This is a genomic window from Amycolatopsis lexingtonensis, assembly GCF_014873755.1.
In the GTDB taxonomy this organism is placed as follows: domain Bacteria; phylum Actinomycetota; class Actinomycetes; order Mycobacteriales; family Pseudonocardiaceae; genus Amycolatopsis; species Amycolatopsis lexingtonensis.
Window position 1 is genome coordinate 10,036,349 of sequence record NZ_JADBEG010000001.1, and the last position, 57,671, is coordinate 10,094,019.

7 protein-coding genes (2 of these 7 running past the window's edge) are annotated in these 57,671 nt (G+C 73.8%); 6 read left to right on the forward strand and 1 reads right to left on the reverse strand.

Going from position 1 to position 57,671, the window contains the following annotated elements; genetic code table 11:
* Positions 1–12 carry the 5' end (the start) of a hypothetical protein gene (locus H4696_RS46455; protein WP_086863360.1) on the reverse strand. The gene continues 780 nt to the left of window position 1, outside the view, so only the first 12 of its 792 coding nucleotides appear in the window; the start codon lies at positions 10–12; its stop codon lies off the left edge, out of view.
* 200 nt (positions 13–212) lie between these two features.
* Between H4696_RS46455 and H4696_RS46460 the strand changes: the two genes are divergently transcribed.
* From H4696_RS46460 to H4696_RS46580, 6 genes are all read left to right on the forward strand, one after another.
* Positions 213–1,703 carry an FAD-binding oxidoreductase gene (locus H4696_RS46460; RefSeq protein ID WP_225956002.1) on the forward strand — a complete coding sequence of 497 codons (1,491 nt, stop codon included), beginning with the start codon at positions 213–215 and terminating at the stop codon, positions 1,701–1,703.
* A 21-nt stretch (positions 1,704–1,724) separates the two neighbouring features.
* Positions 1,725–4,475, forward strand: a complete 2,751-nt coding sequence (locus H4696_RS46465) for an acyltransferase domain-containing protein (protein WP_192782914.1) — start codon at positions 1,725–1,727, stop codon at positions 4,473–4,475.
* Positions 4,476–4,536: 61 nt separating this feature from the next.
* Positions 4,537–23,907, forward strand: coding sequence for a type I polyketide synthase (locus H4696_RS50540; RefSeq protein ID WP_225956003.1), 19,371 nt, complete (start codon positions 4,537–4,539; stop codon positions 23,905–23,907).
* Between the two features lie 63 nt (positions 23,908–23,970).
* The gene (locus tag H4696_RS50545; RefSeq protein ID WP_476693093.1) at positions 23,971–38,766 is read left to right on the forward strand and encodes a type I polyketide synthase; all 14,796 of its coding nucleotides are present in this window, start codon (positions 23,971–23,973) and stop codon (positions 38,764–38,766) included.
* 17 nt (positions 38,767–38,783) lie between these two features.
* Positions 38,784–47,534: a type I polyketide synthase gene (locus H4696_RS46575; RefSeq protein ID WP_192782915.1), complete on the forward strand. Its 8,751-nt coding sequence runs from the start codon at positions 38,784–38,786 to the stop codon at positions 47,532–47,534.
* Between the two features lie 171 nt (positions 47,535–47,705).
* Positions 47,706–57,671, forward strand: partial view of a type I polyketide synthase gene (locus H4696_RS46580; RefSeq protein WP_086861851.1) — the 5' portion only. Its footprint extends 4,416 nt past the window's final position; only the first 9,966 of its 14,382 coding nucleotides appear in the window; its start codon is at positions 47,706–47,708; the stop codon falls past the right edge of the window.

Sequence of the window (57,671 nt, forward strand, 5' to 3'; positions counted from 1 at the left end):
GAGTTCGGCCACGATTGCCCGCCCTTGTATTTAGCAGAATAAAGATTTCCGCAGTCTGAAGTTAGCAGCGGCCGATCGGGCCGGTAACCCCTAGCGCGCCCCTAAGCAAGAGGCTGGTGAGCAGCGGTTCCGGGGGGTTAGGGGTTGGAGCGGTCAGCGGCGTCGCCGTAGTGTTCGGCGTCGATGAATAAACTGGGGAATGAGGGCGATCGATGGGTGCGGTAACAGTTCTGCCGGACGACGCCCGGTACGCCGATCTCGTGCGCGGGGTGAATCAGCGCTGGGTCGGCAAACCCGATTACGTCCGCGTCCCGACCTCCACTGAAGAGGTGGTGGAGGCGGTCGGCACCGCCGTCCGCGAGGGCAGGCGGATCGCGGTCCGCAGCGGCGGCCACTGCGTCGAGGAGATGGTCGGCGCCGCGGACGTCCAGGTGGTCATCGACCTCTCCGAGCTCAACCGCATCGACTTCGACCCCGAGCGCGACGCCTTCGTCGTCGAGCCGGGCGCGACCGTGGGCCAGGCCTACCGGACGCTCTACAAGCGCTGGGGCGTCACCATCCCGGCCGGCTCCTGCCCGAGCGTGGGCCTGGGCGGGCACATCGCGGGTGGCGGGTACGGCCCGCTGTCGCGGAAGTTCGGCTACGTCTCCGACCACCTGTACGCGGTCGAGGTCGTCGTGGTCGACGCCGGCGGCACCGCCCGCGCGGTGGTCGCGACCCGCGACCCCGACGACGAGAACCACGACCTGTGGTGGGCTCACACCGGCGGCGGTGGCGGCAACTTCGGCGTGGTCACGCGCTACTGGCTGCGGATCCCCGGCGTGACCGGCGCCCCGGCCCAGCTGCTGCCCACCCCGCCCGCGCGGCTGCTCGTGCAGCAGGACGTCTGGGTGTGGGACATGCTCGACGAAGCCGCGTTCACCCGCCTGCTGCGCAACCACGGCGACTGGTACGAGCGCAACAGCGCGCCCGGCTCGCCCTACGACGACCTCTACAGCGGACTCTGGTGCGGCACGCGCGCGTCGCAGTTCGTCGCCATGTCGACCCAGATCGACAGCTCGCTCCCGAACGCGGCCGGCCTGCTCGACGACTACGTGGCCGCGATCCGCGAGGACCTCGGGGTGGCCCCGGCGCTGAGCAGCCGCCAGGAGCTGCCGTGGCTGCACTCGACGTCGTGGGGCGGCATCGCCGACAGCGGCGACCACACGCTGAGCTTCAAGATCAAGGCGGCCGACCTGCGCAAGCGCTGCACCGACGAGCAGGCGGGCAAGATCTACCGGCACCTGCTGCGCGAGGACTACGGCAACCACCGCGCCGGCGTGATGTTCGTCGGCTGCGGCGGCCAGATGAACGCGCTGGCGCCCGCCGACACCGCGATCGCGCAGCGCGACTCGATCCTCAAGCTCGTCTACTCCACGCACTGGGACGCCTCCGAGCAGCCCGAGGGCCACCTCGCGTGGCTGCGCGAGTTCTACGCGGACGTCTACGCCGGGACCGGCGGCGTGCCGGTACCCGACGAGCGCACCAACGGCTCCTACGTGAACAACCCGGACTTCGACGTGCAGGACGAGCGGTGGAACCGCTCCGGGCTGGCCTGGCACGAGCTCTACCACCAGCACAACTACCCGCGGCTGCAGCGGGTCAAGGCGCGCTGGGACCCGGGCGACGTGTTCCGGAACCCGTTCTCCGTGCGTCTTCCCTGAGCCCGACCCCGGAGGTATCGAGTGGCCACCCCGACCCTGACGACCGAGCACGAGCACACCGGCAGTGGTCACGACGTCGTGCCCCTGATCGTCTCCGCCGACAGCAAGGCGGGCCTGCGGTCGAAGGCCCACCGCCTCGCGCGGTACCTCGCCGAGCACCCCGACACGCCGTTCGAGTCGTTCGCGCGCTCGGTCGCCGCCGAGGACACCGGCCGGGCGCACCGGGCCGTGCTGCTGTCGGCCGGGCGCGACGGCGGCCTGCGCGGGCTGGAGGCACTCGCGGCCGGGCAGAACCCGCCCGACGTCGTGCGCGGCAGCGCCCGGCGGGCCGAGCGGGTCGTGTTCGTCTTCCCCGGCCAGGGTTCGCAGTGGCCGGGGATGGCGCTGGACCTGCTGGAGTGGTCGCCGGTGTTCGCCGGGGAGATCGCGCGCTGCGACGCCGCGCTCGCCGCGTTCGCCGACTGGTCCATTGTGGACGTCCTGCACGGCCGTCCCGGCGCGCCCACTTTGGACGATGGTGCCGACGTCGTGCAGCCGGTGCTGTTCGCGGTGATGGTGGCGCTGGCCGCGCTGTGGCGCGCGCACGGCGTCGAGCCCGCCGCCGTCGTCGGGCACAGCCTCGGCGAGGTCGCCGCGGCCTGCGCGACCGGCGCACTGTCCCACCAGGACGGGATGCGGGTGGCCGCGCGGTGGAGCCAGGCGCAGGCCACGCTGTCCGGCCGCGGCGACATGATCTCCGTCCCCCTGCCGGTCGCCGACGTCCGGTCGCGGCTGGCGGGCCGGGACGGGCTCGACATCGGGGCGGTGAACGCGCCGTCGTGGGTCGTCGTCTCCGGTGATTCCGTTGCGGTGGAAGAACTCCTGGCCGATCTGACCGCCGAAGGCGTGCGGGCCCGGCGCATCCCGGTCGGGCTGGCCGCGCACTCGCGGCACATCGACGGCATCCGCGACCGCCTGCTGGCCGACCTCGCCCCGCTCGCGCCGTCGTCCACCGCCGTCCCGTTCCACTCGACGGTGACCGAAGGCCCGCTCGACACCTCGGTGCTCGACGCCCGCTACTGGTTCCGGAACCTGCGCAACCCGGTCCGCTTCGACGAGGCCACCCGCGGGCTCGTCGAGCAGGGGCTTGGCGTCTTCGCCGAGATCAGCCCGCACCCGGTGCTCACGGTCGCGGTGCAGGACACGATCGACACGCTCGACGGCCGCGCGGTGGTGCTCGGCTCGATCCGCCGTCGCGAGGACGGCCCGCGCTCATTCCTCGGCTCGCTCGCCGCGGCCTACGTGTCCGGGGTGAGCGTCGACTGGACCGCGGCCTTCCCCGGCGGCGCCGAGCCGGTGACGCTGCCGGAGTCCGGATCGGACGCCACGGTCGCCGCCGCCGGCCTGCTCGCCGCCGGGCACCCGCTGCTCGGCGCGGCGGTCGAACTCGCCGAGGACGGCGGCTGGCTGTTCACCGGCCGGCTGTCCGCCGCGCAGCAGCCGTGGCTGGCCGGGCACACCGTGTTCGGCCGGACCGTGCTGCCCTCGGCCGTGCTCGTCGAACTCATCCTGCACGCGGCGTCCGAACTGGGCTGCGCGCGGATCGAAGAACTCACCCAGCACCTGCCGGTCGTCTTCGCCGAAGAGGCGCTTTGCCTGCAGGTGCGGATCGGCCCGGTCGACGACGCCGGGGCGCGCCGGATCGGCGTGTTCGCCCGGCCGGACTCGGTCGGGGCCGCCCAGGGCGGGCCGTGGACGCGGCACGCGACCGGGATCATGGCCGAGACCGCGGGCGCGGCGGCGACACCCGAGCCGGTCGAGTGGCCGCCGCCGGGTGCCGTCGCCGAGGACGCCGGGATCGCCCGGGACCGCTTGCGGGCACACGGTATCGAGCTGGGTCCCGAGTTCGGCGGGCTCACCGGCGCCTGGTCGCTCGACGGCGAGCTGTTCGCCGAGGTGGCACTGCCGGTGCAGGCCGGGGGCGGGGCCGGCTACGGCGTCCACCCCGCGCTGCTGGACTCCGCGCTCCAGGCGGTCGCGTTGTTCCCCGCCGCCGCGGAGTCCGAGGGTTGGCTCGCGTCGTCGTGGAGCGGGCTGGCCCTGCACACGGCCGGGGCGCCGGCGCTGCGGGTCCGGCTGCGGGCGACCGGCCCGGACTCGGTGTCGGTGGCGGCTACCGACACCGTGGGGCGGCCGGTTTTCTCCGCCGAAAACGTCGTCCTCGGGGCGCTGCCGGCGGAGTACGTCCGGGCCCCGCACACCGAACCGGTCACGCGTACCAGTCCCGGGTTGGCCGCGAGGCTGGCCGGGCTGCCCGAGCCTGCCCGCGCCGAACTGGTGCTGGACCTGGTCCTCGACCACACCGCCGAGGTACTCGGCCGGGATACGGCGATCAACGGTGACAACGCTTTCAGCGAGCTGGGCTTCGAGTCGCTCACGGCGGTGGCGCTGCGCAACCGGCTCGCCGAGGCGACCGGGCTCAAGCTGCGCACCACCCTGGTCTTCGACTACCCGACCCCGGACGCGCTGGCCGCGCACCTGCTGACGGCGCTGCAACCGTCCACTGAGGACTCCGACGTCCTCGCCGGGCTCGACCGGCTGGAGCAGGCGCTGTTCGCCGACGCGGGCGGCCCGCCGCTGCACGGCCGGGTCAAGGTCCGGCTGCGCGACCTGCTGTTCCGGCTGGACGGCGCGGACGACGCCGGCGGCCCCGAAGCCGGGGACGCCCCGCTCGACGCCGCGTCGGACGACGAGATCTTCGCACTGCTCGATCGAGAGCTCGACCTGTCCTGAGACGGGATCGGGCCGGCGCCGCCACCCCGGCGGCGCGGACAAGGCACGGAGTTGACGGCACATGTCGAACGAGGACAAGCTTCGCGACTACCTGAAGCTGGCCACCGCGGACCTGCGCCAGGCCAAGCAGCGGTTGCGGGACTTCGAGGCGCGGGACACCGAGCCGATCGCGATCGTCGGCATGGGCTGCCGCTTCCCGGGCGGGATCGAGACCCCGGAAGCGTTGTGGCGGCTGGTGACCGACGGCGAGGACGTCATCGGTGAGCTGCCCGACGGCCGGGACTGGGACCTCGCGTCGCTCTACGACCCGGACCCGTCGCGGCCCGGCACGTTCTCCATGCGCGGTGGCGCGTTCCTGCACGACGCCGACCGGTTCGACGCGGGCTTCTTCGGCATCTCCCCGCGTGAGGCGCTGGCGATGGACCCGCAGCAGCGGCTGCTGCTGGAGACGTCGTGGGAGGCCCTCGAGCGCGGCGGCATCGACCCGCGGACGCTGAAGTCGTCCCGCACCGGCGTGTTCGTCGGGGCCATGCAGCAGAACTACGTGCCGAGCTCGCACAAGGTGCCGGAGTCGGTCGAGGGGCACCTGCTCACCGGCACGATCACCAGCGTCGCCTCCGGCCGGATCGCCTACGTCCTCGGCCTGGAGGGGCCCGCGGTCACCGTCGACACCGCGTGCTCGTCGTCGCTGGTCGCCCTGCACTGGGCGGTACAGGCGCTGCGCCGCGACGAGTGCTCGCTCGCGCTGGCCGGCGGCGTCACCGTGATGGCGACGCCGGGCATCCTCATCGAGCTCAGCCGGCAGCGAGCGCTTTCCCCGGACGGGCGGTGCAAGCCGTTCTCAGCCGACGCCGACGGGTTCGGGGCCGCCGAAGGCGCCGGGATGCTGGTGCTGGAACGGCTTTCCGACGCCCAGCGCAACGGGCACCCGGTGCTCGCGGTCGTGCGCGGCTCGGCGGTCAACTCCGACGGCGCGTCGAACGGCCTGAGCGCGCCGAACGGGCCGTCGCAGGAGCGCGTGATCCTCGACGCGCTCGCCAACGCCCGCGTGGCGGCGAGCCAGGTCGACCTGATGGAGGCGCACGGCACCGGCACACCGCTCGGCGACCCGATCGAGGCACAGGCGCTGCTGGAGACCTACGGGCGCGGCCGGTCGCCGGAACAGCCGCTGTGGCTGGGTTCGGTGAAGTCGAACATCGGGCACACCCAGGCCGCGGCGGGCGTCGCCGGCGTCATGAAGGCCGTGCTGGCGTTGCAGCACTCGACGTTGCCGAAGTCGCGGCACGCCGAGCGCCCGACATCCGAAGTGGACTGGTCGGACGGCACGCTGCGGCTGCTCGCCGAGGACGTCGAGTGGCCCGAGCGCGACCACCCGCGCCGGGCGGCGGTGTCGTCCTTCGGCATCAGCGGCACGAACGCCCACGCGATCCTCGAAGCCGCGCCGCCCGCCGAGGTTTCCGAGTCTGCTCCGGTGCCCGCGGTCGTCCCGTGGGTGCTTTCCGGCCGCACGGCGGAAGCCCTGCACGCGCAGGCTGCCCGGTTGTCCGATGTGGACGGAATCGCTGACGTCGGCTACTCGCTGGCCGTGACGCGGTCGCGGTTCGAGCACCGGGCCGTCGTCGTCGGGCACGACCGGGACGAACTTCTCCGCGGGCTCGCCGCGGTCGCCGGTGGTGCGCCGGACGACGCCGTGGTAACCGGGGTCGCCGGGAAGCCGGGCAAGGTCGCGCTGGTGTTCCCGGGGCAGGGTTCGCAGTGGGCCGGGATGGCGCTGGAGCTGGCGGAGTCCGCGCCGGTGTTCGCGGCCCGCCTCGACGAATGCGGTTCGGCACTGGCGTCCTTTGTGGACTGGTCGCTGCGTGATGTGCTCGCGGACGCCGATGCTTTGGCGCGAGTCGACGTCGTGCAGCCCGCGTTGTGGGCCGTCATGGTCTCGCTGGCGGAGCTGTGGCGATCGTACGGCGTCGTCCCGGACGCGGTCGTGGGCCACTCGCAGGGCGAGATCGCGGCCGCCGTGGTGTCGGGCGCGCTGTCCCTCGAGGACGGTGCTCGTGTGGTCGCGTTGCGCAGCAAGGCGATCCTGGCGCTGGCCGGGCGCGGCGGCATGGTTTCCGTGGCCGCCCCGCGGGCGACCGTCGAGGCGCTGCTGACTGACGGGCTCTCGATCGCGGCGGTGAACGGCCCGGCCGCGGTGGTGGTCTCGGGCGAACCCCGGGCCCTGGACGCGCTGATCGCGGCGTGCGAGGCCGACGGCGTCCGCGCCAAGCGGATCCCGGTGGACTACGCGTCGCACTCCGCGCAGGTCGAGGAGATCCGCGACGAGCTCCTGAGCGTGCTCGCCCCGATCGCCCCGCGGACCGCCGACACCGGCTTCTTTTCCACCGTGACCGGCGACTGGGCCGACGGCGCCGAGCTGGACGCGACCTACTGGTACACGAACCTCCGCGGCACCGTGCTGCTCGACGACGCCGTCCGCGCGCTGACCGAGCGCGGCTTCGGCACGTTCGTCGAGGCGTCGCCGCACCCGGTGCTGACGATGGCCATCGGCGAGACCGCGACCGCGCTGGGCACCCTGCGCCGCGGCGACGGCGGGCTCGCGCGGTTCCAGCTGGCGCTGGGCGAAGCGCACTGCGCCGGCGTCGAGGTCGACTGGACCCCGGCGTTCCCCGGCGCGAGCCGCGTCGACCTGCCCACCTACGCCTTCCAGCGCGAAAGCTTCTGGCTGCGCACCGAAGACGGCCACGGCGGCCGGGTCGCGCCCGCCGACGCGCGGTTCTGGGACGTCGTCGACCGCGACGACCCGGCCGGCCTCGCGGGCACCCTCGGCGTCTCCGTCGACACCCCGCTCGACGAGGTCCTCCCGGCCTTGGCGAAGTGGCGGCGGTGCCGGACCATGGAGTCCACTGTGGACTCCTGGCGGTACGGCATCACCTGGAAGCCCGCCGACCTGCCCGCCGCGGCGCCGTCCGGGCGCTGGCTGGTCGTGCGCGGCGAAGACGGCTCCGGCCAGGACGTCGTAGACGCGCTCGCCCGCACCGCCGACGTCGAGACCCTCCTGGTCACGGACGCCGACCGGGCCGCGCTGGCCGAGCGCCTGACCGGGCCGTTCGACGGCGTGGTCTCGCTGCTCGCCGCCGACGAACGGCCACACCCGGACTTCCCGGAGAGCCCGGCCGGGCTGATCCTGACGCTCGTGCTGGCCCAGGCCCTCGGGGACGCCGGGATCGGCGCGCCGCTGTGGGTGCTGACCCGCGGCGCGGTCCGCACCGGGCCCGCGGACGAGCTGCCCGGCATTGAGCAGTCGCTGCTCTGGGGCCTCGGCCGCGTTCTCGCACTGGAGCACGCCGACCGCTGGGGCGGTCTCGTCGACCTCACCGCCGAACCCACCGCGGCCGAACTCGGCCGGCTGGGCCGGATCCTGGCCGCGCGCGGTGACGAAGACCAGCTGGCCGTGCGGCCTGGCGGCGTCCGGGTCCGGCGGCTGCACACCGCGGGGAAGGGCGAGCAGGCCCGGCCGGCGCGGTGGCGGCCCGAGGGCACGATCCTCGTCACCGGCGGCACCGGGGCGCTCGGCACGCACGTCGCCCGCTGGCTCGCCGGCGAAGGCGCGGCGCACCTGGTGCTGACCGGCCGCCGCGGTCCCGACGCGCCGGGTGCCGCCGAACTCGCCGCCGAGCTGGAAGCGCTCGGCACCCGCGTCACGCTCGCCCGCTGCGACGTCGCCGACCGCGAGGCTCTCGCCGCGCTGCTGGCGGACCTCGGCGAGCCGGTCCGTTCGGTCTTCCACGCCGCGGGCACGGTCGAGCTCCTACCGGTGACCGAGACGACCCTGCCCGGGTTCGCCGAGGTCGTCCGCGCCAAGGTGGCGGGCGCCCGGCACCTCGACGAGCTGCTCGGCGACGACCTCGACGCGTTCGTCCTGTTCTCCTCGATCGCCGGTGTCTGGGGCAGCGGTGACCACGCTGCCTACTCGGCGGCCAACAACTTCCTCGACACGCTCGCCGAGCGGCGCCGGGCCCGGGGCGCGACGGCGACGTCGATCGCCTGGGGCGTCTGGGCCCCGACGGAGATCGAGGGCCAGGGCGGGATGTCCGAAGGCGTCGACACCGGGCAGCTCGCCCGGCGCGGCCTGCCGCTGATGGACCCGGCCACGGCCGTCGCCGCACTGCACGAAACCCTCGGCCACGACGAGACCTTCGCGGTGCTCGCCGACGTCGACTGGGCCCGGTTCCTGCCGGTGTTCACCGCCGGCCGCGCCAGGCCGCTGTTCGACGACCTGCCGCAGGTCAAGCGGCTGAAGGAAACCGCGAAGGCACCCACCGCGGACGCGACCCCGCTGGCCGCGCAGCTCGCCGGGCTGTCCGGCGACGAAGCCGACCGGCTGCTCCTCGAGCTGGTCCGCGCGCAGGCCGCTGCGGTGCTCGGGCACGCGAACGGTGCCGCCGTCGAGCCGGACCGGCCGTTCACCGACCTCGGCTTCGACTCGCTGACCGCGCTCGACGTCCGCAACCGGATCGCCGCCGCGACCGGGCTGCGGCTGCCCGCGACCCTGGTCTTCGACCACCCGACGCCGGTGCGGCTCGCCGCGCACCTGCGGGACGCGGTGCTCGGCACGCGCACCGAAACCGTTGCGGTGACCCGGGTCGCGAACGCCGACGACCCGATCGCGATCATCGGCATGGGCTGCCGCTACCCCGGTGGCGTGCGGTCCGCGGACGACCTGTGGACCCTCGTCGCCGAGGGCCGCGACGCCATCTCCGGTTTCCCCACCGACCGCGGCTGGGACCTGGCGAAGCTCTTCGGCGGCGACGCCGACGAGCAGGGCACCTCGACCGTCCGCCACGGCGGCTTCCTGCACGACGTCGCCGACTTCGACGCCGGCTTCTTCGGCATCTCACCGCGGGAAGCCCTCGCCATGGACCCGCAGCAGCGGCTGCTGCTGGAGATCTCGTGGGAGGCGATCGAGCACGCCGGGATCGACCCGGCCACGCTGCGCGGCGAGCCCGCGGGGGTCTTCGTCGGCGCCAACTACCAGGACTACCACGCGCGGATGCGCGACATCCCGGACGGCCTCGAAGGGCACCTGCTCACCGGCAGCGTGTCGAGCGTGCTGTCCGGGCGGGTCGCCTACACCCTCGGCCTGGAAGGTCCCGCGCTCACCGTCGACGCGGCGTGCTCGTCGTCGCTGGTGGCGCTGCACCTGGCCGCGCAGGCCCTGCGCCGCGGCGAGTGCTCGATGGCGCTGGCGGGCGGTGTCGCGGTGATGGTGACACCGGCGTCGCTGACCGCGTTCAGCCGCCAGCGCGGCCTGGCCGCGGACGGGCGCTGCAAGGCGTTCGGCGCCGGCGCCGACGGCATGGGCATGGCCGAGGGCGCGGGCGTGGTGCTGGTCGAGCGGCTCTCCGACGCGCGCCGCCTCGGGCACCCGGTGCTCGCCGTGCTGCGCGGCAGCGCGCTGAACCAGGACGGCGCTTCGAACGGGCTCAGCGCCCCCAGCGGACCGGCGCAGCAGCGCGTGATCCGCGCGGCGCTGGCTGACGCCGGACTGTCCACTTCGGACGTCGACCTGGTGGAAGCGCACGGCACCGGCACCACGCTGGGCGACCCGATCGAGGCGCAGGCGCTGCTGGCCACCTACGGGCAGGACCGCGAGGAGCCGCTGTGGCTCGGCTCGCTCAAGTCCAACATCGGCCACGCGCAGGCCGCCGCCGGTGTCGCCGGGGTGATCAAAACCGTGCAGGCGCTGCGGCACGGGCTGATGCCGCGGACGCTGCACGCGGACACGCCTTCGTCCCATGTGGACTGGGAGAGTGGCGCGGTCCGGTTGCTCGACGAGCCGCGTCCGTGGGAGCGGCCGCGGCCGCGGCGCGCGGCGATCTCGTCGTTCGGCATCTCCGGCACGAACGCCCACGTGATCCTCGAGCAGGGCGACGTCGCCGACGTCGAGCCGACGCCCGAGCCGCCGGTGGTGCCGTGGGTGCTGTCGGCCAAATCGCCCGAGGCGCTGCAGGCGCAAGCGTTTGCGCTGCAGGGACGAGCGGCCGAGTGCAACGTGGCCGACCTCGCCTTCTCGCTGGCCACGTCCCGGACCGCCTTCCCGCACCGCGCGGTGGTCACCGGAGACCGGGACGCGCTGCTGACGGGACTTTCCGCGCTGGCGGAGGGGATTCCGGCACCGAACGTGGTCACCGGGACCGCCGTCACCGGCCGGACCGCGCTCGTGTTCCCCGGACAGGGTTCGCAGTGGGCGGGCATGGCGCTGGAGCTGGCCGGGTCGTCGCCGGTGTTCGGCGCCCGGCTCGACGAATGCGCGGCGGCTCTGTCCTCCTTTGTGGACTGGACGCTGCGGGACGTCCTGGCCGACGCTTCGGCGCTGGCACGGGTCGATGTCGTGCAGCCCGCGTTGTGGGCCGTGATGGTGTCGCTGGCCGAGCTGTGGCGCTCCTTCGGCGTGGTGCCGGACGCCGTCGTCGGGCACTCGCAGGGTGAGATCGCCGCCGCGGTCGTCTCCGGCGCGTTGTCCCTTGAGGACGGTGCTCGGGTGGTCGCGTTGCGCAGCAGGGCGATCCTGGCGCTGGCGGGCGGCGGGGGCATGGTTTCCGTTGCGGCGTCTCTGGACGCGGTGGAAGCACGGTTGACCGACGGGCTGTCGATCGCGGCGGTGAACGGCCCGGCCGCCGTCGTCGTCTCGGGTACGCCCGGCGCGCTGGACGCGCTGATCACCGCGTGCGAGGCGGACGGCGTGCGGGCCAAGCGCATCCCCGTCGACTACGCCTCCCACTCGGCGCAGGTCGAGCAGCTGCGCGGCGAACTCCTCGACGTGCTGGCCCCGATCCGGCCGCGGACCGGCGACATCGCGTTCTTCTCGACCGTCACCGGCACCTGGATCGACGGCGCCCGGCTGGACGCCGAGTACTGGTACACGAACCTGCGCGAGACCGTCCGGCTCGACGTCGCCGTCGCCACGCTCGCCGCGGAAGGGTTCGGCACGTTCGTCGAGTCCTCGCCGCACCCGGTGCTGACGATGGCGATCGGCGAGACCGACGGCGTCGAGGCGCTCGGTTCGCTGCGCCGCGACGATGGCGGGTACGAGCGGTTCCTGCGTTCGCTCGGCGAGGCGCACGTGCGCGGGGTCGCCGTGGATTGGACGCCCGCGTTCCCCGGCGCCCACCGCGTCGACCTGCCGACTTACGCTTTCCAGCGCCGCCGCTACTGGCTCGACGCGGGGGTCGCGCCGCAGTCGGCCGCCGACCCGGTGGACGCCGCTTTCTGGGCCGCCGTCGACGGTCTCGACCTCGACGCCGTCGCCGGCACCCTCGACGTGGCGCCGGGCAGCACCCTGGCCGAAGTCCTGCCCGCGCTGACCCGCTGGCGTGAGCGCGCCCGCGCCGCGTCCGAAGTGGACTCCTGGCGCTACCGCGTCGAGTGGAAGCCTGTCGCCACGCCGGCTACTCCGGAGCTGTCCGGGCGCTGGCTGGTCGTCGTCCCGGCGGGACACGACGACTGCGGTGTCCCGGCTGCTTTGGCGGCCCACGGTGCCGAGCCCGTCGTGGTCTCCGAGTTCACCGCCGCGGACGGGTTCGCCGGGGTTGTCTCCCTGCTCGCGCTGGACGAAACGCCCGCGCCGGAAGCGGACTTCCTGCCCGCCGGTGCCACCGCGAACCTCGCGCTGGCCCAGGCCATGGCCACGGGCGAGACGCCGTTGTGGCTGCTGACCCGCGGCGGGACCGACCTGCGTCCGGCGCAGGCTATGACGTGGGGCCTGGGCCGCGTGATCGGGCTCGAACTGCCGGGGATCTGGGGCGGGCTGCTCGACCTGCCCGCCGAACCGGACGCCGCGACCGCGGGCCTGATCGCCGCCGCACTGTCCGGAGTGGACGACGAGGACCAGGTCGCGATCCGGCCGGCCAGGCTGCTGGCGCGGCGGCTGGTCCGCGCCCCCTTCACCCCGCCCGCCGAGCGCTGGAAGCCGCGCGGCACGGTCCTGATCACCGGCGGCACCGGGGCACTGGGGGCGCACGTCGCCCGCCGCCTCGCCGCCGACGGTGCCGAGCACCTGGTGCTCACCAGCCGCCGCGGTCCGGACGCGCCGGACGCGGCGGACCTCGAAGCCGAGCTGACCGCGCTGGGTACCCGGGTCACGATCGCCGCGTGCGACGTCGCCGACCGCGAGTCGCTCGGCGCGCTGCTGGCGGAGCTGGACGAACCGGTGCGCGCGGTCGTGCACGCCGCCGGGCTGCCGCAGGCGACCCCCGTGCTGGAGACGACGGCGGCCGAGTTCGCCGACGTCATCGGCGGCAAGGTCGCGGGCGCCCGCAACCTGGACGAGCTGCTCGGCGACGACGTCGACGCCTTCGTGCTCTTCTCCTCGAACGCCGGTGTCTGGGGCTCCGGCGGCCAGGGGGCGTACGGCGCGGGCAACGCCTACCTCGACGTCCTCGCCGAGCAGCGCCGCGCCCGCGGGGCCGCTGCCACCTCGGTCGCCTGGGGCTTCTGGGGCGGCGGGGGCATGGCGGGCGACGTCGAGCTGGAAGACCAGCTGCGCCGCCGCGGCCTTCGCGAGATGGCGCCGGAAGCCGCGGTGGAGGCGCTCTGCCAGGCCCTCGACGCGAACGAGGTCTTCCTGGCCGTGGCCGACGTCGACTGGGCGCGGTTCGCGCCCGGCTTCACGCTGTCGCGGCGGCGTCCGTTGATCGAAGACATCCCGGAGGTCCGGGCGCTGCTCGACACCGCGGACGAGCCCTCGGTGGAGCGTCCGGCACTCGCCCGCCGGGTGGCCGAGCTGGGTGAGGCCGAGGCCCGCCGGCTGCTGCTCGACCTCGTCCGCGGCCAGGCCGCGTCGGTCCTCGGGCACGACTCGGCGACCGCGGTCCCGGCCGGCCGGGCGTTCCGGGAGCTGGGCTTCGACTCGCTGACCGCGGTCGAGGTCCGCAACCGGATCAACGCGGCGACCGGGCTGACCCTGCCCGCGACGCTGGTGTTCGACCACCCGACCCCGGCCGCGCTCGCCGAAGAACTGCACCGGCTGCTGCTGGGCCGCACCGAAACCGCGGTCGTCACCTCGGCCGCCGCCACCGACGAACCGATCGCGATCGTCGCGATGGGCTGCCGCTTCCCCGGCGGCGTGCGTTCGCCGGAGGACCTCTGGCGCCTGGTCACCGACGGCACCGACGCGCTGACCGCGTTCCCGGCCGACCGTGGCTGGGACCTGACTTCCTTCGGCGACGCGGAATTCGCCGAGGTCGGCGGCTTCGTGACCGGCGCGGCCGACTTCGACGCGGGCTTTTTCGGCATCTCGCCGCGGGAAGCACTGGCGATGGACCCGCAGCAGCGGGTGCTGCTGGAAACGGCGTGGGAGGTGTTCGAACGCGCGGGCGTCGACCCGGCGTCGCTGCGCGGCAGCGCGACCGGCGTGTTCGTCGGGGCCAGCAGTTCCGGCTACGGCTCGAACCTCGAACAGGGACCGTCCGGTTCGGAGGGTTACCTGCTCACCGGCGAAGCCCCCAGCGTGATGTCCGGGCGCTTGTCGTACACCTTCGGCCTGGAGGGCCCGGCCGTCACCGTCGACACGGCGTGCTCATCGGCGCTGGTCGCGATGCACCTGGCGAGCCAGGCGCTGCGGCAGGGCGAATGCTCGCTGGCGCTGGCCGGCGGCGTGGCGATCATGGCCAAGCCGATGGCGTTCCTGGAGTTCGCCCGCCAGCGCGGCCTGGCCGCGGACGGCCGCTGCAAGCCCTTCGCCGACGCGGCCGACGGAACCGGCTGGGGCGAAGGCGTCGGCCTGATCCTCCTGGAGCGCCTCTCGGACGCCGAACGCAACGGCCACCAGATCCTCGCCGTCGTTCGAGGTTCGGCGGTCAACCAGGACGGCGCGTCCAACGGCCTGAGCGCCCCGAACGGCCCCTCCCAGCAGCGGGTCATCCGAGCCGCCCTCGCGAACGCGGGCTTGTCCACTTCGGACGTCGACGCAGTCGAAGCGCACGGCACCGGCACCCGCCTCGGCGACCCCATCGAGGCCCAAGCCCTCCTGGCCACGTACGGCCAAGACCGCGACGAGCCCCTCTGGCTCGGCTCGGTCAAGTCCAACCTCGGCCACACCCAGGCCGCGGCCGGGATGGCCGGCGTGATCAAGACGGTCGAAGCCCTGCGGCACGGCATCTTGCCGCGCACGCTGCACGTCGATGCGCCTTCGTCCCAAGTGGACTGGTCTGCCGGGTCCGTCGAACTGCTCACCGAGTCCCGCGATTGGCCGGAGCGTGACCGCCCGCGCCGGGCCGCCGTGTCGGCGTTCGGCGTCAGCGGCACGAACGTCCACACGATCCTGGAACAGGCCCCGGCGGCCGAGCCCCAGCCGGAGCCGTCCCCGACGGACGCACTGCTGCCGCTGGTGTTCTCCGCTCACACCCCCGCCGCGCTCGACACCCTGACCACCCAACTCCCGGACGCGAACCCCCTCGACATCGGCTTCTCCCTGGCCACCACCCGAGCCCGCCTGGACCACCGCGCGGTGCTCCTGGACGACGACATCATCACGGGCACAGCCGACCCGGACGCGTTGCTGGCGGTCCTCTTCACCGGCCAAGGCGCCCAGCGAGTCGGAATGGGCGAGACTCTCTACGCCCGCTTCCCCGTCTACGCCGCCGCCTTCGACGAGATCCTCACCCACTTCGATCCCGCACTCCGCAAGGCCTTCACCGACCCCGACCTACTGGACCGCACCGAGTTCACCCAACCGGCACTCTTCGCCGTCGAGGTAGCCCTCTTCCGCCTGGTCGAGTCCTTCGGCATCCGCCCAGATTTCGTAGCAGGCCACTCAATCGGCGAAATCTCCGCTGCCCACGTAGCCGGTGTCCTGTCCCTGGAAGACGCCTGTCGCCTGGTTTCCGCCCGCGCCTCCCTGATGCAAGCCCTCCCGCCCGGCGGCGCGATGGTCTCGATCGCCGCCCCCGAGTCGGCCATCACCCTCACCGAGGGCGTCTCCATCGCCGCAATCAACACTCCGGAGTCGGTGGTCATTTCCGGCGAGGAGTCCGCGGTCCTGGCGATCGCCGCGCAGTTCCCGAAAACCAAGCGCCTCACCGTCAGCCACGCGTTCCACTCGCCGCTGATGGACCCGATGCTGGAGGACTTCCGCGCCGTCGCCGAGTCCCTGACCTACCGCTCCGCGACGATACCGGTGATCTCGAATGTGAGCGGTGCTCTCGCCGAGCCGTTCACCGCCGACTACTGGGTCCGCCACGTCCGCGAAGCAGTCCGCTTCGCCGACGGCATCTTCACGCTGCAAGCCGCAGGCGTCGGCGTCTTCCTCGAGCTGGGCCCGGACGGCGTCCTCAGCGCGATGGTCGACGGAACCGCGATCAGTGCTCTACGACGAGACCGCTCCGAAGAGAGAGCGCTGCTCACCGCGTTGAGCACCGTTCATGTCCACGGCATCGACGTCGACTGGGCACCGTTCTTCCCCGGCGGCCGCCGCATCGACCTCCCGACCTACCCGTTCCAGCGCGACCGCTACTGGCCGCGCACCGGAGCACCCCGGGGCGACCTCGGCGCGGTCGGCGTGGGCGCGCTCGAACACCCGCTGCTCGGCGCGGCCGTCGACCTCGCCGGCGACGAAGGCACCGTCCTCAGTGGACGCCTCTCGCTGGAGACGCACGCGTGGCTGGCCGGGCACGCGCTGTCCGGCACCGTGCTCGTTCCCGGTACCGCGCTGCTCGAACTCGTGGTCCAAGCCGGTGACCAGGTCGGCTGCACCGTCGTCGACGAGCTGACCTTCGCCGCCCCGCTGGTCCTTCCTGCCCGCGGCGCGGTCACCGTCCAGGTATCCGCCGGTCCGGCCGACACCGCGGGACGCCGCCCGATCGCGGTGCACTCGCGGAGCGCCGACGCCGACTGGACGCAGCACGCCACCGGCAGCGTCAGCCAGGCGGCACTTTCACGTGAAAGTGCCGCCGAATGGCCGCCGGCGGGGGCCGAACCGGTCGACACCACCGGGCTCTACGCGCGGCTCGCCGCGATGGGGTTCGCCTACGGGGAAGCCTTCGGCGGCCTCATCAGCGTCTGGCGCGACGGCACCGACGTCTTCGCCGAAGTCTCGCTGCCGGAACCGTTCGACGCCACCGGGTACGCGGTGCACCCGGCCCTGCTCGACGCCGCCCTGCACCCGCTGGGCCTCGGCATTGTCACCCCGGACGACGGCGCCGCCCGGATGCCGTTCTCCTTCACCCGCGTCGCGGTGCACGCCGCCGGCGCCACCGAACTCCGGGTCCGGCTGAGCCCGGCGGGGGAGAACGCCGTCGCGCTCACCGCGTGGGACACCACCGGCGCCCCCGTGGTGACCGTCGGATCGCTGCTGCTGCGCCCGGTCGCCCCGGCCGCGGCCACCGTCCCGGACACGCTCTTCGAGCAGGTCTGGACCGAGGTCACCGCCGCCCCCGGCACCTCCCAGGCGGACCTCGACTTCGCGACGGTCACCGGCGGCGACGTGCACGAGACCACCGGCCGGGTCCTCGGCCGCCTGCAGGCCTGGCTCGCCGAAGAACGGCCGGGCAAGCTCGTCGTCGTCACCCGCGGCGCGGCCGACGGCGACCTCGCCGCGGCGGCCGTGGCCGGGCTGGTGCGGTCCGCACAGTCGGAACACCCGGGCCGGTTCCTCCTGGCCGACGTCGACGACGACCCGCGCTCGCAAGACCTCCTGTCCACTGTGGACGCGTTCGACGAGCCGCAACTGCGTCTACGCGAAGGCATCGCGACGGCCCCGCGGCTGGTCCGCGCGACCGGCATGCCGCTGACGCCGACGAGCGAATCCTGGCGGCTCGGCACCACCGGCGGCGGCACGACCGACAGCCTGGCGCTGACCGAAACGACCGAAGCGCCGCTGGCGGCGGGCGACGTCCGGATCGAGGTCCGCGCCGCCGGGCTGAACTTCCGCGACGTGCTCATCTCCCTCGGCATGTACCCGGACCCCGAGGCCCGCCTCGGCTCCGAAGCCGCCGGCGTGGTCGTCGAGATCGGCGAGGGGGTTCAAAACCTCGCCGTCGGAGATCGCGTGTTCGGCCTCGTCGACGACGCCTTCGCGCCGCGGGCCACCGCCGACGCGCGCCGCCTGGCGCCGATCCCCGGCGGGTGGACGTTCGCCGAGGCGGCGACCGTCCCGGTCGCGTTCGTCACCGCCTACTACGGCCTGTTCGACCTCGGCGGCCTCGAAGCGGGCCAGTCGGTGCTCGTGCACGCGGCGGCCGGCGGCGTCGGGATGGCCGCGGTGCAGCTGGCGCGGTGGAAGGGCGCCGAAGTGTTCGCGACCGCGAGCGAAGGCAAGCACGCCGTGCTGCGCTCGCTCGGCCTCGACGACGCGCACCTGGCCAGCTCGCGCACGCTGGACTTCCGCGAGAAGTTCCGCGGTGGCGTCGACGTCGTCCTGAACTCGCTGACCGGCGCGTTCACCGACGCCTCGCTGGAGCTGCTGAAGCCCGGCGGGCAGTTCGTGGAGCTGGGCAAGACCGACGTCCGCGAGGGCGACGGCTACCACACGTTCGACCTCGGCGACCCGGGCGCGGACCGGATCGCCGCCATCCTCGCCGACCTGCTGGCCGCCTTCGGCCGCGGTGAGCTGACGCCGTTGCCGGTGCGCGCCTGGGACCTCGGCCGCGCCGCGGAGGCGTTCCGCTTCGTCAGCCAGGCCAAGCACATCGGCAAGAACGTGCTCACGCTGCCGCGGCCCGAACCGGCCGGCACCGTGCTCGTCACCGGTGGTACCGGCACGCTCGGCGCCGCCGTGGCCCGGCACCTCGCCCGCCGCCCCGGCGTCGAGCGGCTGGTGCTCGTCGGCCGGCGGGGCGTGGACGCGCCCGGTGCCGCCGGGCTCGTCGACGAACTGACCGCGCTCGGCGTCGAGGCGGTCGTGGCCGCCGGCGACGCGGCCGAGCCCGGTTTCGTGGCGGACGTGCTGCGGGCGATCCCCGCCGGGCAGCCGCTGATCGGGGTGGTGCACGCGGCCGGCGTACTGGACGACGGCGTGCTCGAAGCGCAGACACCGGCACGGGTTTCCGCCGTGCTCCGCGCCAAAGTGGACGGTGCGGAGGCGCTCGACAGGCTTACCCGGGACCACGACCTGGCCTGGTTCGTCCTGTTCTCCTCGGTCGCCGGGATCGTCGGCGCGGCCGGGCAAAGCGGGTACGCCGCGGCGAACAGCGCCCTCGACGCGCTGGCCGCCCGACGCCGTTCCCGTGGCCTGCCCGCGGTTTCCCTCGCCTGGGGCCAGTGGGCCCTCGGCAGCGCGATGACCGGCAAGCTGGGCGAGCGCGACCGCGGCCGCATCGAGCGCGCCGGCATCCGGCCGCTGTCCACAGAGGACGCCCTCGCCGCGATGGACGCCGCGATCGGGCTCGGCCGGCCGGTCGCCGTGCCGATGCGCCTGGACCTGACCGCGCTGCGCGCCGCGGAAGACCTGGCCCCGTTGTGGCGCGGGCTCGTCCGCACGCCCGTCCGCCGGAGCGTGCGGACCGCCGTCGCCGACGATGGCTGGGCCGCGCAGCTCGCCGGCCTCGACCCCGAAGCGGCGCGCGAGCGGCTGCTGGACCTCGTCCGCAAGCACGTCGCGGCGGTGCTGGGACACGCGAGCCCGGACGCGGTCGACCCCGCGAAGGCGTTCAAGGACAGCGGTTTCGACTCGCTGACCGCGGTCGAGCTGCGCAACCGGCTCGCCACCGCGACCGGCCGCACGCTGCCCGCGACGCTCGTCTTCGACTACCCGAACCCCGAGGTGCTCGCCGGTCACCTGTACGGCGAGCTGGCGGGCGCGGCCCCCGCGGCGGCGCCGGCCGCCCGGACGCGGAGCCGGGAGGACGACCCGATCGCCATCGTGGCGATGAGCTGCCGCTTCCCCGGGGACGTCGATTCGGCCGATGCACTGTGGCGGCTGGTCGCCGAGGGCCGCGACGCCATCGGCGGGTTCCCGGCCGACCGCGGCTGGCCGGTCGACGAGCTGTACCACCCGGACCCGGCGCACCCGGGCACGTTCTACGCGTCCGGGGGCGGTTTCCTGCCCGGCGCCGCGCAGTTCGACGCCGCGTTCTTCGGCATCTCGCCGCGCGAGGCGCTCGCGATGGACCCGCAGCAACGGCTGCTGCTGGAAGTCTCGTGGGAAGCCTTCGAGCGGGCGGGGATCGAGCCGGGCACGTTGCGAGGCAGCAACACCGGCGTGTTCGTCGGCGCCGCCCACTCCGGGTACGCCGCCGGTGCCACCGCCGCCACGGACGGCGTCGAAGGGCACCTGATGACCGGCAACGCGGGCAGCGTGCTGTCCGGGCGGGTCGCGTATCACCTGGGTCTGGAGGGTTCCGCGGTCACCGTGGACACCGCGTGCTCGTCGTCGCTGGTCGCGCTGCACCTGGCGGGCCAGGCCCTCCGCCAGGGCGAATGCGACCTCGCGCTGGCCGGCGGTGTCGCGATCCTCGGCACGCCGGACATCTTCGTCGAGTTCAGCCGCCAACGCGGCCTGTCCCCGGACGGCCGGTGCAAGGCCTTCTCGGACTCGGCCGACGGCACCGGCTGGAGCGAAGGCGCGGGCATGGTCGTGCTGGAGCGGCTGTCGGACGCCCGGCGCAACGGCCACGAGGTCCTCGCGCTCCTGCGCGGTTCGGCCGTCAACTCCGACGGCGCTTCGAACGGCCTGACCGCGCCGAACGGACCCTCCCAGCAACGCGTGATCCGCGCGGCGCTGGCGAGCGCCGGTCTGTCCACTTCGGACGTCGACGCGGTGGAAGCACACGGCACCGGCACCACCCTCGGCGACCCGATCGAGGCACAGGCGGTGCTGGCGACCTACGGCCAGGACCGCGAGGAACCGCTGTGGCTGGGCTCGCTGAAGTCCAACCTCGGCCACACACAATCGGCCGCGGGCGTGGCCGGCGTGATCAAGATGGTCATGGCCATGCGCCACGGCGTGCTCCCGAAGACCCTGCACGTCGACGCGCCATCGTCCCGGGTGGACTGGGAAGCGGGCGCGGTCGAGCTGCTCACCGAGCAGCGGCCGTGGCCGGCCACCGGGCATCCGCGCCGGGCCGGGATCTCGGCGTTCGGCATCTCGGGCACCAACGCCCACGCGATTCTGGAACTGCCCACCGAACCGACACCGGCTGTGACTGTCGCACCGGAACCGCCGGTGATCGCCTGGACGCTGTCGGCCAAGGGCGAACCGGCCTTGCGAGCCCAGGCCCGCAAACTGGCGGCCGCGGTCAACGATGCTCCGCCGTCGGCGGTCGCCGGGGCACTTCTCACCCGCACCCGCTTCGACGACCGCGCGGTCGTGCTCGGCGGCAGCCGCGACGAACTGCTCTCCGGCCTGACCGCCCTGGCCAAGGGCGAGTCCGCCCCCGGCGTCGTCCGCGGCACGGCGTCGCCGGGCAAGCTCGCCATATTGTTCACCGGCCAGGGCGCGCAACGCGTCGGCATGGGCCGTGAGCTGTACGACCGCTACCCGGTCTACGCAGCGGCCTTCGACACCATCTGCGCCGAGTTCACCGTGCCAGTCCGGGACGTCGTCTTCGGCGACGCGCCGGGCCTGGACGAGACCGGCTTCACCCAGCCGGCTCTCTTCGCCGTCGAAGTGGCGCTGTACCGGCTCTTCGAGTCGTGGGGCGTCCGGCCGTCGTTCGTCGCCGGGCACTCGATCGGCGAGCTGGCCGCCGCGCACGTCGCCGGGGTGTTCTCCCTCGAAGACGCGTGCCTGCTCGTCTCGGCCCGGGCCGCACTGATGCAGGCGCTGCCCAAGGGCGGCGCGATGGTGTCGATCGCCGCCCCGGAGGCCGAGGTGCTGCCGCTGCTGGGCGACCGGGTGTCGATCGCGGCGATCAACGGCCCGGCCTCGGTCGTCGTCTCCGGCGACGAGCCCGAAGTCCTCGCCCTCGCCGCGGAGTTCGCGGGCCGCGGCGTGCGGACCAAGCGGCTCAGCGTCAGCCACGCCTTCCACTCACCGCACCTCGACCCGATGCTCGACGAGTTCCGCGCGGCGGCCGACAAGGTCACCTACCACCCGGCGGAGATACCGGTGATCTCGAATGTGAGCGGTGCTCTCGCCGAGCCGTTCACCGCGGACTACTGGGTGGAGCACGTCCGTGAAGCCGTCCGGTTCGCCGACGGCGTCGCGACGTTCGAAGCCCAGGGCGCCCGCTTCTTCCTGGAACTGGGCCCGGACGGCGTGCTCAGCTCGATGGCCCGCGAGAACGTGTCCGAGAACGCCGTGGTCGTGCCGTCGCTGCGCCGAGACCGGCCGGAGGAAGCGGCGGCGCTCACTGCGCTGTCGACGCTGTTCGCGAACGGCGCGGCCGCGGACCTCTCGGCGGTCTTCGCGCCCGCCGGGCGCGTGGCCTTGCCGACCTACGCCTTCCAGCACGAGCACTACTGGCTCGAACCGGCCGCCCCCGCACCCGCCGCGGACACCGCGTTCTGGTCGGCGGTCGAACGCGCGGACGTCGGCGAGCTGGCCGGCGCGCTGGCGATCGACGAGGCCCAGCGCGAATCCCTGACCGCCCTGCTGCCCGCGTTGTCGACTTGGCGACGCCAGCGGGACGAAGAGTCCGTTGTGGACTCCTGGCGCTACCGGGTCACCTGGGAACCGGCCCGCGAAACCGGAGCGACGCCGCAAGGCACCTGGCTGCTGGCCGTCCCGGCCACGGAAACCGCCCTCGGCGACCGCATCGCCGCGGCCCTCACCGCGAACGGCGTCACGGTCACGCGGCTGGACGACCCCACCGAAGCCGATCTGGCCGAAGCAACAGCCGACGCCGTCCTGTCCCTGCTAGCGCTCACGCCGGGAACCGACGTTGTCTCGCCCGGGGTAGCGGACACCCTCGCCCTCCTTCGGGCGGTCAACGGCATTCCAGTGTGGACAGTCACCCGTGGCGCCGTCACGACCGGCCCCGCCGACGCGGCCCCCGACGCCGTCCAGGCCCAGGTCTGGGGGCTCGGCCGCAGCGCCGCCCTCGACCGCCCGGCCGGCTGGGGCGGCCTGGTCGACCTGCCCGCGGAATTCGACGACCGGACCGGCGAACTTCTCGTCCAGGCACTGGCCGACCCGGCCGAGGACCAGGTCGCGCTGCGGGACGGACGGCTCGTCCGGCGGCTCGTCCCGGTCACCGGCGCGCCCGCCGGACGGCCGTGGCAGCCCTGCGGCACGGTGCTGGTCACCGGCGGCACGGGCGCGCTCGGCGCCCACGTCGCCCGCTGGCTCGCGACCGCCGGCGCGGAGCGGATCGTCCTCACCAGCCGCCGCGGCGGCCAGGCGCCGGGCGCGGAAGACCTCCGGGCGGAGCTGACCGCACTGGGCGCCGACGTCACGATCGCGGCCTGCGACGTCGCCGATCGCACCGCCCTCGCCGAGGTGCTCGACGGCATCCGCGACGACCTCACCGCCGTCGTCCACGCGGCCGGCACCGGGGGAGCGACCCCGTTGGAAGACACCGATCTCACGCCGTTCGCGGACATCCTGGCCGCCAAGGTGGCCGGCGCCGAGAATCTCGACGCCCTGCTCGGTGACACCGAACTGGACGCCTTCGTGCTGTTCTCGTCGATCGCCGGGGTCTGGGGCAGCGGCGGCCAGTCCGCGTACGGGGCCGCCAACGCCCACCTCGACGCGGTCGCCCGCCGCCGCCGGGCTGCCGGCCGGACCGCGACCGCGCTCGCCTGGGGCCCCTGGGCCGACGGCGGCATGGCGGCCGATCACGACGCCGAGGATTACTTGCGGCGCCGCGGTTTGCGCACCCTGCGGCCCGCCCTCGCCGTCCGCGCGCTCGCCGGCGCGGTCGGGCGGGACGAGACCACGCTGACCCTGGCCGACGTCGACTGGGATCGGTTCGTGCCGGCATTCACCTCGGCCCGGCCGAGCGCTTTCCTGCTCGGGGTGCCGGACGCGCGCCGGGTTCTCGAAGCGGCCGTACCGGTGGCCGACGGCGACCGGCGGGAAGAGCTGGCCGAGCTGTCCCCGGCGGAGGCCGAGCGGACGGTGCTGGGCCTGGTCCGCGCCGAGGCGGCGGTCGCGCTGGGGCACCGCGGTGCCGACGCCGTCCCGGCGGCCCGGCCGTTCACCGAGCTGGGCTTCGATTCCCTGACCTCGGTCGAGTTCCGCAACCGCCTCGCGGCGGCGGCCGGCGTGACCCTGCCCGCGACGGTCGTCTTCGACCACCCGACCCCGGCGGCGCTGGCCGCGCACCTGCTGGAAGTTCTGCGGCCCGGCGCCGCGGCCGACCCCGAAGAAGCCCGGATCCGGGCGGCGCTGGCCACCGTGCCGCTGGCGAAGTTCCGCGACGCCGGCCTCATGTCGGCGCTGCTGGAGCTGGCCGGGCTCGAGGACGCCGCCGCCGACCCCGGCGACGACCTGGACGAGCTGGACGCCGAAGCGCTGGTGCGGCTGGCGCTGGACGGTACCGATTCCCGATGACCCACCCCTGGAGCTGAAACCATGGCCACGCCTGAAAAGGTGCTCGACGCGCTGCGCGCCTCCGTGAAGGAGGCCGAGCGGCTGCGGCGGCAGAACCGGCAGCTCGTCGAGGCCGCGACCGAGCCGGTCGCCATCGTCGCGATGGCCTGCCGGTTCCCCGGCGGCGTGCGCTCGCCGGAAGGGCTGTGGGACCTGGTGGCCCGCGGCGGCGACGCCGTCACGGCGTTCCCCGCCAACCGCGGCTGGGACACCGCGTCGCTGTTCGACGACGCCGGCGGCCGCCCGGGCACGACCTACGCGCGGGAAGGCGCTTTCCTGCACGACGCCGACCTCTTCGACGCCGGGTTCTTCGGGATCTCACCGCGTGAGGCGCTGGCGATGGACCCCCAGCAGCGGCTTCTGCTGGAGACGTCCTGGGAGGCCTTCGAGCGCGCGGGCATCGACCCGGATTCGGTGCGAGGCAGCCGAACCGGCGTCTTCGTCGGCTCCAACGGCCAGGACTACTTGACGCTGCTGCGTTCGTCGGCCGAGGACGTCGAGGGCTACCTCGGCACCGGCAACGCGGCGAGCGTCGTTTCCGGGCGGCTGTCGTACCTTTTCGGGTTCGAGGGCACGTCGCTGACCGTCGACACGGCGTGCTCGTCGTCGCTGGTCGCCCTGCACCTCGCGGTGCAGGCGCTGCGGCAGGGCGAGTGCGACCTGGCGCTGGCCGGCGGCGCGACGGTGATGGCCACGCCGGGCACGTTCGTCGAGTTCAGCAAGCAGCGCGGGCTCGCCCCGGACGGCCGCGTCAAGGCGTTCGCCGAGGCGGCCGACGGCACCGGCTGGGGCGAAGGCGTCGGGATGCTCCTGGTGGAGCGCCTTTCGGACGCCCGGCGCCACGGCCACGAAGTCCTGGCGCTGGTCCGGGGTTCGGCGGTGAACTCCGACGGCGCGTCCAACGGCCTGACCGCCCCGAACGGCCCGTCCCAGCAACGGGTGATCCGCGCGGCGCTCGACAGCGCCCGGTTGTCCACTTCGGACATCGACGTCGTCGAGGCGCACGGCACCGGAACCACGCTGGGCGACCCGATCGAAGCCCAGGCGCTCCTGGCCACGTACGGTCAGGACCGCACGACGCCGTTGTGGCTGGGCTCGGTGAAGTCGAACATCGGGCACACCCAGGCGGCGGCGGGCGTCGCCGGGATCATCAAGATGGTGATGGCGATGCGGCACGGGGTGCTGCCGCGGACGTTGCATGTGGACGCCCCGTCGTCCCATGTGGACTGGTCGGTGGGTGCGGTCGAGCTGCTGACCGAGTCCCGCGAATGGCCTTCGGCCGACCGGCCGCGGCGGGCCGCGGTGTCGTCGTTCGGCGTCAGCGGCACGAACGCGCACACGATCCTCGAGGCCGTCCCGCCCGCCGAGCCGGTGCCGGCGGAGGCGCCGGTCGGGACGCTGACGCCGTTCGTGCTGTCGGCCAAGACGCCGGAAGCCTTGCAGGCGCAGGTTTCGCAGCTCGCCGGAGTGACGGCCGACCCCGCGGACGTCGCCCGGACGTTGGCGACCGCGCGGACGGCGTTCGAGCACCGCAGCGTCCTCATCGACTCGAAGGTGGTCACCGGCGAGGTCCGCGAGGATGCCCGGCTGGCGGTGCTGTTCACCGGCCAAGGCGCTCAGCGAGTCGGCATGGGCGAGGCTCTCTACGCCCGCTTCCCGACCTATGCAGCCGCTTTCGACGAGATCCTCACCCACTTCAACCCGAAGCTCCGCGAGGCCTTCACCGACCCCGAGCTGCTGGACCGCACGGAGTTCACCCAGCCGGCGTTGTTCGCCGTCGAGGTGGCGTTGTTCCGCCTGGTCGAGTCCTTCGGCATCCGCCCGGACTTCGTGGCGGGTCATTCGATCGGCGAGATCTCGGCTGCTCACGTCGCCGGTGTCCTGTCCCTCGAAGACGCGTGCCGCCTGGTCTCCGCCCGCGCCTCTCTCATGCAAGCCCTCCCCGCGGGCGGCGCGATGGTCTCCATCGCCGCCCCCGAGTCGGCCATCACCCTGACCGAGGGTGTGTCGATCGCCGCGGTCAACGGCCCGGAGTCGGTGGTCATCTCGGGCGAGGAAGCCGCGGTCCTGGCGATCGCAGCGCAGTTCCCGAAAACGAAGCGCCTCACCGTCAGTCACGCGTTCCACTCGCCGTTGATGGACCCGATGCTGGACGAGTTCCGCGCGGTCGCCGAGTCCCTGGAGTACCGCTCCGCGACGATTCCGGTGATCTCGAATGTGATCGGTGCTCTCGCTGAGCTGTTCACCGCGGACTACTGGGTGCGCCACGTCCGCGAGGCGGTCCGGTTCGCCGACGGCATCGCCACTCTCGAAGCCGAAGGCGTCCAGACCTTCCTGGAGCTTGGCCCGGACGGCGTGCTCAGCGCGATGGTGCCAGGCTCCTTCCCGGCACTGCGACGCGACCGCGACGAGGAACGGACGCTGGTCACCGCCCTCGCCGGAGTGTGGGTCCACGGCGGCGCCGTCGACTGGGCCGCCTACCTGCCCGCCGGCCCGCGGATCGACCTGCCGACCTACCCGTTCCAGCGCGAGCGCTTCTGGCCCACGCCCGCTCCGCAAACCGACGTGGACGTCCCTGCACTCGCCGCCGAACTCGGCCTCCCCGAAGACACCCTGCGGCCCGCCCTCGCCGCCGTGCGCCAACGCCGTGAAGAGGCCACGGCCGCGGACGCCTGGCGTTACCGGGTCACCTGGACCGCGCTGGATCCCGCCGAAGGGGCCGCGCCCGACGGCGACTGCCTCGTCGTCGACCCGTCTCCGCAGCTGGAAGCCGTCCTCGAGAGCTGGCCCGGCCGGGTCATCCGGTTCGGCGGCTCGCTCGGCGACGCCGACCCGGTCGTCGTGTTCAGCGGCGCCGGGCTCGAGCGGACCGTCGACCTCCTGGGCGAACTCGGCGCCGCCGGGATCGACGCTCCACTGTGGTGCGTGACGTCCGGAGCCGTGCGCGCCACCGGGACCGACCCCGCGCCGGACGCCGACCAGGCCGCCGTCTGGGGTCTCGGCCGCGCCGCCGCGCTCGAACTGCCCGGCCGCTGGGGCGGTCTGCTCGATCTGCCGTCCGAAGTGGACGCCGGAACCGCGGCACGGTTCTTCGCCCGCCTGAACGGCGCCGAAGACCAGGTCGCCCTGCGCGCCGAGGGCGACTTCGGGCGCCGGCTGGAGCCCGCCGAGCCGGTCGCGGCCCCCGCGTGGACCCCGCGCGGCACGGTCCTCATCACCGGCGGCACCGGGGCGCTGGGCATGCACGTCGCCCGCCGCCTCGCCCGCGACGGCGTCGACCACCTGGTGCTGGTTTCCCGCCGCGGTGCCGACGCGCCGGGCGCCGAAGCGCTGGCGGCCGAGCTGGGAGTACGGGTGACGTTCGCGGCCGGCGACGTCGCCGACCGGGAGTTCCTGGCCGAGCTGGTCGAGCGGGTCAGTCCCGGGCTCACCGCCGTCGTGCACACCGCCGGTGTCGTCCGGTCCGCGCCCTTGTCCGAAGTGGACGGCTCGGCCGTAGCCGAATTGTGGGCCGCCAAGGCGATCGGTGCCCGCCACCTCGACGAACTCCTCGCCGACGCCGACCTCGACGCGTTCGTCCTGTTCTCCTCGATCGCCGGGGTGTGGGGCAGCGGGCAGCAGGCGCTCTACGGCGCCGCAAACGCTTTCCTCGACGCGCTCGCCGAAGGCCGCCGCGCGCGCGGCCTCGCCGCCACGGCGGTCGCGTGGGGCCCGTGGGCCGACGGCGGGATGGCCGCCGACAACGACGCCGAGGACTACCTGCTCCGCCGCGGGCTCCGCGCCCTCGACCCGGGCGTGGCCGTCACGGCGATGCTGCGGGCCGCGGGCGGCGACACAACCGTCACCTTCGCGGACGTCGACTGGCCGCGGTTCGCCGCCGCCTTCACCTCGCGACGGCCGAGCCCGCTGCTGACCGGGATCCCCGCCGCAGCTCCCGAAGCCCCTGCGCCCGGCGGGCTCGTCGGCCGGCTGCGCGGGCTCTCCCCGGCGGTCGCCGACGAGGTGCTGCTGCAGCTCGTCCGGGACCAGGCCGCCGCGGTGCTCGGGCACCCGAGCGCGGCCGCCGTCGCGCCGGACCGCGCCTTCCAGGAAATCGGGTTCGACTCGCTGACCGCGATCGAACTGCGGGACGCCCTGCGCGCGGAGACCGGGCTCGCTCTGCCCGCGACGCTCGTCTACGACTGGCCGACGCCGGCCGCGCTCGCCGGTCACCTGCGGGCCGGCGTCCTCGGTGACGCCGGCACCGAAACCGCGGCGACCGTATCGGCGGTGGCGGACGAGCCGATCGCCATCGTCGCGATGAGCTGCCGGTACGCGGGCGGCATCGCGTCGCCGGAAGACCTGTGGCGCCTGGTGTCCGGCGGCGCGGACGCGGTCTCCGGCTTCCCGGCCGACCGCGGCTGGGACCTGGAGAACCTGTACGACGCCGACCCCGCGCGGCTCGGTTCGGTGAGCGTCACCGAGGGCGCGTTCCTCGACGCCGCGGGGGCGTTCGACGCCGGGTTCTTCGGCATCTCGCCGCGCGAGGCGCTCGCGATGGACCCGCAGCAGCGCCTCCTGCTGGAGCTCACGTGGGAGGCGTTCGAGCGCGCGGGCATCGACCCGGCTTCGGTGCGGGGCAGCCGGACCGGCGTGTTCGCCGGCACCAACAGCCACGACTACACGACGCTGCTGCTCGGCTCGGCCGACGCCCTCGAAGGGCACATCGCGACCGGCAACGCGGCGAGCGTCGCCTCGGGCCGCCTGGCCTACACCTTCGGCTTGGAGGGCCCGGCGGTCTCGGTCGACACGGCGTGCTCGTCTTCGCTGGTCGCGCTGCACCTGGCCGTCCAGTCGCTGCGCCTGGGCGAGTGCTCGATGGCGCTGGCGGGCGGCGTCACCGTGATGGCCACGCCGGGCACGTTCGTCGAGTTCAGCCGCCAGCGCGGCCTCGCCGCCGACGGCCGCTGCAAGGCGTTCGCCGAGGCCGCTGACGGCACGGCCTGGGGCGAAGGCGCGGGCCTGCTGCTGCTCGAGCGGCTGTCGGACGCCGAGCGCAACGGCCACCGCGTGCTGGCCGTGGTCCGCGGTTCGGCGGTCAACCAGGACGGCGCGTCCAACGGCCTCACCGCCCCCAACGGCCCGGCCCAGCAGCGCGTCATCCGCGCGGCACTGGCCGACGCGGGCTTGTCCACTTCGGACGTCGACGCCGTTGAAGCACACGGCACCGGAACCACTCTCGGTGACCCGATCGAAGCCCAGGCCCTGCTGGCCACCTACGGCCAGGACCGCGAGACGCCGTTGTGGCTCGGCTCGGTGAAGTCCAACATCGGCCACACCCAGGCGGCCGCGGGCGTCGCCGGAGTGATCAAGATGGTCATGGCGATGCGCCACGGCGTCCTCCCGCGGACGCTGCACGTCGACGCGCCCTCGTCCCATGTGGACTGGACGGCGGGTGCAGTCGAGCTGCTGACGGAGCCGCGCGAGTGGACGGCCGACCGGCCGCTGCGGGCCGCGGTCTCGTCGTTCGGCATGAGCGGCACCAACGCGCACACGGTCCTGGAAGCCGTTCCCCAGCCCGAAATCTCGCCGAGCACCGCATCGGAACCGGTCCCGTGGGTGCTGTCCGCCCGCTCGGCCGATGCCTTGCGTGGTCAGGCACAGGCGTTGCTCGGGGTGGCCGGTGGTCCGGTGGACATCGGGTTCTCCCTGGTCACCACCCGGGCTTCGCTGCCGCACCGCGCGGTCGTGGTTGGTGACCTCGGCGAGGGGTTGACCGCGCTGGCCGAGGGCGTCCCGGCGGCGAACGTCGTCACCGGCGTGGCCGAGGCGCCCGGCAAAGTCGCGCTGGTGTTCCCGGGCCAGGGTTCGCAGTGGGCCGGGATGGCTCTCGAACTGGCGAACTCCGCACCCGTGTTCGCCGCTCGGCTCGACGAATGCGCGGCCGCCCTGGAGTCCTTCGTGGACTGGCGGCTCCGCGCGGTGTTGGCCGATCCCGAGGCGCTGACCCGGGTCGATGTCGTCCAGCCCGCGCTCTTCGCGGTGATGGTTTCCCTGGCTGAGCTGTGGCGCTCGTTCGGTGTGATGCCGGACGCGGTCGTCGGCCACTCGCAGGGTGAGATCGCCGCCGCGGTGGTGTCCGGTGCGCTGTCCCTGGACGACGGCGCTCGCGTAGTCACCCTGCGCAGCAGGGCGATCCTGGCGCTGGCCGGACGCGGCGGGATGGTCTCGGTGGCCGCACCGCTCGCCACCGTCGAACAGCGGCTCACGGACGGGCTGTCGATCGCGGCGGTCAACGGCCCGGCCGCGGTAGTAGTCTCCGGCGAACCGCAGGCTCTCGAGGACCTGATCGCGTCTTGCGAAGCCGACGGAATCCGCGCCAAGCGAGTTCCGGTCGACTACGCCTCCCATTCGGCGCAGGTCGAGCAGCTGCGCGGCGAACTCCTCGACGTGCTGGCCCCGATCTCTCCGCGCACGGGCGAGATCGCGTTCATCTCGACGGTGACGGGCGAGTGGAACGAACGAGTCGACGCAGAGTACTGGTACACGAACCTGCGCAGCACGGTCCGCCTCGACACCGCGGTCGAGCGGCTCAAGAGCGAGGGTTTCGGCACGTTCATCGAGGCGTCGCCGCATCCGGTGCTGACGATGGCGCTCGGGGAAGACGTTGTCGCGCTGGGAAGTCTGCGCCGTGACGACGGCGGGCTGGCCCGCTTCCACACCGCGCTCGCCGAGGCGCACGTCAATGGCGTGGCGGTAGATTGGACTCCGGCCTTCCCGGACGCTCAGGTCGTCGACCTTCCGACGTATGCTTTCCAGCGCAAGCAGTACTGGCCCCGCCCGGCCACCCGCACCGGCGACGCCGCCGGGCTCGGCCTCGGTGCCGTCGAGCACCCGCTGCTCGGCGCCGCAGTGACCCTCGCCGACGAAGACCGGACCGTCCTCACCGGACGGTTGTCCCGGCAGACGCACCCCTGGCTCGCCGACCACGAAGTCCTCGGCACCGCCCTCCTGCCCGGCACCGCGTTCGCCGAACTCGCGATCCACGCCGGTGACCACACCGCCTGCGGCACCGTCGAAGAACTCACCCTCGGCGCGCCGCTCGCCGTGCCCGCCACCGGCGGAGTCCAGCTTCAGGTCGTCGTCGAGGCGCCGGACGAGGACGGCCGTCGCGGCCTGACCATCAGCTCCCGCCCGGACCGGCCCGGCGCCCGCTGGACTCGGCACGCCCAAGGCGTCCTCGCGCCCGGCGCGCCGGAGCCCGAAACGCTCGCCGAGTGGCCGCCCGCTGGCGCGGAGTCCCTCGACGTCGGGGCCCACTACACCGCGCTCGCCGACGCCGGTTACCGCTACGGGCCCGCCTTCCGCGGCCTGCGCGCGGCGTGGCGGCTCGACGGCGACGTCTTCGCCGAGGTGGAGCTGCCCGCCACCGACGCGTTCGCCGTGCACCCGGCCCTGCTCGACGCCGCCCTGCACGCGCTCGGCCTCGGCGGGTTCTTCCCCGACGACGGCCAGGTCCGGCTCCCGTTCGCCTTCACCGACGTCAGCGTGTTCGCCGCCGGGGCAACCGCCCTGCGCGTCCGGCTGCGCCAGGCGGGCCCGAACGCGGTGTCGGTCGTGGCCACCGACCAGGCGGGCCACCCGGTGGCGAGCATCGGCTCGCTGGCGTTCCAAGTCGCGTCCACAGTGGACGACGTGCCGGACGCTCTCTTTCGCACCGAGTGGACGCCGGTCACCGCGACCGGCGAAGGGCCCGGATTCGCTTGGCTGGCCGGAACCTTGGCGGACCTCGTCGAGGTGCCGGACGCCGTCGTCCTGCCGGTGACCGGTACCGACCCGCACGCCGTCGCCGCGCACGTCCTCGCGACCGCGCAGGAGTGGCTGGCGGAGGAGCGGTTCGCCGCCGCCCGGCTGGTCGTGCTCACCACCGGCGCCCTCGCCGCGCTGCCCGGCGACCCGGTGCCCGGCCTGGCCCAGGCCCCGGCCTGGGGGCTGATCCGCTCGGCCCAGTCGGAAAACCCCGGCCGGTTCGTGCTCCTCGACGTCGACGAGCGGTCCGATCCGGCTGCCGCCATCGGCACCGCGCTGGCTTCCGGCGAACCGCAGCTCGCCGCCCGTGCGGGAACGCTGCTCGCCCCGCGGCTGGCCCGTCCGGCGACCGAACTGACCATGCCCGGCAAGGGTTCCTGGCGGGTGGGCACGACCGGCACCGGCACCCTCGACGGCCTCGCGCCGCTCCCGGCCCCCGAAGCCGAAGCGGAGCTGGGGCCCGACGAGATCCGCGTCGAGGTTCGCGCGGCCGGGCTGAACTTCCGCGACGTCCTGATCACGCTCGGGATGTACCCGGGACAGGCGCTGATGGGCGGCGAGGCCGCCGGCGTCGTCCTCGAGACGGGGGAGCGGGTGCGCGGGCTGGCCGCCGGCGACCGCGTGACCGGCCTGTTCACCGGTGCCCTCGGCCCGGTCGCGGTCACTGACCACCGGCTGGTGACTCCGATGCCGGACGGCTGGGGCTTCGCCGAAGCCGCGTCGGTGCCCGTCGCTTTCGCCACTGCCTACTATGGACTGTTCGATCTCGGCGGCCTGCGCGCGGGCCAGTCCGTGCTCGTGCATGCGGCCGCCGGCGGGGTCGGCATGGCCGCGGTTCAGCTCGCCCGGCACCACGGCGCCGAGGTGTTCGCCACCGCGAGCGCCGGAAAGCACGACGTGCTCCGGGAACTGGGGCTCGACACTGTCCACATCGGAGACTCACGGTCACTGTCCTTCGAGGACCACTTCCGCGCGGCGACCGACGGCCGCGGGGTCGACGTCGTGCTCGACGCCCTCGCGGGCGAGTTCGTCGACGCCTCCCTGCGGCTGCTGCCGCGCGGCGGCCGGTTCGTCGAGATGGGCAAGGCCGACGTCCGCGACGCCGCCGAAGTCGCCCGTGCCCACGAGGGCGTCCACTACCGGGCCTTCGACCTGATCGAAGCCGGACCCGAACGCCTGCAGGAGATCCTGCGCGAACTGGCCGGGCTGTTCGAAGCCGGCGCGCTCACCCCGCTGCCGCGCCGGACCTGGGATCTGCGGCAGGTGCCGGAGGCGTTCCGGTTCATCAGCCAGGCCCGGCACGTCGGCAAGAACGTCGTCACGATGCCGCGGCGCCTCGACCCGGACGGGACTGTGCTCGTCACCGGCGGCACCGGCACGCTCGGCGCCCGGATCGCCCGGCACCTGGTGACCGCGCACGGCGTCCGGCGGCTGCTGCTGGTCAGCCGCCGCGGCCCGGACGCGCCGGGTGCCGCCGAGCTGGCGAGCGACCTGACCGCGCTGGGCGCCGAGGTGACGATCGCCGCGTGCGACGCCGCCGACCGCGACGCACTGGCCGAGCTGCTGGCCGACGTCCCGCTGACCGGCGTCGTGCACACCGCGGGCGTCCTGGCCGACGGCCTGCTCACCGGCCTAGACGCGAAACAGCTCGAAAACGTGCTGCGGCCCAAGGTCGACGCCGCCGTCAACCTGCACGAGCTGACGCGGGACCGGGATCTCGCGCTGTTCGTGCTGTTCTCGGCCGCCGCGGGCGTGTTCGGCACGGCCGGGCAGAGCAACTACGCGGCCGCCAACACCGCGCTCGACGCACTGGCCGCGCACCGCCGCGCGCTCGGCCTGCCGGGCGTCTCCCTCGCCTGGGGCCTGTGGGCGGAGGCGAGCGGCATGACCGGCCACCTCGGCGCCGCCGACCTGGCCCGGATGTCTCGCGGCGGCATGACCGGCTTGTCCGACGCCGAAGGGTTGGCCCTGTTCGACGCGGCCGTCGCCCGCGGCGAAACCCTCGCGATCCCGGCCCGGCTCGACCTCTCGGCGGCAAGCGGCCCGGTGCCGCCGTTGCTGCGCGGACTCGTCCGCGCCACCCGCCGGGCCGCCACCGCCGCCACGACGAGCGAAGGCGGACTGGCCGCTCGGCTGCAGCCGCTGCCCGCCGCCGAGCGCGACCGGCGGCTCCTGGAGCTGGTCCGCGATCACGTCGCCGCGGTGCTCGGGCACGACACCGCCGACGAGATCGAGCCCGGCCGTTCGTTCGCCGAACTCGGCTTCGATTCGCTGACCGCCGTCGAGCTGCGCAACCGCCTCGGCGCCGCGACCGGCCTGCGGCTCCCGGCGACGCTGGTCTTCGACCACCCGGCCCCGGCGGCGCTCGTGGCGCTGCTGCGGACCGAGCTGTTCGGCGGCACCGCGGAACCGTCCACAAAGGTCGTGACCGCGCCGGTCGGCGACGACCCGGTCGTCATCGTGGCGATGAGCTGCCGCTACCCGGGATCCGTTGCCTCGCCCGAGGACCTGTGGTCCCTGGTGGCCGGTGGCGTCGACGCGATCACGCCGTTTCCCACCGACCGCGGCTGGGACCTCGACGGGCTCTACCACCCGGAACCCGGCACCCCGGGCCGCATCTACACGCGCAACGGCGGTTTCGTGGCGGGCGCCGACCGCTTCGACCCGGAGCTGTTCGAGATCGCGCCACGCGAGGCGCTGACCATGGACCCGCAGCAGCGGCTCCTGCTCGAAGCGACCTGGGAGGCGTTCGAACGCGCGGGCATCGACCCGACGTCGGCGCGCGGCAGCCGAACCGGCGTGTTCGTCGGCGCGGCCACGTCCGGCTACGGCGCGGGCGCGGCAACCGACGGCCTCGAAGGACACCTGATGACCGGCGGGACGTCGTCGGTGGCGTCGGGCCGGTTGTCGTACGTGTTCGGGCTGGAGGGCCCCTCGCTGACGGTGGACACGGCGTGTTCGTCGTCGCTGGTGGCGTTGCACCTGGCGGTGCAGGCACTGCGGCGCGGCGAATGCGACCTGGCACTCGCCGGGGGCGTCACGATCATGCCGGCCCCCGGCGTCCTGCTCGCGTTCAGCCAGCAGCGCGGCTTGGCCGAGGACGGCCGCGTCAAGGCGTTCGCCGAGGGCGCGGACGGCACGAGCATGGCCGAGGGCGTTGGTTTGCTGCTGGTGGAGCGGTTGTCGGACGCGCGGCGCAACGGGCATGAGGTCTTGGCCGTGGTGCGGGGTTCGGCAGTGAATTCGGATGGTGCGTCTAATGGCTTGACGGCGCCGAACGGTCCTTCGCAGCAGCGGGTGATCCGTGCTGCTCTCGCGGACGCCGGGCTTTCTGCGTCCGAAGTGGACGCTGTCGAAGCGCACGGCACCGGAACGAAACTGGGCGACCCCATCGAAGCGCAGGCGTTGCTGGCGACCTACGGCCAGGACCGCTCGACGCCGTTGTACTTGGGGTCGGTGAAGTCCAACCTGGGGCACACGCAGGCCGCTGCCGGGGTCGCCGGGATCATCAAGATGGTGATGGCGATGCGCCACGGTGTGCTGCCGCGGACGTTGCACGTCGACGCGCCCTCGTCCCATGTGGACTGGACGGCGGGTGCGGTCGAGCTGCTGACGGAGTCGCGTGAGTGGACCGCCGATCGCCCCCTGCGGGCCGGGGTGTCGTCGTTCGGAATCTCGGGTACGAACGCGCACGCGATCCTCGAGCAGGCACCCGAGCGCCCCAATGTGGCGTTGGTTGCGTCTGACGCACCGAACGCCACATTGGGTGCGCTGGACGCACCGAACGCCACATTGGGGCACTCCGGGCCGGTGCCGTGGGTGCTGTCGGCGAAGAGCCCGGCGGCCCTGCGGGCGCAAGCCGCCCGGCTGCACGAGTTCCTCGGCGAGGAAGTGCCCGCCGACGTGGCGCTGAGCCTGGCCACCACCCGCGCCGACCTCGGGTGCCGGGCCGCGATCGTCGGCGAGACCGGCGTCGAACTCCTCGCCGGGCTGGCCGCGATCGCCGGCGGCGATCCGGGCGCGCTCACCGGCAGCGGGAACCCCGGCCGGCTGGCCGTGCTCTTCACCGGCCAAGGCGCGCAACGGGCCGGGATGGGCCGCGGGCTGTACGCGCGGTTCCCGGTCTTCGCGGCAGCCTTCGACGAGATCTCCGCACTCCTGGACACCGACCGGCCGCTGCACGAGGTCATCGACACGGATCTGCTCGACCGCACCGGCTACGCCCAGCCCGCGATCTTCGCCCTCGAAGTCGCGCTGTTCCGTCTCGTCGAGTCCTGGGGCGTCCGCCCGGACTTCGTGGCCGGGCACTCGATCGGCGAACTCGCCGCCGCGCACGTCGCCGGCGTGCTGTCGCTGCCCGACGCCTGCGCGTTGGTTTCCGCCCGCGCGAGCTTGATGCAGGCGCTGCCCGAGGGCGGCGCGATGGTCGCGATCGGCGCGCCCGAGGCCGACGTCCGGGCCGAGCTGCCCGGCGAAGGCGTCGGCATCGCGGCGGTCAACGGTCCTCGCAGCACAGTTGTCTCGGGTGAAGAGACCGCCGTGCTCGCCCTCGCCGCGGAGTTCGCCGGACGCGGGGTCAAGACCAAGCGGCTGCGCGTCAGCCACGCCTTCCACTCGCCGCTGATGGACCCGATGCTCGAGGACTTCCGCGCGGTCGCCGAATCCCTCACCTACCGCTCTGCGACGACACCGGTGATCTCGAATGTGAGCGGTGCTCTCGCCGAGCCGTACACCGCGGAGTACTGGGTGCGGCACGTGCGGGAAGCCGTCCGGTTCGGCGACGCCGTGAAGACTCTGGCGGAGCTGGGCGCGAGCACGTTCCTCGAACTCGGCCCCGACGGCGTGCTGTCCGCGATGGCGGCCGAGAGCACTGATCTCCCTTCGGTGCCGACGCTGCGAGACGGTGAGGACGAAACGAGAGCAGTGCTCACCGCGTTCGCCCGGCTGCGGGTCGCGGGCTTCCCGCTCGACGTCGCCGCGTTGCTCGACGGCGCCCGGAGGACCGCGTTGCCGACCTACGCCTTCCAGCGGTCGCGGTTCTGGCTCGAGCCCGCGCCGCCGGCCGAAGGGGACAGCCGGTTCTGGGCCGCGGTCGACGCGGGCGACCTCGCCCTCGACGACCACGCCATGGCGGCGCTCGACCGCTGGCGGTCGTCGTCCACCGTGGACGCTTGGCGCTACCGCGTCACCTGGCGCCCGCTGACCGAGACCACCGGACGACTGACCGGCCGCTGGCTCGTCCTCGGCACGGACGGTCCGGCCGACGAGGTGGCGCAGGCGCTGGCCGCGCACGGCGCCGAGCCCGTGGTCGAGTCCGGTCACCGTGACCGGGCCGCGCTGACCACGCTGCTGCGCGACCACGCCGATATCGAAGGAGTCGTGTCGCTGCTGGCCATCGACGGCGACGCCGAAGCCGGGCTCGCCGCCAACCTGGCGCTGACCCAGGCGTTCACCGACTCCGGCATCCCGGCCCGCTTGTGGTGCCTCACCCAAGGCGCGGTCCAGGACGTGACCCGGCCCGCCCAGGCGACGACCTGGGGCTTCGGCCGGATCGCGGCCCTGGAACTGCCGTCCGGTTGGGGCGGCCTCGCCGACCTGCCCGAGACGCTCGACGCGGCGGCCGGCGCCCGGCTCGCGGCCGTGCTCGCCGACGGCACCGAGGACGAAGTCGCCATCCGCCCGGACGGCGTCTTCGCCCGGCGGCTCGCACCCGCCCCGGCCGGCGCGGCTCGGGACTGGCGCCCGCGCGGCACGGTCCTGGTCACCGGCGGCACCGGCGCGCTCGGCGCGGCCGTCGCCCGCGAACTCGCCGCCACCGGGGTCGAACACCTCGTCCTCACCGGCCGCCGCGGTGCGAAGGCGCCGGGCGCGGCCGAGCTGGCCTCGGAACTGTCCGCCCTCGGCGTCCGCGTCACCCTCGCCGCCTGCGACGCGGCCGACCGGAACGCCCTCGAAAAGGTCATCGCGGCCATCCCGGCGGACCTGCCGCTGACCGCGGTGGTGCACGCCGCCGGTACCGGACAGAACGGCCCGATCCCGGCGATCACGCCCGAGGAGGTGACCGCGGTGCTGGCCGGGAAGGTGGCCGGCGCCCGGCACCTCGACGAGCTGACCCGCGACCACGACCTGGACGCGTTCGTCCTGTTCTCCTCGATCTCCGGCGTGTGGGGCAGCGGCGAGCAGGCGGTTTACGGCGCGGCGAACGCGTTCCTCGACGCGCTCGCCGAAGAACGCCGTGGCCGCGGGCTCACCGCGACCGCGATCGCCTGGGGCCCGTGGGCCGAGTCCGGAATGGCGGCCGACGACGACGCGGTGCGGATGCTGCGCGGGCGCGGCCTCCCGCCGATGGACCCCGCGCTCGGCGTCACGGCCTTCCGCCGGGCGCTCGCCGCCGACGACACCGCCGTCGTGGTCGCCGACGTCGACTGGGCCCGGTTCGCGCCCGTGTTCACCGCGGCCCGGCCACGGCCGGTGCTGACCGACCTCCCGGCGGTGCGGGCCGCGCTGACCGAGGCCGAGCCCGAGGAGACCGGATTCGCTTCGCTGTCCACTGAGGACCGGCCGAAGGCGCTCCTCGCGCTGGTCTTGGACCAGGTCGCGGGCGTGCTCGGGCACACGGCGCAGGCGATCGGCCCCGAGCGCGCCTTCAAGGAGCTCGGTTTCGACTCGCTGATGGCGGTCGAGCTGCGCAACCGGCTCGCGGCCGGGACCGGGCTGAGCCTGCCGGCGTCGCTGGCCTTCGACCACCCGACCGCGGCCGACCTGGCCGAGGAGCTGGACCGGCGGCTCGGCGGCGGCGAGCCGACCGGTGTCCGGCTCCTCGACGAGCTCGACCGGCTCGAAGCCGCGTTCGAGACCGTCACCGAGGCGGACCTGGCCGGGATCTCCGCGCGCGGCGAGATCACCGCGCGCCTGAAGGGTTTCCTCGCGCGCTGGAGCGAGCTGGACGGTGACCAGGGCGGCACCGACCTCGGCGACGCCAGCGACGACGAGCTCTTCGACTTCATCGACAGCACCTTCCGGACTTCGTGAAAGACAGTGGGGCGGCCATGGCCAACGAGCAGAAACTCCGTGACTACCTCAAGTTCGTCACGGCCGATCTGAAGGACACCCGCGACCGGCTCGCCGACGTCGAGGCCCGGGACCGGGAGCCCATCGCGATCGTGGCCATGAGCTGCCGCTACCCCGGCGGCGTCGGCTCGCCCGAGGACCTGTGGCAGCTGGTCGAATCCGGCACCGACGCGATCGGCGGCTTCCCGGCCGACCGCGGCTGGCCGGCCGGTTCGTTCCAGGGTGGATTCCTTTACGGCGCCGCCGAATTCGACGCCGGGTTCTTCGGCATCTCGCCCCGCGAGGCCCTCGCCATGGACCCCCAGCAGCGGCTTTTGCTGGAGACGTCGTGGGAGCTGTTGGAACGGGCCGGGATCGCGCCGAAGTCGTTGAAGCGCAGCAGTACCGGGGTATTCGTCGGCGGGGCCGCGTCCGGCTACGGCGGTGACGCGGGCGGCGACGAGGAGGTCGCGGGCTACCTGCTCACCGGAACCGCGGGCAGCGTTCTGTCCGGCCGGCTGTCCTACCACCTCGGGTTGGAAGGCCCGTCGGTCACGATCGACTCGGCGTGCTCGTCGTCGCTGGTCGCCCTCCACCTCGCCGCACAGGCGTTGCGGCGCGGGGAATGCACGCTGGCGATCGCCGGTGGTGTCACGGTGATGGCCACCCCGGGCACGTTCGCCGAGTTCGACCGGCAGGGCGGTCTCGCGGCCGACGGGCGCTGCAAGGCGTTCTCCGACGCGGCCGACGGCACCGGCTGGGCCGAGGGCGTCGGCATGCTGCTGGTCGAGCGCCTGTCGGACGCGCGGCGCCTCGGCCACCCGGTCCTGGCGGTCTTGCGCGGCTCGGCAGTGAACTCCGACGGTGCGTCGAACGGCCTCACCGCCCCCAACGGCCCCTCCCAGCGCCGGGTGATCACCGCCGCCCTTGCGGCGGCGCGGCTGTCCACATCGGACGTCGACGTCGTCGAAGCCCACGGCACGGGCACCTCGCTCGGGGATCCGATCGAAGCGCAGGCGCTGCTCGAAACCTACGGCCAGGAGCGGGAAACGCCGCTCTGGCTGGGTTCGGTGAAGTCGAACATCGGGCACACGCAGTCGGCGTCCGGTGTCGCGGGCGTGATCAAGATGGTGATGGCGATGCGGCACGGCGTGCTGCCGCGCACGTTGCACGCCGACGAGCCGTCGTCCCAAGTGGACTGGTCTGCCGGCGCGGTACAACTGCTCACGTCGGCTCGCGAGTGGCCTTCCGATCGTCCGCGCCGGGCCGCGGTGTCGTCGTTCGGGATCTCCGGCACCAACGCCCACGTGATCCTGGAAGGAGTGGAGCCCGCCGAGCCGACCCCGACCGAGGTGACCGGCCCGGTCCCGTGGCTGGTCTCGGCCCGTGGCTCGGATGCCTTGCGTGCGCAGGCTGCGGCGTTGGTGCCTTTCGCGGACGCCGGCCTGCCGGACGTGGGGGCGGCACTGCTGACCGGCCGCACGGCTTTCGAGGACCGGGCTGTTGTGTTCGGTGCTTCGGCTGCGGAAATGCGGGCCGGACTCGAAGCCCTCGCGGCCGGTGGGAGTGCTCCGAACTCGGTGCGCGGCAGTGTCGTGCCGGGGGAGCTGGCGGTGTTGTTCACCGGCCAGGGCGCGCAGCGGGTCGGTATGGGTCAGGAACTCTACGAGCGCTTCCCGACCTACGCCGCGGCTTTCGACGAGATCCTCACCCACTTCGACCCGAAGCTCCGGGAGGCCTTCACCGACCCCGAGCTGCTGGACCGGACCGAGTACACCCAGCCCGCGCTGTTCGCGGTCGAGGTAGCGCTCTTCCGTCTGGTCGAGTCGTTCGGCATCCGCCCGGCTTTCGTGGCCGGGCACTCGATCGGTGAAATCTCCGCCGCCCACGTAGCCGGAGTCCTGTCCCTCGAAGACGCTTGCCGCCTGGTCTCCGCGCGAGCCTCCCTGATGCAGGCTCTTCCGTCCGGCGGCGCGATGGTGTCCATCGCCGCCCCGGAGTCGGCCATCACCCTGACCGAGGGCGTCTCTGTCGCCGCGGTGAACGGCCCGGAGTCGGTGGTCATCTCCGGCGAGGAGGCCGCGGTCCTGGCCGTCGCAGCGCAGTTCCCCAAAACCAAGCGCCTCACCGTCAGCCACGCCTTCCACTCACCGCTGATGGACCCGATGCTCGAGGACTTCCGCGCCGTCGCCGAGTCCCTGGAGCACCGCTCCGCAGAGATACCGGTGATCTCGAATGTGAGCGGTGCTCTCGCGGAGCCGTTCACGGCGCACTACTGGGTGCGGCACGTCCGCGAGGCGGTCCGGTTTGCCGACGGCATCTCGACGTTGGAAGCCGCCGGTGTGGGCGTGTTCCTGGAGCTGGGGCCCGACGGCGTGCTCAGCGCGATGATCGACGGAACCGCGATCAGTGCTCTACGACGAGATCGCTCTGAAGAGAGAGCACTGCTCTCCGCGTTGGGCACTGTTCACGCCCACGGGGTCGACGTCGACTGGACCTCGTTCCTGCCCGCCGAAGCGCGCGCCGAGCTGCCGACCTACGCCTTCCAGCGTCAGCACTACTGGCTCACCGGTGCGGCCGACGTGTCCACTGAGGACAAAGCGTTCTGGGCGGCGGTCGAGAGTGCGGATACGGGCGACCTCGCCGTCGCGCTCGGCCTCGAGCAGGACCTCGCGGAGGCCGTCCGACCGGCGCTGTCCGCCTGGCGGCACCGCAGCCGCCGAGACCGCGTGATCGCGAACTGGCGGTACCGCGCTGAGTGGACCCCGATCACCCCCGGCCCCGGAACGCCGGGGCGGTGGCTGCTGGTCGCCCCGGCGGGCGACGAAACCGCCGCCCGGCTGGGCGTCCTGCTCACCGGCGTCGTGCCACTGACCACCGCGGGGGAGTCCCGCGCCGCGCTGGCCGAACAGCTGCGCGAGGCCGGTGGGGACTGGACCGGCGTGCTGTCCGTCGGCGGCGACGTCGCCACGACCACGGCCCTCCTCCAAGCCCTCGGCGACGCCGGAATCCCCGCACCGCTGTGGTGCCTGACCACCGCGACACCGGACCAAGCCGGGATCTGGGGGCTCGGCCGCAGCGCTGCACTGGAGGTGCCCGAGCGCTGGGGCGGCCTCGTCGAACTCCCCGCCGAACTGGACGAACGCGCCGCCGAACGGCTCATCGCCGTGCTTGGTGGCGACGAAGACCAGGTGTCCATCCGCGCGTCCGGCGTCTTCGGGCGGCGGCTCGTGCCCGCCCCGGCCGGAGGCGCGCCGAACTGGCGGTGGCGTGGCACGGTCCTCGTCACCGGCGGTACCGGCGCGCTCGGCGCCCGCGTCGCCCGGTGGGCGGCGGCGAACGGCGCCGAGCGGCTCGTCCTGACCTCCCGCCGCGGCCCCGACGCCCCGGGCGCGGCCGAACTGGCCGCCGAGCTGACCGCGGCCGGCACCGCGACGACCGTCGAAGCCTGCGACGTCGCCGATCGGGACGCCGTGGCCGCGCTCCTCGCGCGGATCCCCGATCTCCGCGCGGTGGTGCACACCGCGGGCGTGCTCGACGACGGCGTCCTCGACACGCTGACCCCGGAGCGCCTCGCGCGGGTCGAGGCGGCCAAGGTCGACGGCGCGCGCCACCTCGACGAACTGACCCACGACCTCGACGCCTTCGTGCTGTTCTCCGGGCTCGCCGGCACCCTCGGCGCGGCCGGGCAGGCCGGGTACGCCGCGGCCAACGCCCGGCTCGACGCGCTGGCCGAGACGCGCCGCGCCGCGGGGCGGCCCGCACTGGCCGTGGCCTGGGGACCGTGGGCGGGCGGCGGGATGGCGGACGACGGCGTCACCGCCCGCCTCGGCGCGGCGGGCCTCCGCCCGCTCGACCCGGACCTCGCGCTCACCGCGCTCGGCGGCGCACTGGCCGCCGGCGACACGGCGGTGGCGATCGCCGACGTCGACTGGCCGGTGTTCGGCGCGGCGTTCACCGCGGCCCGGCCGAGCCCGCTGCTCGCCGAGCTGGCGCCGCCCGCCGAGGCCCCCGTCGTCCTCGAATTCACCGCCGTCGGCGTGCTGAACCTCGTCCGCGAGCACGTCGCCGCGGTGTTGGGCCACGCTTCGGCTGCGGCGATCGACCGCGACCGCGCGTTCAGCGACCTCGGCTTCACGTCGTTGTCGGCGGTCGAACTCCGCAACCGGCTGCGCGCCGCCACCGGGCTCGACCTGCCCGCCACCCTGACCTACGACCACCCGGACCCGGCGACGCTCGCCAGGCACCTGCACGGCCTGCTCGCCGGTTCGGCTCCCGAACTGAGCACTTCGACCGCTGGCGCCGCGGGCGACGACGAGCCGATCGCGATCGTGGCGATGGCGTGCCGGTTCCCGGGCGAAGTCCGGTCGCCGGAAGACCTCTGGGACCTCGTCGCGCGCGGTGCCGACGCGCTGTCCGCGCCGCCTGCCGACCGCGGGTGGCCGAGTGGTCTCGCCGCCGTCCGGCCGGGCGGATTCCTCGACGGGGCCGCGGACTTCGACGCCGAACTCTTCGGCATCTCGCCCCGCGAGGCCCTCGCCATGGACCCGCAGCAGCGGCTGCTGCTGGAAACGTCGTGGGAGCTGTTCGAGCGCGCCGGCCTCGACCCGCGTTCGCTGCGCGGCGAACGGATCGGCGTCTTCGCCGGCACCAACGGCCAGGACTACCCGGCCCTGCTCACCGACGCGGGCGACGAGGTCGCCGGCTACGTCGGCACGGGCAACGCGGCAGCGGTCGTCTCCGGCCGGATCGCGTATTCGTTCGGACTGGAGGGCCCGGCGGTCACCGTGGACACGGCGTGCTCGTCGTCGCTGGTGGCGGTGCACTGGGCGCGGCAGGCGCTGCGGGCGGGCGAATGCTCGATGGCCATCGCGGGCGGCGTCACGGTGATGTCGACCCCGGGCGCCTTCGTGGAGTTCGACCGGCAGGGCGGCTTGGCCCCGGACGGCCGCATCAAGGCGTTCGCCGACGGCGCTGACGGCACCGGCTGGGGTGAGGGCGTCGGCCTGTTGCTGGTGGAGCGGTTGTCGGACGCACGGCGCAACGGGCACGAGATCTTGGCCGTGGTGCGGGGTTCGGCGGTCAATTCGGATGGTGCGTCGAACGGCTTGACGGCGCCGAACGGCCCGTCGCAGCAACGAGTGATCCGGGCTGCGCTAGCGGATGCCGGACTGGCCGCGTCCGAAGTGGACGCTGTCGAAGCGCACGGCACCGGCACGAAACTGGGCGACCCGATCGAAGCACAGGCGTTGTTGGCGACTTACGGCGTCGAGCGCGACGAGCCCCTGTGGTTGGGATCGGTGAAGTCCAATCTTGGGCACACGCAGGCCGCCGCGGGTGTCGCCGGGATCATCAAGATGGTCATGGCGATGCGCCACGGTGTGCTGCCGCAGACGTTGCACGTCGACGTGCCTTCGTCCCATGTGGACTGGACGGCCGGCGCGGTGGAACTGCTGACCGAGTCGCGGAAGTGGCCGTCGGACCGGCCGCGGCGGGCGGGTGTTTCGTCGTTCGGGATCTCGGGGACGAACGCGCACACGATCCTCGAGCAGGCGCCCGAGGAGGCGGTCGTCCACGACACCGCGCCGGTCGGGGTGCTGCCGGTGGTGGTTTCGGCGCGGACCGAGGCGGGCGTGCGTGCCCAGGCTCGCCGGTTGCTCGCCGCCGAACGCGGCGCACTGCCGGATCTGGCCTTTTCCTTGGCGACCGGCCGTGCGGCCTTGCCGCGGCGGGCGGCCGTGCTCGCCGCCGACGACGCTGAGCTGGTCCGCGGGCTGACCGCGTTGGCGGACGGTGTGTCGGATCCTTCCGTCGTACGCGGGGACGCTGCGCCGGGCCCGTTCGCTGTGTTGTTCACCGGTCAGGGCGCGCAGCGGGTCGGGATGGGCCGCGGTCTCTACGAACGCTTCCCCGTCTACGCCGAAGCGTTCGACGCTGTCCTCGCCCACTTCGGCCCCGAGCTGCGCGATGCCCTCGCCGATCCTGATCTGCTCGACCGCACGGAGTTCACCCAGCCCGCGTTGTTCGCGGTCGAGGTGGCTCTGTTCCGATTGGTCGAGTCCTTCGGTATCAGCCCGGACTTCGTGGCGGGGCACTCGATCGGCGAAATCTCGGCCGCCCACGTCGCCGGCGTGCTGTCCCTTGTGGACGCTTGTCGACTGGTGAGCGCCCGTGCGTCGTTGATGCAGGCTCTTCCCGCAGGCGGCGCAATGGTCTCCATCGCCGCCCCTGAGTCCGAGATCGTCCTGACCGAGGGTGTCTCGATCGCGGCGGTCAACGGCCCGGAGTCGGTGGTCATCTCCGGCGAGGAAGCCGCGGTCCTAGCCATCGCGGCGCAGTTCCCGAAGACCAAGCGCCTGACGGTGAGCCACGCGTTCCACTCGCCGTTGATGGACCCGATGCTGGACGAGTTTCGTGCGGTCGCCGAGTCCCTGGAGCACCGCGCTGCGACGATACCGGTGATCTCGAATGTGAGCGGTGCTCTTGCTGAGTCGTTCACTGCGGACTACTGGGTGCGGCACGTGCGGGAGGCGGTCCGGTTCGCCGACGGCATCTCGACGTTGGAAGCCGCCGGTGTGGGCGTGTTCCTGGAGCTGGGACCCGACGGCGTGCTCAGCGCGATGGTTCCGGGCACGGCCGTGGCGGCGCTGCGGCGGGACCGCGAGGAAACGCGGACGTTCTTCACCGCGCTGGCCGGGCTGCACACCGCCGGCGTGCCGGTGGACTGGACCGCGCTACCCGGGCACCGGATTCCCTTGCCCACGTACGCTTTCCAGCGCGAACGGTTCTGGCCCGCCCCGGCCCCGCGTCCCGTCGGCGGCGAGGTCGACGCCCGGTTCTGGGCGGCGGTCGACCGCGCGGACGCGGCCGTTCTGTCGGCCGAGACCGGGGTGCCGGAATCGGACGTCGCGAAGGTGCTGCCGGCACTGGCGTCGTGGCGCCGGGAGCGGACCGAGACCGCGGAGACGGACTCCTGGCGCTACCGCGTGACGTGGGTCCCGGCCGCGGACCCGGCCCCGGCGACGCCGGGAAATCACGTGGCCGTGGCCGCTCCCGGCGCGGCCCGCCGCTGGGCGGACGCGCTGGGCGTCCCGGTCGTCGAGCCGGAGGAGATCGGCGGGGCCGACGGGGTGATCCTGATCGCGGCCCCGGGTGACGACGCCCTCGGCACCGCCACGACACTGGCCAGGTCCGACGTCGCAACGCCGTTGTGGTGCGTGACCCTCGGCGCGGTCGAGGCCACCGGCGACGACGTCCCCGGCGACCCCGCCCTGGCCGCACTCTGGGGCTTCGGGCGAGCGCTGGCCTTGGAGACCCCGGACCGCTGGGGTGGCCTGGTCGACGTGCCGCCGGTTCCCGACGAGCAGCAGGTCGCCCGTCTGTGGGGAATCATCACCGGCTCGACCGGCGAGGACCAGCTCGCACTCCGCCCCACCGGTGTCTTCGCCCGTCGCCTGGTCCGCGCCCCGCTGCCCACCCCGGCGCCGTCGTGGACACCTCGCGGGACCGTCCTCATCACAGGCGGCACCGGCGCACTGGGAACGGCCGTGGCCCGCTGGGCCGCCCGAGCCGGGGCCGAACACCTGGTCCTCTTGAGCCGGAGCGGCCTCGCCGCACCCGGTGCCGAAGCGCTCGCCGACGAACTGAGCGCGACCATCCTCGCCTGCGACGTCGGCAACCGGGCCGACCTGGCCAGGACCCTCGAGCAGCTGCCGAAGATCACCGCCGTCGTGCACGCGGCCGGTGCCGGGCAAGCCACCGCCTTCGCCGACCTCGCCGACGCCGACTTCCACCGGATCCGGGAAGCCAAGGTCGCCGGCGCCCGGCACCTCGACGAACTCCTCGGCGACGACCTCGAAGCGTTCGTGCTCTTCTCGTCCATCGCCGGGGTCTGGGGCAGCGGCGGCCAAACCGCCTACGCCGCCGCGAACGCCGAACTCGACGCTCTCGCCAACCAGCGCCGGGCGCGGAACCGGGTGGCCACCTCCGTCGCCTGGGGCCCCTGGGCCGAGGGCGGGATGGCCGCCGACCCCGCCGCGCAAGAGCACTTGCGGCGACGCGGCCTGGCGACCCTCGCGCCGGAGAAAGCGATCGCCGCGCTGCGGCGGGCCGGGAACGAGAACGTCGTCGTCGCGGACGTCGACTGGGCGAAGTTCGTCCCGGCCTTCACCGCCACACGCTCGAGCCGCCTGCTCGCCGACCTGCCCGAGGCGCGGGTCGACGAGCCGCCGTCGACCGTCGACCAGGGGGAGGGCTTCCGGGCGAAGCTCGCCGGGCTCGCGCCGGCCGATCAGCTCGCCGAACTGGTCGGCCTGATCCGGACCGAGGCCGCGCACGTTCTCGGCCACGCCACGACCGCCGCCGTCGACCCCAAGCGGGCCTTCATCGAACTCGGGTTCGACTCGCTCACCGCTGTCGAACTGCGGGGCAGGCTCGCCGCGGAGACCGGCCTCGAACTGCCCGCCACGCTGGTGTTCAACCACCCCAACGCGACCGCGCTCGCCGAGCACCTGCGGGCGGAGCTGGGCGACGGCACCCCGAGCGTGCTGGCCGAGCTCGAGCGGCTGGAGACGGCGCTGGCCGGCGGCGAACCCGACCGGCTGACGCGCGGCGAGCTGACCGTGCGGCTGCAGGCCCTGCTGAGCCGGTACGCCGAACCGGCGGCCGTCCCGGCACCGGCGAACGGTCTCGAATTCGCCGACGACGACGCGCTTCTCGAATTCATCAACAATGACCTCGGGAAATTGTAGAAGCAATTCCGAAAACGGAAACCCGTCCCCGGCAAGGGGGCGGGTTTTCCCTGTGTAGGGGCCCCTTTAAGGGGCATCATTAGGGGTTGTAGGGCCAAAAAAGGTCCCATAGCCTGCAGATTGATCGGCGGGGTTCCGCAGTTCGCTGGAGAAAAGGCTGGTGGCTCTGACATGGCCGACGAGGAGACGCTGCGCGAGCACCTCAGGTGGGTCACGACCAACCTGCACCAGACGCGCCAGCGGCTGCAGGCGGTCGAGGACGCCGAGCAGGAGCCGATCGCGATCGTCGGCATGGGGTGCCGGCTGCCCGGGGGCGTCCGGTCGCCGCAGGACCTGTGGGACCTGGTCGCCGCGGGCACCGACGCCGTCACCGGGTTCCCGGAGAACCGCGGCTGGGACCTCGACGCGCTCCGCGACCCCGACCCCGACCGGCCCGGTACCTCGCACACCGCGTCCGGCGGGTTCCTGCACGACGTCGCCGACTTCGACGCCGGGTTCTTCGGCATCTCGCCGCGCGAAGCCCTCGCCATGGACGCCCAGCAGCGCCTGCTGCTGGAGACGACCTGGGAGGCCATCGAACGCGCCCGCATCGACCCGGCTTCGCTGGCCGGCTCGGAGACCGGCGTCTTCGTCGGCAACACCGGCCAGGACTACGCGAACCTCATGCGCGGCGCCGGGGACGCCGTCGAAGGGCACCTGCTGACCGGCACCGCCACCGCCGTCGTCTCCGGGCGGCTCGCCTACTTCCTCGGCCTCACCGGTGCCGCCGTCACGGTCGACACCGCGTGCTCCTCTTCGCTCGTCGCGCTGCACTGGGCGTGCCACGCGCTGCGTCGCCGCGAGTGCTCGCTCGCCCTCGCCGGCGGCGTGACCGTGCTGTCCACCCCGGCGGCGTTCGTCGCGTTCAGCCGCCAGCGCGGCCTGGCCGCCGACGGCCGCTGCAAGTCGTTCGCCGACGCCGCCGACGGCACCGGCTGGGGCGAGGGCGCCGGCATGCTGGTGCTGGAACGCCTGTCCGACGCGCAGCGCAACGGCCACCCCGTGCTCGCCGTCGTCCGCGGCTCGGCGGTCAACCAGGACGGCGCTTCCAACGGCCTGACCGCGCCCAACGGCCCCGCGCAGGAACGCGTGATCACCGAGGCGCTGGCCAGCGCGCGGCTGTCGGCGAAGCAGGTCGACGCGGTCGAGGCGCACGGCACCGGCACCACCCTCGGTGACCCGATCGAAGCGCAGGCCCTGCTGGCCACCTACGGCCGCGCCCGCAGCGGCGACGACCCGCTGTTCCTCGGCTCGCTGAAGTCGAACGTCGGCCACACGCAGGGCGCCGCGGGCGTCGCCGGCGTGATCAAGATGGTCATGGCGATGCGCCACGGCGTCCTCCCGCAAACCTTGCACGTCGACGCCCCGACGTCGCATGTGGACTGGACGTCCGGCGGCGTCCGGCTGCTCACCGAGGCCCGGCCGTGGCCGGAGACCGGTGAGCCGCGCCGCGCGGGTGTTTCCGCCTTCGGCATGAGCGGCACCAACGCGCACGCGATCCTCGAAGCTGCCCCGGTCACCGAAGAGCCCGAAGGCGTGGAGACCGGGCCGGTGCCGTGGGTCCTCTCCGCACGGACCGGGGACGCCCTCAAAGCGCAGGCCGCCGCATTGGCCGCCCACGACCACGCCAACGCCGCCGACATCGGGTTTTCCCTGGTCACGACCCGTACGGCGTTCCCGCACCGCGCGGTCGTGGTCGGCGACCTCCACGCCGGGCTGACCTCGCTGGCCGAGGGCACTCCCACGGCGAACGTCGTCACCGGGGAAGCCGGGGCGCCGGGCAAGGTCGCGCTGGTCTTCCCGGGCCAGGGCTCGCAGTGGGCGGGGATGGCGCTCGAACTCGCGGAGTCGTCGCCGGTGTTCGCCGCCCGCTTGGACGAGTGCGCGACGGCCATCGAGTCCTTTGTGGACTGGCAGCTCCGCGCGGTCTTGGCGGACGCGGAAGCGCTCACCCGGGTGGACGTGGTGCAGCCCGCGCTGTTCGCGGTGATGGTCTCGCTGGCCGAGCTGTGGCGTTCATTCGGGGTGGTCCCGGACGCGGTGGTCGGGCACTCGCAGGGCGAGATCGCCGCCGCCGTGGTCTCGGGTGCGCTGTCCCTAGAGGACGGTGCTCGCGTAGTTGCGTTGCGCAGCAAGGCGATCCTGGCGCTTGCGGGTGGCGGCGGGATGGTGTCGGTGGCGGAGTCCCGGGAGGCCGTCGAGGAACGGCTGATCGAGGGCGTTTCGGTCGCGGCCGTGAACGGCCCCGCCGCCGTCGTGGTTTCCGGTGCCCCGGCCGCCCTGGACGAGTTCATGACGGCCTGCCGCGCGGACGACATCCGCGTGAAGCGGGTCCCGGTGGACTACGCCTCGCACTCGCCGCAGGTGGAGCAACTCCACGAAGAGCTGCGACAGGTCTTGGCCCCGATCACTCCTCGCGAAGGCGAGATCGCGTTCATCTCGACGGTGACGGGCGAGTGGAACGAGCGAGTCGACGCCGACTACTGGTACACGAACCTGCGCAGCACGGTCCGTCTCGACACGGCGATCGAGCGGCTCAAGAGCGAGGGTTTCGGCACGTTCATCGAGGCGTCGCCGCACCCGGTGCTGACCATGGCGCTCGGCGAGGACGTAACGGCGCTGGGAAGTCTCCGCCGCGACGACGGCGGGCTGACCCGGTTCCACACCGCGCTCGCCGAGGCGTACGTCCACGGTGTCGCCGTCGACTGGACCCCCGCCTTCGTCGGCGCCCGCACGACCGACCTCCCCACCTACGCCTTCCAGCGCGAACGCTTCTGGCCCGACGTCATCGCGGACGCGGGCGACGCGGGTGCTCTCGGCCTCAGCGCCACCGGGCACCCGCTGCTAGGCGCGGCCGTCGCGCTGGCCGCCGGGGACGGCCTCGTCCTCACCGGCCGCGTCTCCCCGCAGGCCCAGCCGTGGCTCGCCGACCACGCCGTGCACGGCACGATCCTGTTGCCCGGTACGGCTTTCGTCGAACTCGCCGTCCAGGCCGGTGACCGCGCCGGCTGCGGGACTGTCGAAGAACTCACCCTCGAAACCCCGCTCACCCTGGGTGCCCGCGACACGCGCGCGCTGCAGGTCTGGGTCGGCGCGGCCGACGAGACCGGACGGCGCGCCGTCGAGGTGCACTCGCGCCGCGACGAGGACGACCCGTGGATCCGGCACGCCACCGGTGTTCTCGCGCCCGGCACGCCCGAAGCCGGGTTCACTTTGGACTCCTGGCCGCCCGAGGGCGCGGCCAGGATCGACCTCGACGGGTTCTACGACGGCCTCCGCGCGGCCGCCGGCTACGACTACGGGCCCACGTTCCAGGGACTGCGGGCGGCGTGGCGCCGCGGCGACGAGATCTTCGCCGAGGTCGACACGCCGGACACGGCCCGCTTCGGCCTCCACCCGGCCCTGCTGGACACGGCCTTGCACCCGCTCGCGCTGATGTCCACAGGGGACGGACAAGCCCGGCTCCCGTTCGCCTGGACGCGGTTCGCCCTGCACGCCACCGGCGCGTCCGCGCTCCGCGTCCGGCTGACCCGCCTCGGCACCGACGAGATCGCGGTCGAGGTCGCCGACCCGGCGGGCGCGCCGGTCGCGTCCGCGGAATCGCTGGCCTTCCGCCCGCTGCCCGCCGGCGGTCTGGACCGCTCCGCCGACGACCTGTACGTCGTCGGCTGGACCGAAACCACTGAAACCGGCGGCACCGACGCAGTCTTCGAGCCGCTCACCGGTGCGCCGGTCCACCGTGTGCTCGGCCTCGTCCAGGACTGGCTCGCCACCGAGCGCGCCGAGGTGCTCGTCTTCGTGACCAGCGGCGCGGTCGCGGTCCACGACGGCGAAGCGCCCGACCCGGACCTCGCCGCCGCGTGGGGCCTGGTGCGCTCGGCGCAGTCGGAGCACCCGGGCCGGTTCGCGCTGCTCGACACCGACGACCCGGACCGCCCGGTCGTCCCGCCGGAGCCGCAGTCGGCCGTCCGCGACGGCCGCGTGTTCGTGCCCCGGCTCGCCCGCGCCACCGCCACCGGCGAGACTCCGGACTGGGGCGACGGCGACGTGCTGGTGACCGGCGCCTCGGGCATGCTTGGCGGGTTCATGGCCCGGCACCTCGCGCGGGAGCACGGCGTCCGGCGGCTGGTGCTGCTCAGCCGTCGCGGCGCGGAAGCACCCGGCGCGGCCGAACTCGCCGCGGACCTCGCCGCCGCGGGCACCGAAGCCGTCTTCGCCGCCTGTGACGCGGCGGACCGCGACCGGCTCGCGGAAGTACTGGCCGCGCACCGGGTTTCCGCCGTCGTGCACGCCGCCGGTGTCCTCGACGACGGCGTCGTCGAAGCCTTGACGCCGGAGCGGCTGGACGCGGTGCTGCGCCCGAAGGCCGACGCCGCGCGCAACCTCGACGAGCTGACCGGCGACCTCGCCGCGTTCGTGCTGTTCTCCGCCGCCGCGGGCACCACCGGCGGCAGCGGGCAGGGCAACTACGCCGCCGCCAACGCCTACCTCGACGCCCTCGCCCAGCGGCGCCGCGCAGCGGGGAAACCTGCCGTCTCGCTCGCCTGGGGCCTGTGGGCCGAGGCCAGCGGCATGACCGGGCACCTCGACGACCGCGCGCGGGACCGGCTCGGCCGGTCCGGCGTGCGCCCGCTCGAGACCGCGCACGGCCTCGCGCTGTTCGACCGCGCCGTCGTCGCGGGCCCGGCCGCGCTCGTCCCGATCGCGCTCGACGCCGCCGCGTTGCGCCGGCAGGCCGCCGACGGCGCCGTCTCCCCGTTGTTCCGCGGGCTCTTCCCGCCGGTGCGGCGGACCGCCGCGGCCGGGGGACACGCGCTGGCCGAAATCACCGAAGAAGCACTGGTCGAGCTGGTCCGCACGCAGGTGGCGGCCGTGCTCGGGCACGCGTCGGCGCAGGCGGTCGACCCGGGCCGCGCGTTCAAGGACCTCGGTTTCGACTCGCTGACCGCGGTCGACCTCCGCAACCGCCTCGCCGCGGCCACCGGCCTGCGGCTGCCCGCGACCCTGGTGTTCGACCACCCCACCCCGGCGGTGCTCGCCGCCCACCTCGCCGGGCGGACGGACCGGACCGCCGTCACGCGCCCGGCCGAGGCCGACGAGCCGATCGCGATCGTCGCGATGAGTTGCCGGTACCCGGGCGGGGTGGCTTCCCCGGACGACCTCTGGCAGCTGGTCGCCGAGGGCCGCGACGCGGTTTCGGTGTTCCCCGCGGACCGCGGCTGGCCCGGCGACCTCTTCGACGATGACCCAGCGCACGGTGGCACGTCCTACGCCCGCGAAGGCGGATTCCTCTACGACGCAGCCGAATTCGACGCGGAGTTCTTCGGCATGTCCCCGCGCGAGGCGACCGCGACCGACCCCCAGCAGCGGGTGCTGCTGGAGATCGCGTGGGAGGCATTCGAGCGCGCCGGGATCGTGCCGGAGTCGGTGCGCGGCAGCCGGACCGGCGTGTTCGCCGGCGTGATGTACCAGGACTACGCGACGCGGCTGCAGAACGTCCGAAGTGGACTCGAAGACTACGAGGGTTACCTCGGCAACGGCAGTGCCGGCAGTGTCGCCTCGGGCCGGATCGCGTACGCGTTCGGTCTCGAAGGCCCGGCGATCACCGTGGACACGGCGTGTTCGTCGTCGCTGGTGGCGCTGCACCTGGCGTGCCAGTCGCTGCGCCAGGGTGAGTGCGACCTGGCTTTGGCCGGTGGTGTCGCCGTCCTGTCGACGCCCGCGCTGTTCGTCGAGTTCAGCCGTCAGCGCGGCCTCGCGGCGGACGGCCGCTGCAAGTCGTTCGCCGACGCCGCCGACGGCACCGGCTGGGGCGAAGGCGCGGGTCTCCTTTTGGTGGAACGGCTTTCCGACGCCCGGCGCAACGGCCACCCGGTGCTCGCGGTCGTCCGTGGCTCGGCCGTCAACCAGGACGGCGCCTCCAACGGACTCACCGCACCCAACGGCCCGGCCCAGCAGCGGGTGATCCGCCAGGCACTGGCGAACGCGGGCCTCACGACGTCCGAAGTGGACGCCGTCGAGGCACACGGCACCGGCACCACCCTCGGCGACCCGATTGAGGCGCAGGCGCTGCTGGAGACGTACGGCCAGGACCGCCCGACGCCGTTGTGGCTGGGCTCGCTGAAGTCCAACATCGGCCACACGCAGGCCGCCGCCGGTGTCGGCGGCGTCATCAAGATGGTGATGGCGATGCGGCACGGCGTGCTGCCGCGGACGCTGCACGTCGACGCGCCCTCGTCCCATGTGGACTGGACGGCCGGGTCGGTGGAGCTGCTGACCGAGTCCCGCGAGTGGACGTCGGACCGGCCGCTGCGCGCGGCGGTGTCGTCGTTCGGGGTGAGCGGGACCAATGCACACGCGATCCTCGAACACGTTTCCGAGCCCGTGGCCGAGCCGGTGGCGGAGGGTCCGGTGCCGTGGGTGCTTTCCGGCCGGACGCCCGACGCGCTCCGGGCGCAGGCTGCCGCGTTGCTCGGCCGGGGCGACCTGCCGGCCGCGTCGGTCGGGGCGGCACTCGTGTCGACCCGGTCGCTGTTCCGGCACCGCGCGGTCGTTGTCGGCGATCTCACGGACGGTCTCACCGCGCTCGCGGCGGGTGCTCCGGCGGCGAACGTGGTCACCGGCGAGGCGGGCACTCCGGGCAAGGTCGCCTTGGTCTTCCCGGGCCAGGGTGCGCAGTGGGCGGGCATGGCGCTGGAACTCGCGGAGTCCTCGCCGGTCTTCGCGGCCCGGCTCGACGAATGCGGCCTGGCGCTTGAGTCCTTTGTGGATTGGTCGCTGCGGGAGGTGCTCGACGACGCGGAGGCGCTCAGCCGCGTGGACGTGGTCCAGCCCGCGCTGTTCGCGGTGATGATCTCCCTCGCCGAGCTGTGGCGCTCGTTCGGCGTGGTCCCCGACGCGGTGGTGGGGCACTCGCAGGGTGAGATCGCCGCTGCCGTGGTTTCCGGTGCGCTGTCTCTTGAGGACGGCGCTCGCGTGGTTGCATTGCGCAGCAGAGCGATCCTCGCGCTGGCCGGTGGCGGCGGGATGGTCTCGGTGGCGGAGTCCCGGGAGGCCGTCGAGGAACGGCTGATCGAGGGTGTTTCGGTCGCGGCGGTGAACGGACCGGCAGCCGTGGTGGTTTCCGGCACGCCAGATGCCTTGGACGAGTTCATGGCGGCCTGCCGTGCGGACGACATCCGCGTCAAGCGCGTGCCGGTGGACTACGCCTCGCATTCGCCGCAGGTCGAGCGGCTGCGGGACGAACTCCTCGACGTCCTCGCCCCCATCGTGCCCCGCCAAGGGGACATCGCCTTCATCTCGACCGTGACGGGCGAGTGGAACGAAACAGTCGACGCTGAATACTGGTACACCAACCTCCGCAGCACCGTCCGCCTCGATACGGCGATCGAGCGGCTGAAGAGCGAGGGTTTCGGCACGTTCGTCGAGGCCTCGCCGCACCCCGTGCTGACCATGGCGCTCGGGGAGGACGTAACGGCGCTGGGTAGCCTTCGGCGCGACGACGGCGGCCTCACCCGCTTCCACACCGCCCTCGCCGAAGCGCACGTCAACGGCGTCCGGGTCGACTGGACCCCGGCGTTCCCCGACGTCGTCCCCGCCGACCTGCCCACCTACGCCTTCCAGCGCGAGCGGTACTGGCTCGACGTCCCCGAAGCCGAGCTGGTCCACGCCGACCCCGCGGACCAGCGGTTCTGGGAGGTCGTCGGCGACCAGGACGTCCCGGCCTTCGCGGGCGTCCTCGACCTCGCCGAAGACGCCCCGCTCGGCGCCGTCTTGCCTGCGCTGGCGAAGTGGCGCAACCGGCGTCACGACGAGTCCACTACGGACTCCTGGCGCTACCGCATCACCTGGCGTCCCGTCACGACGTCGCCGGGCCGTCTCACCGGCCGCTGGCGCGTCGTCGGGGACGGCGACGACGTCCGCGAGATCCTCGCCGCCCACGGCGCCGAACTCGTCGAGGACGACGAGAACCTCACTGGCGTGGTGGCCGTCCGGCCCGACACCGCGACCGCTCTCGAACTGACCAGCGTCGACGCCCCGCTCTGGCTCCTCACCGAGGGCGCGGTGGCCGCCGGACCGGACGAGGTGCCGGACCCCGCGCAGGCTCAGGTCTGGGGCCTCGGCCGGATCGCCGGGCTCGAACACCCTGCCCGCTGGGGTGGTCTGGTCGACCTGCCGCCGTCCCTCGACGAGACCACCGGCGCCCGGCTGGCCGCCGTGCTGACCGGCACCACCGGCGAAGACCAGGTGGCCCTGCGCGCGTCCGGAGTGTTCGCGCGGCGGCTGATCCACGCCGGAACCGGCGAACCGGCGAGGCGCTGGCGGCCCGAGGGCACGGTGCTCGTCACCGACGCCGACGGCCACGCGGCCGTCCGGCTCGCGCGCTGGCTGATCACCCGGGGCGCCACCAAGATCGTGCTCGCCGCGGCCGCGCTGCCCGGTGTGGAAACCCTGCGCGACGCCGAAGTGGTCGAGGCGTACTGCGATGTCGCCGACCGCGACCAGTTGGCCGCGGTGCTCGAAGCACACGGTCCGGTCCGCTCGGTGTTCCACGCCGCCGCCGTCACCGACCTGGCCCCGCTGGCCGAGACGGGACCGGAACTCCTGGAGCGCGCCTGCCGCGTGAAGGCAAGCGCGGCCGACCACCTCGACGCGCTCCTGCCCGACGACCTCGACGCGTTCGTGCTGTTCTCGTCCATCGCCGCGGTCGTCGGCAGCGGCGCCCACGGCGCCTACGCGGCGGCCAACGCGCACCTCGACGCGCTCGCCGAGCGGCGCCGAGCTCGCGGCGCGACGGCGACGTCGATCGCCTGGGGCGTCTGGGATGCCGACGAAGGCTTCGACCGCGACCGGCTGGTCGCCGAGGGCGTGCCGCCGCTCGATCCCGAGCTGGCGCTGACCGCGCTCGGCCGGGCCCTCGACCACGACGACACGACCGTGGTCCTCGCCGACGTGGACTGGGCGCGGTTCGCTCCCGCGTTTGCGGCCGCCCGGTCGCGGCCACTGCTCGCCGAAATCCCGGAAGCCGCCGAGGAAATCCCGGTCCAGACCACCGGGTTCGCCGCCCAGCTGGCTGGGCTGAGCGCGGCCGAAGCCCACCGCGTGCTGACCGACCTGGTCCGCGCGCAGGCCGCGGCCGTACTCGGGCACGCCTCGCCGGCCGGGGTCGACGTCGAGCGCGCCTTCTCCGAACTCGGCTTCGACTCGCTGACGGCGGTCGAACTACGCGGCCGGCTCGCCACCGCGACCGGCCTGCGGCTGCCCGCGACCCTCGTGTTCGACCACCCGACGGTCACCGTCCTCGCCGGGTACCTCGGCGAACTCCTCGGCAGCCGCGAGACGACCGCGGAAACCACCGCGAGGATCGCCACCGACGAACCGATCGCGATCGTCGGCATCGGCTGCCGGTTCCCCGGCGGCGTCGGCTCGCCCGAAGACCTCTGGCGGCTGGTCGCGGCGGGCGGCGACGGCATCACGCCGTTCCCGGATGACCGCGGCTGGGACCTCGAGGAGATCTACGACCCCGAGCCCGGGGCGAGCGGCAAGAGCTACGCCCGCGAGGGCGGGTTCCTCGCTGACACCACGCGGTTCGACCCCGGCTTCTTCGGCATCTCGCCGCGGGAGGCCCTCGCCATGGACCCGCAGCAGCGCCTGCTGCTGCAGACGTCCTGGGAGGCCTTCGAACGCGCCGGGCTCGACCCGCTTTCCGTGCGGGGCGAACGGATCGGCGTGTTCGCCGGCACCAACGGCCAGGACTACCCGGCGCTGCTGGAGCGCTCGACCGAGCAGCTGGAAGGGCACGCGGGCGTCGGCAACGCGGCCAGCGTCGTCTCCGGGCGCCTGTCGTACGTGTTCGGGCTGGAGGGCCCGTCGCTGACGGTGGACACGGCGTGTTCGTCGTCGCTGGTGGCGTTGCACCTGGCGGTGCAGGCGCTGCGGCGCGGCGAGTGCTCGATGGCACTGGCCGGCGGCGCGACGGTGATGGCGACCCCGGGCATGTTCGTCGACTTCAGCCTCCAGCGCGGCCTCGCCGCCGACGGCCGGAGCAAGGCGTTCGCCGAGGCCGCCGACGGCGCCGGGTTCTCCGAGGGCGCGGGC

Excerpts from the sequence above, each read along its gene's own strand:
- H4696_RS46460 (WP_225956002.1), top strand. The coding sequence starts at position 213 with ATGGGTGCGGTAACAGTTCTGCCGGACGACGCCCGGTACGCCGATCTC.
- H4696_RS50540 (WP_225956003.1), top strand. The coding sequence starts at position 4,537 with ATGTCGAACGAGGACAAGCTTCGCGACTACCTGAAGCTGGCCACCGCG.
- H4696_RS46575 (WP_192782915.1), top strand. The coding sequence starts at position 38,784 with ATGGCCAACGAGCAGAAACTCCGTGACTACCTCAAGTTCGTCACGGCC.